This window comes from Paenibacillus sp. VTT E-133291, assembly GCF_002264395.1.
Classification (GTDB): domain Bacteria; phylum Bacillota; class Bacilli; order Paenibacillales; family Paenibacillaceae; genus Paenibacillus_AQ; species Paenibacillus_AQ nitricinens.
This window is the reverse complement of sequence record NZ_NFVA01000044.1, coordinates 1-56267: the sequence shown is the minus strand read 5'-3', so window position 1 is coordinate 56267 and position 56267 is coordinate 1. Positions and strand designations below refer to the sequence as shown.

45 protein-coding genes are annotated in these 56267 nt (G+C 44.8%); 36 read left to right on the top strand and 9 right to left on the bottom strand.

Annotation, left to right across the window (positions count from 1 at the left end; genetic code table 11):
- The first annotated feature begins 91 nt into the window (after positions 1–91).
- The 3 genes from CA598_RS17945 to CA598_RS17935 all read left to right on the top strand — a co-directional run bounded on the left by CA598_RS17945 (position 92) and on the right by CA598_RS17935 (position 3017).
- Positions 92–868 carry a DUF6081 family protein gene (locus CA598_RS17945; protein WP_256990536.1) on the top strand — a complete coding sequence of 259 codons (777 nt, stop codon included), beginning with the start codon at positions 92–94 and terminating at the stop codon, positions 866–868.
- A gap of 38 nt (positions 869–906) precedes the next feature.
- On the top strand, positions 907–1860 hold the full coding sequence (locus tag CA598_RS17940) for a 1,4-dihydroxy-2-naphthoate polyprenyltransferase (protein ID WP_094877354.1): 954 nt from the start codon (positions 907–909) through the stop codon (positions 1858–1860).
- Between the two features lie 161 nt (positions 1861–2021).
- Positions 2022–3017, top strand: a complete 996-nt coding sequence (locus CA598_RS17935) for a Gfo/Idh/MocA family protein (protein ID WP_094877353.1) — start codon at positions 2022–2024, stop codon at positions 3015–3017.
- A gap of 108 nt (positions 3018–3125) precedes the next feature.
- Here CA598_RS17935 and CA598_RS17930 read toward each other — a convergent pair whose 3' ends face one another.
- Positions 3126–4484: a dicarboxylate/amino acid:cation symporter gene (locus CA598_RS17930; protein WP_094877356.1), complete on the bottom strand. Its 1359-nt coding sequence runs from the start codon at positions 4482–4484 to the stop codon at positions 3126–3128.
- Between the two features lie 371 nt (positions 4485–4855).
- Here CA598_RS17930 and CA598_RS17925 point away from each other — a divergent pair, with 371 nt between their 5' ends.
- The 3 genes from CA598_RS17925 (at position 4856) to CA598_RS17915 (ending at position 9551) form a co-directional block, all read left to right on the top strand.
- A complete protein-coding gene (locus CA598_RS17925) occupies positions 4856–5656 on the top strand; it encodes an ABC transporter ATP-binding protein (RefSeq protein ID WP_094877352.1) in 801 nt (266 codons plus the stop codon).
- Positions 5649–7307: a hypothetical protein gene (locus tag CA598_RS17920; protein ID WP_094877351.1), complete on the top strand. Its 1659-nt coding sequence runs from the start codon at positions 5649–5651 to the stop codon at positions 7305–7307. The genes CA598_RS17925 and CA598_RS17920 overlap by 8 nt, the downstream gene beginning before the upstream one ends.
- A 228-nt stretch (positions 7308–7535) precedes the next feature.
- Positions 7536–9551 carry a bifunctional diguanylate cyclase/phosphodiesterase gene (locus tag CA598_RS17915; RefSeq protein ID WP_094877350.1) on the top strand — a complete coding sequence of 672 codons (2016 nt, stop codon included), beginning with the start codon at positions 7536–7538 and terminating at the stop codon, positions 9549–9551.
- A 95-nt stretch (positions 9552–9646) separates the two neighbouring features.
- Here the strand turns inward: CA598_RS17915 and CA598_RS17910 are convergent, their stop codons facing one another.
- Entirely contained in the window at positions 9647–11341 is a 1695-nt protein-coding gene (locus tag CA598_RS17910; RefSeq protein ID WP_094877349.1) for a methyl-accepting chemotaxis protein, read from the bottom strand.
- A gap of 247 nt (positions 11342–11588) precedes the next feature.
- On the opposite strand from CA598_RS17910, the gene CA598_RS17905 reads away from it, so the two are divergent.
- A complete protein-coding gene (locus CA598_RS17905) occupies positions 11589–12020 on the top strand; it encodes a MarR family winged helix-turn-helix transcriptional regulator (protein WP_094877348.1) in 432 nt (143 codons plus the stop codon).
- An 83-nt stretch (positions 12021–12103) separates the two neighbouring features.
- Here CA598_RS17905 and CA598_RS17900 read toward each other — a convergent pair whose 3' ends face one another.
- Entirely contained in the window at positions 12104–13966 is a 1863-nt protein-coding gene (locus CA598_RS17900) for an LTA synthase family protein (protein WP_094877347.1), read from the bottom strand.
- A gap of 283 nt (positions 13967–14249) precedes the next feature.
- On the opposite strand from CA598_RS17900, the gene CA598_RS17895 reads away from it, so the two are divergent.
- Positions 14250–16556, top strand: a complete 2307-nt coding sequence (locus CA598_RS17895) for a helicase C-terminal domain-containing protein (protein ID WP_179283698.1) — start codon at positions 14250–14252, stop codon at positions 16554–16556.
- A 53-nt stretch (positions 16557–16609) separates the two neighbouring features.
- Entirely contained in the window at positions 16610–17578 is a 969-nt protein-coding gene (locus tag CA598_RS17890) for a Gfo/Idh/MocA family protein (RefSeq protein WP_094877346.1), read from the top strand.
- A 76-nt stretch (positions 17579–17654) separates the two neighbouring features.
- On the opposite strand, the gene CA598_RS17885 is transcribed toward CA598_RS17890, so the two are convergent.
- Together CA598_RS17885 and CA598_RS17880 are read right to left on the bottom strand one after the other, a co-directional pair.
- Positions 17655–18338 (bottom strand): CidB/LrgB family autolysis modulator, encoded by a 684-nt coding sequence (locus tag CA598_RS17885; RefSeq protein ID WP_042192587.1) that lies wholly within the window; start codon positions 18336–18338, stop codon positions 17655–17657.
- Positions 18332–18706, bottom strand: a complete 375-nt coding sequence (locus tag CA598_RS17880) for a CidA/LrgA family protein (protein WP_094877345.1) — start codon at positions 18704–18706, stop codon at positions 18332–18334. Before CA598_RS17880 ends, CA598_RS17885 begins: the two co-directional genes overlap by 7 nt.
- 112 nt (positions 18707–18818) lie before the next feature.
- Here CA598_RS17880 and cidR point away from each other — a divergent pair, with 112 nt between their 5' ends.
- The 8 genes from cidR to CA598_RS17845 all read left to right on the top strand — a co-directional run bounded on the left by cidR (position 18819) and on the right by CA598_RS17845 (position 28580).
- Positions 18819–19733 carry a cidABC operon transcriptional activator CidR gene (cidR, locus tag CA598_RS17875; RefSeq protein ID WP_094872065.1) on the top strand — a complete coding sequence of 305 codons (915 nt, stop codon included), beginning with the start codon at positions 18819–18821 and terminating at the stop codon, positions 19731–19733.
- 129 nt (positions 19734–19862) lie between these two features.
- A complete protein-coding gene (locus tag CA598_RS17870) occupies positions 19863–20102 on the top strand; it encodes an aspartyl-phosphate phosphatase Spo0E family protein (protein WP_256989909.1) in 240 nt (79 codons plus the stop codon).
- A gap of 196 nt (positions 20103–20298) precedes the next feature.
- The gene (locus CA598_RS17865; RefSeq protein ID WP_094877344.1) at positions 20299–21696 is read left to right on the top strand and encodes a DNA-binding protein; all 1398 of its coding nucleotides are present in this window, start codon (positions 20299–20301) and stop codon (positions 21694–21696) included.
- Positions 21650–21775 carry a hypothetical protein gene (locus CA598_RS32995; RefSeq protein WP_256990535.1) on the top strand — a complete coding sequence of 42 codons (126 nt, stop codon included), beginning with the start codon at positions 21650–21652 and terminating at the stop codon, positions 21773–21775. Before CA598_RS17865 ends, CA598_RS32995 begins: the two co-directional genes overlap by 47 nt.
- 274 nt (positions 21776–22049) lie before the next feature.
- Entirely contained in the window at positions 22050–22496 is a 447-nt protein-coding gene (locus CA598_RS17860; RefSeq protein WP_094877343.1) for a MarR family winged helix-turn-helix transcriptional regulator, read from the top strand.
- Complete coding sequence (locus tag CA598_RS17855; protein WP_094872072.1) at positions 22489–24249, top strand: ABC transporter ATP-binding protein; 1761 nt, start codon at positions 22489–22491, stop codon at positions 24247–24249. Before CA598_RS17860 ends, CA598_RS17855 begins: the two co-directional genes overlap by 8 nt.
- Positions 24246–26135 (top strand): ABC transporter ATP-binding protein, encoded by a 1890-nt coding sequence (locus CA598_RS17850; RefSeq protein WP_094872073.1) that lies wholly within the window; start codon positions 24246–24248, stop codon positions 26133–26135. The genes CA598_RS17855 and CA598_RS17850 overlap by 4 nt, the downstream gene beginning before the upstream one ends.
- A gap of 216 nt (positions 26136–26351) precedes the next feature.
- Positions 26352–28580 carry an MMPL family transporter gene (locus CA598_RS17845; RefSeq protein WP_094877342.1) on the top strand — a complete coding sequence of 743 codons (2229 nt, stop codon included), beginning with the start codon at positions 26352–26354 and terminating at the stop codon, positions 28578–28580.
- 149 nt (positions 28581–28729) lie between these two features.
- Here the strand turns inward: CA598_RS17845 and CA598_RS17840 are convergent, their stop codons facing one another.
- From CA598_RS17840 to CA598_RS17830, 3 genes are all read right to left on the bottom strand, one after another.
- Positions 28730–29047, bottom strand: a complete 318-nt coding sequence (locus CA598_RS17840) for an antibiotic biosynthesis monooxygenase (RefSeq protein ID WP_042131428.1) — start codon at positions 29045–29047, stop codon at positions 28730–28732.
- Between the two features lie 399 nt (positions 29048–29446).
- On the bottom strand, positions 29447–30166 hold the full coding sequence (locus CA598_RS17835; protein WP_094877341.1) for a 3-ketoacyl-ACP reductase: 720 nt from the start codon (positions 30164–30166) through the stop codon (positions 29447–29449).
- 110 nt (positions 30167–30276) lie between these two features.
- On the bottom strand, positions 30277–31824 hold the full coding sequence (locus CA598_RS17830; protein WP_094877340.1) for an FAD-dependent oxidoreductase: 1548 nt from the start codon (positions 31822–31824) through the stop codon (positions 30277–30279).
- A gap of 157 nt (positions 31825–31981) precedes the next feature.
- On the opposite strand from CA598_RS17830, the gene CA598_RS17825 reads away from it, so the two are divergent.
- The 18 genes from CA598_RS17825 (at position 31982) to CA598_RS17740 (ending at position 53580) form a co-directional block, all read left to right on the top strand.
- Positions 31982–33340 carry a spore germination protein gene (locus CA598_RS17825; RefSeq protein WP_094877339.1) on the top strand — a complete coding sequence of 453 codons (1359 nt, stop codon included), beginning with the start codon at positions 31982–31984 and terminating at the stop codon, positions 33338–33340.
- Positions 33340–34440, top strand: coding sequence for a GerAB/ArcD/ProY family transporter (locus CA598_RS17820; RefSeq protein WP_094877338.1), 1101 nt, complete (start codon positions 33340–33342; stop codon positions 34438–34440). The genes CA598_RS17825 and CA598_RS17820 overlap by 1 nt, the downstream gene beginning before the upstream one ends.
- Positions 34437–35534, top strand: coding sequence for a Ger(x)C family spore germination protein (locus CA598_RS17815; RefSeq protein WP_094877337.1), 1098 nt, complete (start codon positions 34437–34439; stop codon positions 35532–35534). The genes CA598_RS17820 and CA598_RS17815 overlap by 4 nt, the downstream gene beginning before the upstream one ends.
- Positions 35535–35625: 91 nt before the next feature.
- Complete coding sequence (locus CA598_RS17810; protein WP_042131422.1) at positions 35626–36021, top strand: Fur family transcriptional regulator; 396 nt, start codon at positions 35626–35628, stop codon at positions 36019–36021.
- Positions 36022–36249: 228 nt separating this feature from the next.
- Positions 36250–38247 (top strand): methyl-accepting chemotaxis protein, encoded by a 1998-nt coding sequence (locus CA598_RS17805; protein ID WP_094872083.1) that lies wholly within the window; start codon positions 36250–36252, stop codon positions 38245–38247.
- A 118-nt stretch (positions 38248–38365) separates the two neighbouring features.
- Complete coding sequence (locus tag CA598_RS17800; RefSeq protein WP_094877336.1) at positions 38366–39178, top strand: uroporphyrinogen-III synthase; 813 nt, start codon at positions 38366–38368, stop codon at positions 39176–39178.
- Between the two features lie 206 nt (positions 39179–39384).
- Positions 39385–40023: a ThuA domain-containing protein gene (locus tag CA598_RS17795; RefSeq protein WP_042192549.1), complete on the top strand. Its 639-nt coding sequence runs from the start codon at positions 39385–39387 to the stop codon at positions 40021–40023.
- A 95-nt stretch (positions 40024–40118) separates the two neighbouring features.
- A complete protein-coding gene (locus tag CA598_RS17790; protein ID WP_094872086.1) occupies positions 40119–40466 on the top strand; it encodes a phasin family protein in 348 nt (115 codons plus the stop codon).
- Positions 40467–42134: an ABC1 kinase family protein gene (locus CA598_RS17785; RefSeq protein WP_094877335.1), complete on the top strand. Its 1668-nt coding sequence runs from the start codon at positions 40467–40469 to the stop codon at positions 42132–42134. It abuts the gene before it with no gap.
- A 394-nt stretch (positions 42135–42528) separates the two neighbouring features.
- Entirely contained in the window at positions 42529–44331 is a 1803-nt protein-coding gene (locus CA598_RS17780) for a DEAD/DEAH box helicase (protein WP_094877334.1), read from the top strand.
- A 197-nt stretch (positions 44332–44528) separates the two neighbouring features.
- The gene (locus CA598_RS17775) at positions 44529–45392 is read left to right on the top strand and encodes a M15 family metallopeptidase (protein WP_094877333.1); all 864 of its coding nucleotides are present in this window, start codon (positions 44529–44531) and stop codon (positions 45390–45392) included.
- Between the two features lie 146 nt (positions 45393–45538).
- A complete protein-coding gene (locus CA598_RS17770; RefSeq protein ID WP_094877332.1) occupies positions 45539–46015 on the top strand; it encodes a glutathione peroxidase in 477 nt (158 codons plus the stop codon).
- 250 nt (positions 46016–46265) lie between these two features.
- Positions 46266–47900 carry a formate--tetrahydrofolate ligase gene (locus CA598_RS17765; RefSeq protein ID WP_094877331.1) on the top strand — a complete coding sequence of 545 codons (1635 nt, stop codon included), beginning with the start codon at positions 46266–46268 and terminating at the stop codon, positions 47898–47900.
- A 335-nt stretch (positions 47901–48235) separates the two neighbouring features.
- Entirely contained in the window at positions 48236–49600 is a 1365-nt protein-coding gene (locus tag CA598_RS17760) for an FAD-dependent oxidoreductase (protein WP_094877330.1), read from the top strand.
- A gap of 272 nt (positions 49601–49872) precedes the next feature.
- Positions 49873–50700 (top strand): formate/nitrite transporter family protein, encoded by an 828-nt coding sequence (locus CA598_RS17755; protein WP_094877329.1) that lies wholly within the window; start codon positions 49873–49875, stop codon positions 50698–50700.
- Between the two features lie 433 nt (positions 50701–51133).
- Complete coding sequence (locus CA598_RS17750) at positions 51134–52354, top strand: MFS transporter (protein ID WP_094872099.1); 1221 nt, start codon at positions 51134–51136, stop codon at positions 52352–52354.
- Positions 52355–52424: 70 nt separating this feature from the next.
- Positions 52425–52955: a GNAT family N-acetyltransferase gene (locus CA598_RS17745; RefSeq protein ID WP_094872100.1), complete on the top strand. Its 531-nt coding sequence runs from the start codon at positions 52425–52427 to the stop codon at positions 52953–52955.
- Positions 52936–53580, top strand: coding sequence for an MOSC domain-containing protein (locus tag CA598_RS17740; protein ID WP_094872102.1), 645 nt, complete (start codon positions 52936–52938; stop codon positions 53578–53580). Before CA598_RS17745 ends, CA598_RS17740 begins: the two co-directional genes overlap by 20 nt.
- A gap of 94 nt (positions 53581–53674) precedes the next feature.
- Here the strand turns inward: CA598_RS17740 and CA598_RS17735 are convergent, their stop codons facing one another.
- A complete protein-coding gene (locus CA598_RS17735; RefSeq protein ID WP_094872103.1) occupies positions 53675–54223 on the bottom strand; it encodes a GNAT family N-acetyltransferase in 549 nt (182 codons plus the stop codon).
- 230 nt (positions 54224–54453) lie between these two features.
- On the opposite strand from CA598_RS17735, the gene CA598_RS17730 reads away from it, so the two are divergent.
- Positions 54454–56160 carry a glutamine--tRNA ligase/YqeY domain fusion protein gene (locus tag CA598_RS17730; RefSeq protein WP_094872105.1) on the top strand — a complete coding sequence of 569 codons (1707 nt, stop codon included), beginning with the start codon at positions 54454–54456 and terminating at the stop codon, positions 56158–56160.
- Positions 56161–56267 lie beyond the last annotated feature (107 nt).

The following is a 56267-nucleotide window of genomic DNA, read 5'->3' as shown; positions in this document are numbered from 1 at the left end:
TATTTCTCGCATAAACGCTTACCGTCCATTAGGGACGCTGAAGGCGTTTTTGCTTGTACTAATAATTAACATACAGAAGGAGTGAGCTTTCATGGAAAAGAAGGAAAAGGAATTGATGAAGGAAGAACCAAACGCTAAAAGTATCCAAATGGTGCTTGGAGACTTCCACTCTATTTTAGAAGAAGGAAAGGTTTGGAAAACAGGTGGATTTACACTGCCTGATGGATCGTTCTGGGCTTATCGTGAACCGGAAGCGGTAGTTATTGTTCGTAATGATACCTTGTATGTACGTGCCAAATTATCTCGTGAGAATCATCAAGTGCAAATTCTAGATAATGCTAAGCATATGTATTACTCCGCGGAGCCAGTGGAAATTCCTGAGGCTGGAGAGATTAGCTTCGAGCTGCAAATTCGTTGCCGCACACAAGGAACAGCACCTGGAGACTTGTACGACGGTTATGTGTCGCTGAACTTGCTTGATTTTACGACAGGTGCGGCGTTAGACTTTTTTGCGGGAAATGATAAATATGCTAGTGTATATGGTATTCTGCCGTTCCCGGGCGTACAAGTACCAGAGAGCAAAGGAACGAAATATTTCTGCATCTTTAAAGAAGATACGGATTTCCAGCCACGTGAATTTAATACCTACCGCATTACGTACCACCGTGGCAAGGATGAGGCTGTATTCTATTTGAATGGCAAAGAGGTACGCCGCGAGAAAAATATTCCGCTCAAATTCAACAACTTTACAGTGGCGCTCGGAATTATGACAGAGAAGGATCTGAGTCCTGAGGGTAGCGTGTCTGTGCATGGACAAACGGTTATTGCTGAATGGTCCCCAGTAAAGATTACAACGACTGAACAGTAATACCTTGCAGGCTCAATTGATAAATAAGGGTGTATGGTGTGAATATTAAAAGCTTTCTAAGATTTGTGGAGTTGCCGACAAAAGTAGCCAGTATGATCCCCTTCCTAATGGGGACGCTGTATGCCCTGTACCGGTTTGAGGATTTTTATGTGTTGCGTTTTGGTTTGATGTTCGTTTCCTTACTAAGTTTTGATATGGCAACGACAGCGATTAACAACTATTACGATTTTAAAAAAGCTTCCAAAACCCACGGCTATGGCTATGAAACGCATAATGCAATTGTACATTTTAAGCTAAAAGAGAGCACCGTCGTGGCGACCATTGTTATTTTGCTAGTGTTGGCTGCAGGGGGAGGGATCGCCCTTGTTACTCAGACAGGTTTGCTGGTCTTTTTGCTGGGTGGACTGTCGTTCTTAATAGGTATCCTTTATTCGTTCGGACCGATTCCGATCTCGCGGATGCCGTTAGGTGAACTGTTCTCAGGTTTGTTTATGGGTTTTGTTATTATTTTTATCTCTGCTTATATCCATACCGACGAGCATGTGGTGTCGCTGCTGCTTCAGAACGGCTGGGTCAGCCTGAATATTAACATTGTGGAAGTGCTATACCTGTTCTGGTTCTCTGTTCCCGCCATTTTAGGGATTGCAGGGATTATGCTCGCTAATAATATCTGTGATATTGATGAAGATATGGAGAACCGCAGGTACACGCTTCCGGTCTATATTGGCCGCCGCAATGCGCTCTTGCTGTTTAAATATCTTTACTATGTCTCTTATCTGGATCTTGTAGTGTTGCTGATCTTGGGGGTTAACCCTATTCTTGTCTTGGCGATTCTACTTACACTGATCCCATTGCACCGAAATATCTATTTGTTCACACAGAAGCAGGAGAAGGCGAGTACCTTTATTCTTGCTGTCAAAAATTTTGTGTTGATGAGCACGGCACGTATAGTTGTGCTTGGTGCGGCTGTCCTGTTAAATATGATCATGTAGCTTCTCCATCGAATTAAAAAGCAGTGTCTATCGGAGTCGAGGCTCCTTTGGGTGCTGCTTTTTTTGCGTTCTGACTGTTCTCTTTGATTAGTGCTGCGTTTCATTTTATGATAAGGTGTCTTAAAGTATAGTAACTAGACCAAGGGAAGAGGTGTGCCGTTATGGTGCAAAAACTTCGCTGGGGGATCATAGGCTGTGCGCAGATTGCGACAGGTTCAGTGATGCCAGCTATCATGAATTCAGATTCGGGAATGATTAAGGCGATAGCGAGTCGTGGCTTGGAAAAAAGCAGCGCTGTAGCCGCAGAGTTCGGAATAGAGAAAGCATATGGCAGTTATGAAGAGTTACTTGCAGATAAAGAAATCGATGCGGTGTATGTTCCGCTCCCGAATCATCTTCATCGAGAATGGGTGATCCGTGCGGCAGAAGCGGGTAAGCATGTGTTGTGTGAGAAACCGATCGCGCTGAACAGTGCAGAGGCTGCAGAGATGGTGAAAGCATGCAACGATGCAGGCGTCCACTTAGCAGAGGCATACATGTATCGGCATCATCCACGGATTGCTGAACTCCAGGACATTATCGCTAGCGGTGAAATCGGAGAATTACGCTCGATTCGAGGTACATTTACTTACAATGATGCTACAGACACTTCAAATATTCGTTTTAAATCGGCTTGGGGCGGCGGCTCGCTTTATGATGTGGGCTGTTATCCATTAAGTGCAGCACGACTTTTGTTTGGGACGGAGCCGGAAGCTGTGACCGTGCATGCGAAGTTCTCCCCTGAGCATGATAATGTAGATATGATGGCTTCAGGGCTGGTAGAGTTTCCAAATGGTTTAAGCTTGATCTTTGATTGCGGTATGTGGGCATATAACCGCCAGCTCTTGGAGATTCTTGGGACTGAGGGACGAATTGAGGTGCCTATGCCTTTCAACGCTAGAGACGAGGATGCGGAATTCTTTGTGTACACTGGCGATGAGATGAGACGGGTTGATGCCACAGGGGCTAATCCGTACATTCGGCAGGTGGATGATTTTGCAGCTGCTGTGTTCACAGGAAAGAGACTCATTGCACCGGAGGATCCAGTGCTAAGTATGCGGCTGGTTGAAACCTGTCTTGCTTCAGCTAAACAACGCCAAAGAATTAGCATGCAGTAATAACTGAATCTTATATGAATCTACAAAAAAACCTCCGGCTTTCTGCTATAAGCAGATGCCGGAGGTTTTTAAAATATAAGAAAGGCGTTTTGCTTGCGTGTTCAGCGTTTAAACTGTACCCACTAGAATATCATCTTCGTCGTCATTGCTATTAAAGGCTTCGCGGTCAAATTCACCTTCTGAATTTGCGACCAACAACGCGGTTACAGCTGTTCCCGTTGCATTTACAGCGGTACGACCCATATCGATGAGCGCTTCTACACCTGCAACGATAGCGATTCCTTCAAGCGGCAGACCAAGAGCGGTTAATACTACCGTAGTGGAGATTACGGCTGGTCCAGGTACGCCAGCTACACCAATAGAAGAGATAATACTTACTAAGACCAGCGTAATGTAGTCCGTCCAGTTCAGATCAATACCGAATACTTGGGCGGTAAACACAGCCACAATTGCCGGCCAAATCCCGCCGCAAGCATTAAAGTTGACCGATGCTCCTAATGGGGCGATAAAGCTCGCGATCCGTGGGGAGACATGCAGACGCTTCGTAATGACTTCAAGATTGACAGGAAGTGTTGCGTAGCTGCTTCTGGTTGTGAAGGCAACAGTAATGGTTGGATATATTTTGCGGAAGAAACGAATTGGGTTCACTTTCGCTACCAATAGAACCAACCCGCCAAAGATAAGCACAAAATGTATAATCATTGCTACATATGAGGTGATAATAACACTGCCCAGCTCCTGCAGCGTTTCCCAGCCATACCGAGCAGTAATTCCGGCAATCAGTGCGAATACGCCGTAAGGTGTTAGGCGAATAATGAATTTCACGACCTGATGCAGTATCAGTGTCAATGACTCAATAAGATCACGTACAGGTTTCACGGCTTCTGGTTTCTTAGAACCAATCTTGATGATAGCTACTGCTAGGAAGATAGCGAAAATGAGCAGAGGCACAACTTTTCCCGTAGCTGCTTCATTCACAGGGTTAGATGGAACGAGATCTAGAATAACCTGTGAGAAGGTCGGAATTTCCCGAGCAGCGAAATCTGCGGGTACATCCTGCTGAATCCCTTGGCCGGGATTGAACAGCAATGCCACGGATAGGCCGATAATAGAAGCAATACCCGTCGTACCGAGGAACCAGGCGAAGGTTTTGATCCCTATTTTACGTAGATACTCCAGATTAGTTAAGGAAGAAATGCTGTTCAATACGAGTATGAAGACTAAAGGAATGACGAGCATGCGAATCAAGCTTACATAAATGCTGCCGAATGTACTGATAGCTTTGGTCTCTAAATCGAAGTATTGAAAGAATATTCCGGCAATAAGTCCGATGCCAAGTCCGATGAGTACTCGAGTACCAAACCCGATTCGTTTACGTGCCAGTAGAAACAAAATTGCAAAAACAAATATGGAAGCAACAAATCCATACCAGTTCGTTTCGATGGCGGATAACAAGTTGTTATCTATGTTCACTACCAATACCCCCTTAAACCTAGTTTTTTAATGTGATTAATCCTATTGAGATCAATCTATATAGAATTTATAGTAAAGTCAATGTAATAATATGTTAAAAATAATTAATCCCGATAATAAACATGGGAAAAATAAAAAAATAGCAAGGGACTATGGCATGGATAATTTGCGAGGGACGATCTCTTCACTCTAAGGGGGAACCAATGGTTCTCCCTTTTGTGCTGAAAAAGGCATTAACATTCATAAATATAAGATTAGTGAGTTAAATTATGGAGTGGGATTCAGTTGAATGATACAATTATTGTAATTTCATGGAATGGTAATTCTTAACATCGTCAATTAGTCGCTAGAGAGGGGATTAGGATATGGGCCTTGCTGATGATCCAGTCATTGCGATTTCTGGTTTATGGATGAACTACACGGACCGAATGGTGCTAAGGGGCATTGACCTTAAGGTATACAGAGGACAAATTATTGGCTATATCGGCCCTAACGGGGCAGGAAAGAGCACAACTGTTAAGATTATGCTCGGTCTGGTAGAAGGCTATAACGGCAAAGTAGAGATTTTCGGTAGGGATATTGCTGATGGAGATGTTTCTTACAAGAAAAGAATAGGATACGTGCCGGAGGTGGCCGAATTATATGATAGTCTCACCGCTAGAGAGTATCTAACCTTTGTAGGTGAGTTGTATGGCATGAAGCGTAGTGATGTGGACTACAAAGCTGGAAAATTAATGGCCTTACTAGGTCTTGAGAAGGCTTATGATTCGCGGATCGCAACCTTCTCCAAAGGGATGAAACAAAAGGTACTGCTGATCTCCAGCATGCTTCATGATCCCGATATTCTGTTCCTAGATGAACCGTTAAGCGGTCTGGATGCCAATAGCGTAATGGTAGTAAAGGAGATTTTTGCATCTTTGGCGGCAAGGGGCAAGACCATTTTCTATTCTTCACACATCATGGATGTGGTTGAGAAGATCAGTAGCCGGATTGTTTTGATCGATGGTGGAGATATCGTGGCGGATGGGAGCTTTGCTGAGTTAAGAGAGAGGGGCCGCGAAGGGTCGCTTGAGGATATTTTTAATCAGTTAACTGGATTTGATAAATACCGTGATATTGCTGGGGAATTTGTTGCGGTCATGCAAGAGGTATCTTCTCATGACTGATTTCTATGTGCTGAAGCTTCTGGATAAGCTGCGAGGTGGGTTTAGCCGAATCGGAGTTGATTATGATGTGATGCGGAGTATTCTGCAGGTCAAACTGACGATGGACGGAAGAAGAACACCGACAGTGCTGGCTGGAATGCAGAAAAAGGAGGAGAAGAAAGAAGGCTCGCCGCTGCGTGTGCAATGGATTTATTTACTTTTTGGCGTCATGTTAGTTCCTCTTATGATGTTAACGGGCAATTATATGCTACAAATGAACCTTGTATTTGGTGTAGTGATGTTTATGATTACGACCACGCTGATCTCTGATTTCTCTTCCGTGATGCTTGATCTTCGGGACAAAAACATACTTGCTTCAAAGCCAGTGAACCGCCGTACCTTGAACATGGCGAAGAGCATTCACATTCTCATTTATTTATTTTCAGTGACGCTGACATTGACCGGACCTTCGCTGATTTTGTGCCTGTTTAAACAGGGAGTACTATTTTTTCTAATATATGCTTTTGAGATCATTCTGATGGACTGCTTTATCCTCGTTATTACGGCGCTGCTTTATTTACTGATCATGAAGTTTTTCGACGGGGAGAAGCTCAAGGATATTATTAATTATGTACAGATCATTTTGACTATAGGGATTACAGTAGGGTATCAGCTCGTAGTTAGATTGTTCGATATTGCTGAATTGAGCCTCTCTTTTAAGCCGGCATGGTGGCAGTATCTGATTTCTCCGATTTGGTTTGCGGCTCCCTTTGAGATGTTGATTGGCGGGGCCAGAGATACACACTTCGTCGTGCTTTCAGTACTAGCTTTAGTAATTCCGGTTCTGCTGATTGTTGCGTATGTTAAGCTGATGCCTCTATTCGAAAAGAGCTTACAGAAGCTTTCAGAGCAAGGGAATGTTGGCAACAGTAACGCCCGAATGGTGGACTGGTTGTCGAAAATAACTTGTAAGAACCCGTTAGAGGGAATGTTCTTTCGTTTTAGCTGGTCAATGATGAAGAATGAGCGTGACTTCAAGTTAAAGGTATATCCGGCAATCGGTTATTCCATTGTCTTCCCGTTCATTTTTATATTTGGGATCTTTTGGGATGGAAATGCATCGTCTATCAAGGATTCAAACACTTTCCTGATGATTTATTTCGGTGCGACGTTACTTCAGACGGTTGTTCTAATGCTAAGGTACTCTGCGGGTTATAAAGGCTCTTGGATTTATAAGCTGATTCCTCTGCCGAACACCGCACCCATCTATCGTGGAATGCTTAAGGCAGCGATTGTTCGCCTGCTATTACCTTTATTCGCTATAGAAGCGATAGTGTATCTTTGGTTGTTTGGGCTGCGAATTATACCAGACTTGGCAGTTGTGCTGTTTGCAATGCTGATCTATGGAGTCATTTGTTTCCGTTCTTATCCTCCGGTACTACCTTTCTCAGAACGTTATGAGGCAGCTAAACAGAAGGATTACACTGCAAATTCCTTTGGGTTATTATTTTTGCTGATGGGGATGGCAGGTATTCATTATGTCTTTACTTTGTTTATGGGTGGAATTTATATCTACCTGTTGGTACTGGTAGTTTTGAATCTATGGATTTGGCGAATTACCTTTCCAAAAAATATATCATTAACAGGTCATAATTCAAGTTTTCCGGGTTGAGTAATGTGTCAAATATGGACATTTTTCGCGAAATAAAAAAAGGGTATAAATTCCAGTATTTACTTAGACAATCTTCTGAATACAGAGTAGAATACATCTAAAGTTTCTTTTTATGGATAACCTATAATCTTTACGCACTCTTCCATATCTGATATTCGTGTACTGATTTTTTACTTGAGAAATACGCTGAGTGATTACGGGATTCAAAACCGGTGAAGAGGTTAATTAATGGATAAAATGGGAATCCACTATAATGTATGGATTGTTTTACTATCATTTGTACTAGCGGCGACAGTTACTTATTCTGCACTGAATCTGATTTCGCAAGTTTCGCGTTCTACTGGCAAAATCCGACGTCTGTGGTTGATCTCGGGAGCATGTGTGTTAGGCTGCGGTATTTGGGCAATACATTATGTTGGGATAATGGCGAATCGCTTTCCAGCGGAGGTCAATTATTATCCAGGCAGATCTATAATATCACTATTGGTGGGTGTGTTATTCTGCTATTTGGCATTCCGGATCACATCTGCTCCTCAATTAAGGATATGGAATTTAGTAGTAGGTGGTATTCTCTTGGGAAGCGGCTTTTCGGCTATGCACTATATCGGAATGTCTTCTATAAAGATTGTGACGAGGATTCATTATGATATATGGATTCAAGCCGCTGCTGTAATTCTGGTTTTGGTTTCGTCTTATATCGGATTATTGATGTTTCACAAGTTTAAAGAATGCGCAGGGTTTCAGCGATGGAAGCTATACTCGGCGTTGTTTATTGGATTTTCAGTTACCGGATTGCATTACACAAGTGTAAAGGCTAGTCATTTTGAATATAACAACTTGCCTGGAAGCAAACCTTTTTTTGTGGAGACGGATGTTATACTGTTAATGGCATTTTCGCTGGCAGCGTTACTTATGCTCGCAGTTTCTGCTGGCGCCGTATTTCTGGATCGCCATGTGCTTGAACGAATGGCATATCATGATCCACTAACAGAGCTGCCGAATCGACATGGACTAGAACGCTATTTTAAAGATGAATTTTTTGAAAGTGGATCTGGTGCAGTTTTTATTGTGGATTTAGATCGCTTTAAGTCAATTAATGATACGCTGGGACATGATATAGGTGATATGTTACTACAGGAGGTTGCTGTTAGATTAATCCGTTCTGTAGGAGATAAAGGGAAGACCTTCCGTTTAGGCGGTGACGAATTCCTGATTGCTCTGCCAGATTGCACGCTGGAGGATGCGCAGGAAGAGGCGGCGCATATTATGCATGAACTTAAGAAATTCTATCGTATTCAGGGCAACGAGCTATATGTTACTGCAAGTGTTGGAATTAGTATGACTCCTTTGCATGGGACTGACCGCTCAGCGCTAATGAAGGCTGCGGATACGGCTCTTTATACTTCTAAGGATTCAGGTAAGAATAAATGGAGTGTGTTCGACCAAGAAGTAAATCGCAATCAGTTGCGGCGGATGTCGCTAGAGAAGGATCTTCGAAAAGCATTGGCTCGTTCTGAGTTTATGGTTGTGTATCAGCCGAAATGGGACTCTTATATGAATGTTACGGTGGGGCTTGAAGCGTTACTGCGCTGGAGACACCCAGAACATGGGATTATTTCACCAGGAGAGTTCATTCCTATTGCAGAGGAGACCGGACTGATCGTTCCGATTACCTATTGGATGTTACATGATGTGTGTAGCCAGAACAGGTTCTGGCATAAGGAAGAGATAGCTAACGTACCGGTCTCTATTAATATGTCCGCACGGATGTTTGAGGATGGAAGTCTATACGATGTTGTAGCGGAAGCACTCACATGTTCAGAATTAGAGCCACACTTTCTCGAACTGGAGATTACAGAGTCCATTGCGATGCATAACATGAAAGAGACGGTTGCACAGCTGTCTAGACTTCGAATGCTTGGGGTAAGAGTATCGCTGGATGACTTTGGGACAGGCTTTTCCTCCCTTGGTAATTTGGATGAGATCCCAGTGAACACACTCAAGATTGACCAAGTATTTATTCGTAACAGCAAGATGCACTCCAAGAAAGCTATTATCAGCAATATTATTGCGATTGCGACTCATCTTAATATGGAAGTCGTGGCGGAAGGTGTGGAGACACCAGAGCAGATTGAATTGCTGAAATCACTGGGCTGTAGAGTCATGCAGGGTTATTATTACGGTCGGCCGATGCCTGTACATGAGCTGGGTGAGTGGTTTTTAGCGAATACGGCAGCATCGTGATCTCAATACATAGAAGAGGGGCTAGCGACCAAACAGAATTTCTCTGCTTGGTCGCTAGCCCCTTTAAGTTTAAGAACTTACATGGATGAGAAGGATTATACTTTGAAGCGTTCAATTAGAATCTGTAGCTTCTCAGCTAGCGAGGACAGGAAACCTGCAGCTGACTCCACTTCTTCCATGGCTGCAAGCTGCTCTTGTGAGGAGGCGGATAATGTTTCCGCACCACTTGCTGTCTGATTAGCGACGTCTACAATATTCTGTAGAGTAGTAACGAGACCATCGGAGATGAAGGCTAGTTCGCGGACTGTACCGGAAATCTGCTGACTTTGTGAAGCCATCCCAGAGACAGACATTTCAATCTCGGAGAAGGATTGACCTGCCGTTACGATTAATTCACGGCCTTGCTCCATCTCTTCTGTAGAGCGCTTCATGGTTTCTCCTGCATGGTCCATCTGATTTACAATGATGTTTACGAGTTGACCGATTTGAGCAGCGGATTGGGCGGAACGTTCGGCAAGCTTGCGTACGGATTGTGCAACTACCGCAAAGCCTCTTCCCTCTTCTCCGGCTCTTGCAGCTTCAATGGCTGCATTCAGCGACAGCAGATTGGTTTCTTCTGCGATACTTGCAATCGTGCCCACGATATTCTCGATTTCCTTGGAGTAGCCGCCCAAGGTTTCAATAATGACAGCTAAATCAGTGATGCTGTCACTGACGACGCTCATCTGCTGCGTAGTAGAATCCATTGCTTCTCGACCTGTACGAGCCTTTTCAGCGTTACTGGTAGCATTATTCATTGCGTTATCTGCATTTCCTGCAATCTCTGTAATGAAGTGTGACAAATCTTGTACAGACTTATAACCACCCTCCAAATTTTGCAATTGTGTATTAGCTCCATCAGCAAGCTCAATCGAAACGTTCACACTGTACTCACCAGCACGATTAGTTTCTTGCGCACTGGCAGAGAGCTCTTCAGATGAAGATGCTACCTGCATAGAGGTTTCATTGACCTCGGTAATGAGCATGCGCAAGCTCTGTGTCATGCCGTTGAAATTTCGAGCTAATGTACCAATTTCATCCTTGCTGTTGAATGAAATAGGATCATGAGTAAGATCACCCTGTGCAACAAGATTTACGCCTCTGGATAACTTTGTTAGTGGACTTACCATTCGGCGGATTAAGAGATATGCTGCCACAATAGCAATAACTAGAATGGAAGTCCCGATAATAAAAGGCTGAACAATGATGTCCCGGGTCCGTTCTTGAATTAAAGGTCCATCAAAGTTAATAGCCATTAGCGCAACTATAGGCTTGGACGGATCATGATCCTGATAGATGGGGCCGTAACCCGTCTTAAGTGAGGTACCTTCGTATGTATAAACCTTGGAGTAAGCGGAATGCTTAAATTTAGTGATCATTTGCTTCTCTTCATCTGAGAAATAAAAAGTGCCGCCTGCTTTATAACCTCTTGCTTTGAAACTTGAATCTGCGGCGAGTATCTTGCCGTCTAGCGATAAAATGAACGCCTCTTTAAAAATAGCCTTATGTGCCACAATCCAACCGATCCGGTCCTCGACAGCCTCCAGTTTGCTTTGATCTCCTGCAATTAAGGCGGTAATGTCTGAGGGGTCAATCAGCCCGGTTGTAATATTGGCGCAGCCTACCAATTCGATACCTGCTGCTTCGTCTACTTGCTTATAAGCAGTACGGTATCCGAAGAACCCGATGGATGATCCAACAAGAAGTAACACGATAAACATCATCCAAGTTAATTTAGTTGCCAATTTCATTTTTTGCACCAACCTTGACAAATTATGTTTTCGATGACAATCGATCTCACTGCTACGATTATAGCGTATCGTTAAGCCTAGAACCTTACATAGAATATAGTATTTTTGTGTCGGAAATTGTAAATTGGTGGAATGTTTATGGAAATAAACGTGATTATGAAATGTTTAGTAGACAAAAGCATTGAATCCTAACCAGTTCTAGTGGTACGCTTGAGTTATTAAAAACGGATTGGGAGTTGAAACAAGGATGCCGCATCAATTAGATCCGTTAATAGAGCGTCTTGGATTATCTATGTGGAGAGTACAACGTAAGATCATGTCACAAATGTCATTGCACAAAGAACTCGGACTTACCGTACCTCAGATGGGTCTGTTAAATATAGTAGCGAAAGAGAAGCAGTCGCGGGTTGTACAACTGGCGGAGTCTATGGAGGTCAAATCGAGTGCCATTACAGTGATGTTGGATCGTCTCGAAGTGCTGGGTTTCATTAAGCGTGAGACGGATGGAAAAGATCGGAGAGCGGTTGTCGTAACCATCACCGAGCTAGGCCAGCGGACACTTGAAGAAGGACATTTCCGTTCAAAACAGCTGCTTGCTGAACATTTATCTATACTGAAACCGGAAGAGCTGCAAAATTTTGCAGAGTACTACCGTATGATCGAGGATCAGGAACGGTAAATCTCCAGGTTTAGTATATTGATACAGAAAAGGCCACCTTCTCCGGAAGGTGGCCTTTTTTGAAATCTTATTTTATGAATGGCTTATGGTTCAATTGGTTTGTCTGGCAGTTGCGTAATATAGCTATGGGAGAGCTGTAAAAGTCTCAATGCTCGGTTGTATTCATCCTCAGTGGCAGACGGTGCTTTTCCATTCTTATCGATTGAATATTGAGTGTTGTCTTCAAAGCTGTTACCCGGAATAAGCAGTCCTGAACTGGAAATGAAAGAACCGGAAGGTAAATAATATCGCTCTGGCAGCAAATTATAAGTCTGACTAAGTAGATCTTGACCGAAAACCAGGTTATTCTCTAATGAAATTCCAAGAAGACCAGCAGCAGTTGGCATAATATCCACTTCGCCACCGACTTGCTCTAAGGTCTGTGGTGCTGTGCTGTCTCCTGTATGGATGAGCAGAGGAATGTTTAACATATCCGCATAGGAATATTCATGACCATAAATTTCAGTCATTAATTGCTTATCATCATGATCGAGAGAATAAATAGGTAGTCCCATATGGTCTCCATAAATCATGATTACGCTGTTATCCCATACGCCATTCGCTTTAAGTTCTTCTACGAAATGTCCGAAGGCATCATCCGCATAGTTCTGGGAACGGATATAGTCACCCACAAAAGTACCTTCGTAACGCTCTGGAAGCTTCATACGGTATTTTTCCTCAGGGATTGTGAATGGATGATGCGCTGACATCGAAATGACCTGAGCGTAGAAAGGTTGACCCTCGTTGCTCATTTCTTTTAGCTTGTCGGCTGTTTTACTATAAAGCGTATCATCAGAAGCACCGAAGAAGAAGACATCATCTTCCCCAAAAAATTTACGATCATAATAATGATCAAAGCCCAGCGATTCGTACAGCTCACCGCGGTTCCAAAACTCTACGACATTGGTGTGGAAGGTTGCGGTCTGATAACCATTGTCTTTTAGCAAGCGTGGCAGACTTGGAAGCACCTTATCCACATAGGACATGGTTGCTGCTCCGCGTGGAGGGATGTAGGCTGAAGTGTTCACTACGAACTCTGCATCCGACGTATTCCCTTGACCGACCATTTGATAGAAATTAGGGAAGTAGAGACTATCCTTCATTACCTTGTTCAGGTTCGGTGTAATCTCTTGCCCGTCTAGCTGAAGACCCATCAAAAAGCTCTGGAAGGATTCCAATTGAATGATAATAAGATTTTTGCCTTTAGCCGTGCCATGAAGTGGAGAACTAACTGCAGTATTAATTCCCTTCACTTTGTTGATGGCATCTTGTGTAATGTCACTTGATTGCACAAGTTCTGGTTCTTCTTTAGCAAAGATCGTATAGGCTTCATAATTAAGAATACCCATCTCCTGAGCTTTTTTAATTTCGTTCATACTGGCCTTATTAGGCAAAATATTGAACAAGCATAAACCAAGTGAGACTGCGAATATTACGCTATACTTTATTTTTCCGTTACGACGGTTGATATTTTCCTTTTTATAGATCCGGCCTTTCTTATTAAAGAAGAAATAGCCTCCTAGGACAATGATATCTGTAAAGATTAGCAGGTAGTAAGGGTCCATGAGTGAGAATACGCTGTTGCTGACGGCTGTGACTTGATTCACCTGCTCAGCGGCATGGTAAGTTACAATGACACCATAATATTTAAAATACATAATGGCTGCGAAAAAGATGGCTGTCACTAATAAGTTGACTGTCATGTAATATCCAAGTTTTCGTTTGGAGGCGAACCGCTCAATAATACAGAAGAGCGCCCAGGCAAAAGGGATTTCTGTCAATAATGATTTCCAAGGCAGCACATCATCAAAAATGACGCCCCAAGTCAGAAATGCTTTTAGGATAAAAAGTATTGTGAAAAACACAAAAGGTTTAATGATCCAACGTTTAATATTAAAGGATGACACAGCTTCCCCCTCTTTCTACATGATAAAACGCCATTTCTCAAGCAGGACGAAACAGCACCAAGACAAATTGATTCCATAGTAATAAAATTTATTATGCAGGGCTAGCAGAAGAAAGTCAAAAACCGAAAGCGTAAGTATAAGCTTTGTGGAGTGCGTAAAGTTAAACACGCATGGGTGAAAGATGATGTTTATGCTATCCTATGGGGATATACAGCGATTAAAGGACCGAAATAGACATTGGGAACAAAAAGGATATATGGCTAATTAAGGGAGGTGAGAATAGTTGGATCGTACTGTAACCCTATCCGTTAGAACGCTCGTCGAGTATGTTTTTCGCAGCGGTAGTATTGAGCCTGGATTTCATGGTACTTCCTCCATGGTTGAAGGAACACGAATACATCAGAAAATCCAAAAGCAATATAAAGAGGGCGACCGCAAAGAGGTCTATCTGAAAACAGAGATCCCTTATGGTACCTTACTCTATATAGTAGATGGACGCTGTGATGGACTGCTTGTTTCGGAGGATGGGAGCCTAACGGTCGAAGAAATCAAATCAACCTCCGGACTGCTGGATATGCTGGAAGAGGGACATGAGGTTCATTGGGCTCAGGCGCTGATGTACGCATATATGGTATCGCTGGAGCAGGAGCTTTCTTCTATTCAAGTAAAGCTTACCTATGTCCACCGGGCTACTGATGAGCAAAAAAGCTTGTACCGAACGTTGTCTTTAGATGAACTGATCTCATTTGCTAATGATACTGTAGCCAGATATGCTCCGTACGCTGAGATGATGGTTCGTCATGAGGCTAAGAAGGAGCAGAGCCTTCGAGAGTTACAATTCCCGTTTCCTTCTTATCGAAAGGGACAACGCCATTTTGCCGGAGCGGTATACAAATCCATCGTAGAAAAGGTCAGTCTGTTCGCTCAGGCGCCCACAGGTATTGGGAAAACAATGTCAACGCTGTTCCCGGTCCTTAAAGCAATGGGCGAAGGACAAGCTAAAGGATTGTTCTATTTAACGGCTAAGACGGTTACCCGTTTTGCCGCGCAGGAAGCCATTTCTCTACTGCTGACACAGGGACTTCAGCTGCATGTCATCACACTTACTGCTAAAGAAAAGAGCTGTTTTCATGATGAAGGGATTTGCGGTAAAGATTCCTGTCCCTATGCGGAGGGCTATTATGATCGGATTAATGATGCAGTAATGGATCTGTTAGAGCATGAGACGCTGATGAGCAGAGACACCCTAGCACTGTATGCTCACAAACATAAAGTGTGCCCGTTTGAGTTCTCGCTGGATGCAGCCTATGCCTGTGATGCGGTGATCTGCGATTACAATTATATATATGATCCTCGGATCAGCCTGAAACGGCTAACGGAGGAGAGAAAGAGAGAAACGGTGCTTCTAGTAGATGAAGCGCATAATCTGGTAGACCGGGGACGAGAGATGTTCTCTGCCTCTTTGCTGAAGGCTCCCTTTCTAGAAATCCAGCGTCAGTACAAGGAAGTAAACCGTAATTTGAGTGCTGCAGGTAAATCGGTGAATGCTTTTTTCATCTCCCTTCGCAAAATTTGTAATGAAGAGGGGCAAGGGCAGTGGGCCTCATTCCCGGAGGAGCTGCCAGCCTTGCTTGAGATATTTTCTTTGGAGGCGGAACAGGAACTTATTCACCCGAGCGCCAGCATTGTTCCTCAGAATGGAGAAGGAGAAAATGTTCTCCTGGATACGTATTTTGCAGTTCAAGGGATGCTTCGCACCTTTAAGACCTATGATGAACGCTACATAACCTATGCTGAGGTTCGGCGCGGTGACGTGTATTTGAAGTTATTTAATTTGGATCCATCGCATTTGCTGGGGCAAATGTCTAAGAGCTTTCGAAGTCAGATTCTGTTCTCTGCTACGCTTTCTCCATTATCGTATTATCGGGATATGATTGGTGCGGTGGAGGAAGATTACAGCTTAACGGTCTCATCTCCTTTTCAGAAGGAGCAATGGGAGGTGACCGTGCTGCCTGTCTCCACACGTTATCATGACCGGGAAGCTTCTCTCATCCCGTTAACTCAGGCATTGCATCAAATGGTTTCAAAGAAGGGCAATTATCTGGTCTTTTTTCCTTCATATCTCTATTTACAAAACGTATATGAGGCCTTTACGGAGAATTACCCCGAAGTACGGACTTTGATGCAGGATACAGGCATGAGTGAGCAGGCTAGAGAAATTTTTTTAGCATCCTTTCGTCCAGATAATGACGAGACGTTGTTAGGCTTTGCTGTACTCGGAGGGATTTTTTCGGAAGGTGTAGATTTGCCAGGAGACCGTCTCAACGGGGTAATGGTTGTTGGTGTTGGCCTGCCACAGCTTGGTCTTGAGCGTAATCTACTGCGTCAGTATTTTAATGCCAGAGGTAAAAACGGCTTTGATTATGCTTATGTCTACCCGGGAATGTGCAAGGTATTGCAAGCTGGAGGCAGGCTGATTCGAAGTGAGACAGATACAGGCATTATTGTGCTTGCGGATGATCGCTTTTTGCAGCGTCCTTATATGCATTTGCTTCCCGAAGAATGGAGAGATTATCTTATCCGCTCATAAGAGGGTATAATCTATGAAAAGGTATTCATAATCAATCGCCAGGAGGAAAAAGTATGACATTAAAAGTGGGTATTGTGGGTACGGGTTGGTTCTCTAAGGTACATGCTGATTTACTGGCAGAGATGGATGATGTCCGTTTGCAGGCGGTCTGCGGAAGCAGTAAGGCTAAAGGCGAAGATATGGCACGACCATACGATGCTGCTGGATATGGTGATATTACAGAGATGCTGGATGCGGAGAAGCTCGATGCTGTTTATATTTGTGTGCCTCCACAATCTCATGGTGCGATCGAACGATCATTAATCAAGAGGGATATTCCCTTTTTTATAGAAAAACCGCTTAGTATGACTACTGAAATTCCCGCAAGCCTACTTCAGGATATTAAAGAACATCATTTGTTAACCTCGGTAGGATATCATTTACGCTATCAGGAGAATATTAAGCGTCTGAAAGAAACTTTGCGTGGTGACAAGGTTGGTATGATTATGGGGCAATGGATGGGCGGCATGCCAGGCGTAGCTTGGTGGCGTGATCAGAAGCAATCCGGAGGACAATTCACAGAGCAAACTACACATATCGTCGATTTGGTGCGCTATCTAGCCGGAGAAGTAAAGGAAGTCTACGGCATGTTCGGAAACCGGATTATGCATGAGCAGCATGAAGGTGTGAGCGTGGCAGATGTAGGTACCGTATCCCTGAAGCTTGAAAATGGAATTATTGCTAATATTTCAAATACATGCGTTTTACCTGATGAGGTGGGGAGTGTAGGTCTAAGCTTCTATAATGATCGGGGACTATTGGACTGGAACCCGGATCGTCTCTTGGAAGTGCGAAGCGGCAATAGTACCGAATTTGAGAATACAGGAAACCCATATTTAGTAGAAAGTGAAGCCTTCATACATGCTGTACGGACGGGGGATCGCTCGCGCATTTTATGCGACTATGAGGATGGATACAAAACCCTCAAAGTCACCTGTGCGGCCTACGATTCAGCGCAAAGCGGGTTGCCTGTTAAGCTCTAAGGTTCGATTCATAGAAAAAGGACATGCTGCTTTAGATGTACTAAAGTGACATGCCCTTGGCCCAAGCTGGGTTAGCCTAGTGGAGGAATATCGCGAGCAAAGCTGGCGCCACACCTATAGATAACAGCGCGGACAGAATCATCGCAATACTGGAGATGGTTCCGGTCAGTGAACTAAGCTCGAAGGCTTTGGATGTTCCTGTACCATGTGCAGCGGTTCCCAGCGATACACCGCGCGCAATTTCATTCTCAATGCGGAAGATACGAAGTACAGTAGGGCCCATCATTGTACCCAGTATCCCGGTAATAATGACGAAGACTGCTGTGATACTCGGTACACCGCCGATACTTTGCGAGATGCTCATAGCGATCGGTGTGGTTACCGAACGCGGGACCAGACTTGCTGCCAGATCGCCGCTAACATGCAGCCATTTGGCGAGCAGAATGGAAGAGATCACCGCAACTATCGTCCCTGATAGCACGCCTGCCGCAATTTCGGCGGCGTGCTTTTTGAGTACCTTGAAGTTCTTATGCAAAGGGATGGCAAAGGCCATGGTTGCTGGTTGCAGCAAATCCGTCAGCCATTTTCCTCCCGCATTGTATGAGTCATAAGTAATGCCTGTTATAAGCAGAAAGATGATCATAATCACTGGTGTGATGATTAATGGAGAGGTGTAGACTTTACCAGTAGAAGCGTAGATACGTTTCGCGAGTAAATACACCGCGACCGTGAGACCAAAGAATAGCAGAGCGTTTAACATGATTCTTTCCGCTCCTTCGCTTTATAAATTCTACTGGTAAGTAATCCGGAACTAGCCATCACAACAAATGTGCCTAAGACGACAACGGCAAGAATACGTAATCCATCCGTTTCCAGAATATTAGCGTATTTCATTACACCTATAGCAGATGGAATGAAGAACAGTAGGAGCTCGGCGAGTAGCCAAGAAGCACCCATTTCTACCCAATTTAGACGAATGACACCGAACTCAAGCAGGAGAAACAATATAATCATTCCGAGTATGCTTCCGGGAATAGGGATATGCAATAATGGGGTCAAAGCGTTGATAAGTAAAGAGAATAACATAAGTCCCGCTACCTGCAGCAAGCCTATAACAATCTTTTTCATAAGGCTTCGCTCCTTTCATGATAATGAAAGTTTACATCAATTGTTTTCATAGGTAAAATGAATAGATCGAATAAATGACATTCCTTTTGTCTATGGATTAGGGGGCACATAAATGGATATCCGACAATTAGAATATTTCGTTCAAGCGGCACGAATGAAAAGCTTTACCAGAGCTGCTGAATCATTATATATAACACAGCCCACGATCAGTAAAATGATTCGGAATATGGAGGTCGAACTGGAGGCAGACTTGTTCTACCGTGAAGGGAAGAGTGTAAGGCTTACAGACGCAGGGGAAATTTTGTTCACCAAAGCGCAAAATATCGTGGAGTCTTTCGCCAGCTTGTCTTCTGAACTGGATAACTTACGGAATCTGGAGCAGGGTCACATCCGTATCGGTTTGCCTCCTATGGTAGGCGCGAGTTTTTTTCCTTCAGTAATTGGTCAATTTCATAAGCGATATCCACAGGTTACGATTCGTCTGCATGAGGATGGGGCCAAAAAAGTGGAGGAAGATGTAGAAACCGGACTGCTGGACATTGGAATGGTCGTATTGCCTGTAGATACAGCCAAACTTCATTGTTTTACCTTTGTTGAAGAGACGCTGAATCTTATTTTACCTATGGGACATCGGCTGGCCGAGGCAGAGCTTGTTCCGCTAAGTGAACTGGCAGAAGAGGAGTTCGTGCTATTTCGAGAGGATTTTACGCTGCATGATCGGATCATTACGGAATGTGTAAAAGCTGGATTTCAGCCAAAGGTTATATATGAGAGTTCACAATGGGACTTAATCAGCAAGATGGTCGCCGCGGGAATGGGAATCGCATTATTGCCGGAAACCATTTGCCGCGACATGGACCGCTCACGATTGGTAGTCATTCCTTTGACAGATCCAGTAATCCCTTGGCAGCTCGCTATGGCGTGGCGTAGAGATCGTTATTTATCCTTTGCAGCACGGGAATGGATTTCTTTTGCAAAGGGTCTATTGAGAGAACAATACCCAAATGACTTCCCTACGAGTCTATAGAACATCCGAAATAATAACTATTTTATTTTTTGTGGATGTTCTGCAAATTTTTCTTTTTTTTTGAAAATATGTTTTTTGGTATCATGGATTATGATAGGAGGAGATGTTGATAGAGAGAAGGAGAGAGTTGTGACACTATATCAAGGTTCTTCCGAGAAAGCTTATAGAAGAGACTACAGAGAAGATGAGCTGTTTGTGACTATAGAGAGCCTTAGATGCGAATTGCTGGAAGTCGCGGAGAAACGGAGTCTTAGTGACCATGCTGTCCTAGAGCTAAGCGAGCGATTGGACGGTTATATTTTGCTGGCACAACATAAGATGATGGAGAACTTGCGCAGTCGCAAGGCGAGTGCAACAGCTTACTGCTGAAGCTCAAAAGCCGCTAATACCATAAATTAAACTTCGATACATCCATAGAATTACACTATTACGAAGATCCAACCGATAAAGAGGAGAGAAATACGCTCCTCTTTTTGTCGTACAATCTATTGGTTGTACAATCCATAACTTTCACCTATAATGTCAATTAATAGAATCTTTTCAAGTCAAACTTTGGGGGTGCCGAGTGGAGGGAAAGTTAACAACTATACGCTCAGAAATTGAGAAAAATCTGTCCCGCTCCGGCCATAATCTCGCCTCATTTTCAAAAATTTGTGGTCTGAATCGAGGAAGTCTCAGTGCAATCCTGCACGGGAATCCACCGAAGCCTATGTCCCTGGGACAAATAGATGCAATCATTAAAGCCTTTGGTTTTCCTGATGGATGGCTGTATCCACTTTATGTAGATGAATGCTTCAATGAGGAGAAGGTCTCACGCCGCAGGGTAGAGCCCTTTTTAATACGTTGTGCTGAGTTGGGCAAGCAGCAATGCATTGATGAAACATTAAACAGGTTATTGGAATATCCGAAATCGCTAGATATCGTTTATTCGGTAGCTGATAAATTGTTTAACAAGGGAAAAATACAGGAATCAATCCTCTTTTACAAGATTGTAGTAGAGAACGAGTCTGATAGTTACAGTGAACGTCTCGCGATCAGTCATTATCGTATTTTTAAATATTTACAAACGCTGGATATGGAGGAGAAACTGAGCGCAGTCATTAGTTTTAGTCCATTCAGGAGGCGTCTTCCAGAAAACATGCAATTGGATGGTTTATTAATGCTGACGCAGTTATGTTTCACCCTTCGTAGATGGGGAGAAATGGAAAGCTACGCAGATGAGTTGAGGGCCTTAGCCAATGCAGTTTACCGCCAAGAACTGCGAAGAAGTGAAGATAAACGAACAGAAACACTCTGTACTGAACGCCCGCTCGTCGTCTATTATGGTCATGGATATTTGCTCAAAGCAACTGCGTTGACAAAACAAGGTGAATACGAAGCGGCGAAGAAATATACTGCAGGTTACGCAGACCTTAGTTGGTTTGAAATGTTGGACGAAGCAGGTCATCAAGCCGTAGATAAATTCCGATTATTTGCAATCGGCAATAACTTTACATTGGAGTTGTTGGAAGGTAATGTTAATGTCGTGCCGGATTATGTAGCCTTCTTGGCTGATCATCCCGGTGAAATATTGCCAGGTCTCATTATTATTATGGAATCGGCTAATCTTCACAAATTTTCTGTAGACAATGTGCTTACAAGGTTCTCACGGGAGATGTTGCGATTTGAACAGTTTGAAGATCCTATTAATATCGACCGACTATACCGGTTGTATTATCAAATAGCCATATATCAAATAAGAAACAAACAATATACTACAGGTGTGGAGTATACTATTCAGTCTTTAGAATTATCTATCAAGACGAATAATGGAATAGACTTCATAAAGTGTGTAACTTTATTTGAGACCAACAGGGACTACGCAACTCAGAATCAACAGGAGAAATACAGAAATTTAATAAGGGAGGTGAGAAAAGATGAAAAAATCACTATTGATGATGGCCGGCATTTTAGTATTGTTTAGCTTCATCGTTATTGGTCAACCGACCATTGGTGGCGGCCATGGAGGCATTACGACTATGGAGCACGGAGTAGGATTCTAATATTAAAGTTATGTTGGACATTATAATATATATAGTTACATATCTGCTTATTGAACTCCTTACCTCTGTGGTTGGGAGTTTTTTATTTCGTAATAATTGATACCGTATTCAAAATTTGACAAAGCGTTGTGCCGAAAATATAATTAGGTAGCCTAAATAATACAGTGTTTAATAATTAGCTGACCTAACTAAATTAGAGGTGATAGAAATTGGGATAAACGGAGGAAATACAGAAAATACTGAAAATTCAGTCGCACACGGGCTTTTCGCGGCGATGAAACGGCTGCATAAAGGCCAATGGCAAAAGGGTGTTGAAGGCCATAAGCCGAGTGAGATGACTTTAATGATATGCATTGAAAAATGGAATCATTCTGATGATGAGGGTCTAAAGATATCTGAAATCAGCCGACTCCTCGGATTCACACCTCCAACTATTACGCAGTTGATTAATAGTCTTGAGGCGAAACAGATGGTGGAAAGACACGCAGATCCTTCGGACCGAAGAGTCGTACGCGTGAAATTGACGGAGAGTGGAAAAAAACTCACACGAAGAGCAGAGCAATATAGAGATGCAATGCTGGATGAGCTCGTACAGTACTTAGGTGAAAAAGAGACTAAGCAGCTCACAGAACTATTGCTGAAGGTACATGCTTTTGTTGAGGATAATCCACCACCTAATTGGGATAGGCTACAAATGAACGGAGATGAGAAGCTTGATTAAATTATTTAAACAACTGAAGCCATTTCGAGTAGCTATTGGTGCTGTATTAATTCTTGTGTTCTTACAGTCCATGGGCGACTTATACCTCCCAACGCTGATGTCCGACATCGTCGACAAAGGAATTGTTCAGGGAGATCGTAGTTTTATTTGGAAAATAGGTAGCTTCATGCTTTTAGTTGCAGGGGGCGGGGCTATATGTTCAGTCATTGCCAGCTATTTATCGGCAAAAGTGGCAGCAGGATTCGGTAAACTTACCCGTGCTCGTGTGTTTAACCATGTAGAGAATTTCACGCTGCATGAATTTGATAAACTCGGTACCGCATCTTTAATTACCCGTACAACGAATGATATTACGCAGGTACAGACGGTACTTACTATGATGCTGCGTATGATGATCGGTGCACCGATGATGATGATTGGTGGTATCATCATGGCGGTATCTGAAGATGCGAAATTATCATTGATCTTTGTAGTAGTTATTCCGGTACTCGTTGGCGCAATTTTCTTTATCGGAATGAAGGGATTACCACTGTTTAAAGCGATACAGATCAAGCTGGATAAATTAAATCTGGTGTTACGTGAACATTTGACGGGTATCCGTGTTATCCGTTCATTTAACCGGATTGATCATGAGAATAAACGCTTCTCCGAGGCAAACCGTGATCTGACAGACACAGCGATCAAAGTAAATAAAATCATGGCCGGTTTGATGCCGCTTATGATGATTGTTATGAACTTTTCCATGATCGCAATTCTTTACTTTGGTGGGATTCGAATTGGCGATGGCGATTTACAAGTCGGCTCACTGATGGCATTTATTCAATATGCGATGCAAATCATGTTCTCCCTGATTATGGTGTCGATGATGTTCGTGCTGATTCCTCGTGCTTCAGCTTCAGCCTTACGTATCAATGAAGTGCTCGATATGCGGCCGGAGTTCACAGATCCATCAGAGAGTGAATTGCAAACAACGGCTCAAGCTACTAAAAAAGACGGCCGCGATCATATGCGTGGTTTTGTTGAATTCGATAATGTTTCCTTTTCTTATCCTGGGGCGGAACAACCTGCACTTTCGAAAATTAGCTTTAGTGCTCGTCCAGGTGAAGTTACGGCGATTATCGGTGGTACAGGTTCAGGTAAATCTACCCTGCTCAGCTTGATTCCAAGGTTCTATGATGTTAACGAAGGTGCTGTACGTGTGAACGGAGTAGATGTACGTGAGATGACACAAGAAGAGCTACGGAGCAAAATTGGTTACATCCCTCAAAAAGCGGTATTGTTCACAGGTACGATTAACGAAAACATTCGCTACGGTAAAGAGGATGCTACCGATGAAGAAATCATTCATGCAGCCAAGGTAGCTCAGGCCTACGATTTCGTCTCAGCCATGAAAGATGGGTTTGATTCGGAAATTGCTCAAGGCGGTAGTAATGTCTCCGGCGGTCAGAAACAACGGTTGTCCATTGCACGTGCGCTTGTGAGAAAACCTCAAGTTTATCTGTTTGACGACAGCTTCTCAGCGCTTGATTTCAAAACAGATGCTAAGCTCCGCGCGGCACTCAAAGATGAAACCACGGAATCCACTGTTCTAATCGTAGCTCAACGGGTTAGTACCGTTATGGATGCCGACCGGATTATTGTTATTGATGAGGGTGAAATCGCCGGAATGGGCACTCACCGTGAACTGCTCGCGAGCAGTGATGTGTACCGCGAGATCGTATCCTCGCAGCTGTCAGAGGAGGAAATAGCATGAGTGAACAAAACAATAAGCCTGCAGCTCCACGCGCCCATAAAGGTCCTGGACCTGGTGGCGGCCCTGGCATGCGGATGCCTGCAGAAAAGGCTAAAGACTTTAAGGGTACACTTCGTCGTCTGATTAAATATTTAAGACCTCGTATGGTTCAATTAATCATCGTTCTAGTTATGGCTATTGCCAGTACGGTGTTCAGTATTTTCAGTCCTAAGGTTATGGGTAAAGCAACAACTAAATTGTTTGAAGGTGCTTATGGTAAATTAATGGGTGTTGAGGGAGCTTCCATTGATTTTGGATACATTAATGATATCCTGATCATCCTTGCGGGTCTGTATTTGCTTAGTGCTCTGTTTAGCTATATCCAGCAGTATGTAATGGCGGGCGTAGCTCAGAAGGTCGTCTACGACATGCGTGAGCAAATCAACAGCAAGCTGGAACGTTTGCCTTTGAAATATTTTGATTCCCGTACCCATGGGGAAATTCTAAGCCGTGCTACGAATGATGTGGATAACATCAGTACTACGCTGCAGCAGAGCTTAACTCAATTGATTACTTCTATTGTCACCATTATCGGTGTCATCGTAATGATGCTTACCATCAGCCCATGGCTGACTTTGATTACAATTGTTACATTGCCACTCAGCTTCGTTGTGATTATGGCTATCTCCAAGCGCTCGCAGACTTATTTTGTGGGCCAGCAGAAATCACTTGGTCAGTTGAATGGTCATGTAGAGGAAATGTATACCGGTCACCGGATTATTAAAGCATTTGGTCGTGAACCGCAGTCCCTTAAGGATTTCGATGAAATTAACGATAAGCTTTACGACTCTGGCTGGCGTGCCCAATTCATGTCCGGTATGATTATGCCGCTCATGATGTTTATTGGTAACTTGGGTTATGTAATGATTTGTGTAGTCGGCGGTATCTTTGTTACTAAAAAAATGATCGATGTCGGGGATATTCAAGCCTTTATTCAGTATTCCCGTCAGTTCACCCAGCCGATTGCACAAACGGCTAATATTGCTAATATTATTCAATCCACGATTGCTTCTGCAGAACGGGTATTCGAACTTCTGGATGAAGAAGAGGAAGTTAAGGAAGTTACTACTACAGTTGCGAAGCTTGATGATGGTACTCCGGAAGGCTCCGTTGAGTTCCGTCATGTGAAATTCGGATATAAAGAAGATGCGATTCTGATTGAGGACATGAACATTGAGGTTAGTCCAGGTCAGACTATAGCGATTGTCGGTCCTACCGGTGCTGGTAAAACCACTTTGATTAACCTGTTGATGCGCTTCTACGAGCTGAACGATGGGGAAATTATCATTGATGGCGTCAATATTACCAATATGAAACGGAGTGACCTGCGCAGCAAATTTGGTATGGTGCTTCAGGATACCTGGCTGTTCAATGGTACGATCCGCGATAACATTGCTTACGGACGTGAAGGTGCTTCAGAGGCTGATGTGGTGCGTGCGGCCAAGGCTGCTCATGCCGATCACTTTATCCGCACACTTCCGCTTGGCTATAATACGGTGTTAAATGAAGAAGCTTCTAATATTTCACAAGGACAAAAGCAGCTGATCACGATTGCCCGTGCGATTCTGGCTGATCCATCGATCCTCATTCTTGATGAAGCAACAAGCAGTGTCGATACACGGACCGAATTGTTGATTCAAAAAGCAATGAAGGCATTGATGCAAAACAGAACCAGCTTTGTAATTGCCCACCGTCTTTCTACGATTCGAGATGCCGACCTTATCCTTGTTATGAATCAAGGTAGTGTAATCGAGAAGGGCAACCATGAGGAGCTGCTGGCACAAGGCGGATTCTATGCTGATCTCTATAACAGTCAGTTCTCTGAAGGAGATTTGGACGCAGGCTAAATCTAAATTGAAGTAAAGAAAAAAGTGTAGCAGACCATAAACCCCTCTTTTCACATGTTGCTGATTTCAATGTGAAGAGAGGGGTATTTTATATGTGGTGAGGTGTTTTGATTTTTCGGAAAAATAAAAAAAGTTTGATTAAAAATTAAAGCATATATATGATAGAATTAAAAATGACCCGCGGCTCATTTCTAAGGCTGCAGGGTAAAGGAGAGGATGAAGGGAATGTCAGGCTACGGAAAATGGGTGGCAGGAAAAAAGACGAAGTGGATTACTCTTCTCGTGTGGATAGTGCTTGTAGGTGCACTTACCCTGTTATGGCCTGCAGTGAATTCTCAGGTTGCTAATAATGCGCCTAACCTCCCAGATGATGCACAGTCGGTACAGGCAGCAGCTATTGCAGAGCAGGAATTCCCTAGTGGAAGCGGAGTGCCTGCGCTGCTCGTATGGCATAGAGAAGGTGGGCTTTCACAAGATGATTTAGTACATATCACTGCTGTGTACAAGAAGTTGGAGCAGCAACCATTGCCCCATCAGAATTTTGTCCCTCCATTAGGACAGCTGCCGCCACAAGCACTACAGGCCTCGTTATCCGAGGATCTTAGTACGCTGGTAACCCCGGTGCTTTTTGATAAAACGGCAGATAGTGATCAGCTCGGCGAAGCTGTGACAGAAATGAAAAAGATCATAAACACGGAGACCGGTGGAGATCCGTCCACTGCTAAGGCGGATGGAAAAGACCTGAGTTTACGTGTTACGGGTCCAGTGGGTATATCTATCGATGCTACTGGACTGTTCCAGAACGCAGACGTTTCCTTGCTGATTGCTACGGTTGTGCTTGTGCTGGTGTTCTTATTGGTGATTTATCGTTCGCCTATCTTGGCGTTTATTCCGCTTATTGCTGTTGGATTCGCTTATGGTATTACTAGCCCGATCCTTGGAAAAATGGCGCAAGAAGGCTGGATCACCGTGGATTCGCAGGCAGTCTCCATCATGACGGTTCTGTTGTTCGGTGCGGGTACGGACTATTGTTTGTTCCTGATTTCGCGATTCCGTCAGCTTCTGAAGATAGAGCAAAGCAAAACTCGTGCCCTGCTTCGTTCCATTACCGATTCTTCAGGGGCTATTGCAATGAGTGGTTTCACCGTTGTGCTTGCACTGTTCGCGCTATTACTGGCTAAGTATGGAGCATATCATCGCTTTGCAATACCGTTCAGTGTTTCGATTTTCATTATGGGAATTGCTAGCTTAACGCTTGTACCTGCACTTTTGGCGATCTTCGGACGGACCTCGTTCTTCCCATTCATTCCGCGCACGCCGCAAATGGAGGTTGAACGGGCTAAGGCTAAAGGGAAACCAGTTCCAGAACTTAAAGTCTCCCATAAAAAAGGGATTGGCGGATTTGTAGTTTCCAGGCCTTGGGCTATCGTAGGAGTGACCGTTATCGGACTGGGGATTCTGGCTTCATTCTCCAGTGGAATCAAGTTTACGTATGATATCCTCTCTTCTTTTCCTAAAAATATGGAGTCCCGCGAAGGGTTCGACCTCATCGGTAAGCAGTTTTCACCGGGCGAACTAGCTCCCGCTAAACTGATTATTAATACTAAGGGGCAAGCGAGTGGAAAGGACCTTAAAGTCATTCTCGGAGGGCTCACGTATGTGGATACGGTTTCTGATCCGCAGCAGGGCGCTGTGAACAAGGATATTCTGGGTTTTGATATCGAATTTAAGAACAATCCTTATTCACTTGAAGCGATGGGGCATATTCCAGCCCTTTTAGAAACGGCAGAGCAAGCGCTGATTGATGTAGGGGTAGAGAGTCCTTCAGATCATGTGTGGGTAAGTGGTCAGACAGCGACTCAGTATGATACCAAAAAAATCGGAGATCGCGACACCGATCTGATTATCCCTGTTGTTATCGGGTTGATCACTTTGCTGTTGTTGATATATCTGCGTTCGATAGTGGCAACTATTTATCTGGTCGGAACAGTTATTCTCTCCTTCTTCTCTGCACTTGGCTTAGGCTGGATTATCATTCACTATGTGATGGGTGCAGATGCTATTCAAGGAGCGATCCCGCTCTATTCCTTTGTATTCCTGGTGGCACTTGGAGAAGATTATAATATCTTTATGATCTCTAATATTTGGAAAAAGCGTAAGACCATGCCGCTTAAGCAGGCGATCGCGGAAGGCGTGAATGAGACCAGCTCAGTAATTACCTCGGCAGGCCTCATTCTGGCAGGTACTTTTGCTGTATTAGCTAGCTTACCGATTCAGGTGCTTGTGCAATTTGGTATCATCACCGCGCTAGGTATCCTACTTGATACCTTCGTAGTTCGTCCGTTCCTTGTGCCCGCTATTACGACACTTTTTGGCCGGTGGGCATTCTGGCCGGGGAAACATCAAGAGGTGGAGCAAGCTTTGCCTCATGTTAGTGAGCAATAAGCGACACACTGTAAAAAACAACAGGGATGTCTCAAAGCCATATCGGCTTAGGGCATCCCTGTTGTTTTTGTCGCGGCAGTCGTACTTTTGTTAATTGTAGACGTAAGTTATACGAATAGCTATTGGGACTAGTCGTCCAATCTCTACACTTAATTGCTGGTGCCAGGTGTTCGGCTGATCATCAGCTTATATTTGTCGATCGAAGCACCAAGAATGGCTTCATTCCCACCAGCACCGCGGTGTGATTGACGGAAGGAGTCACTGGAGGTCCAGCCTTTAAATGCCTCCTCATTCTCCCACATGGTACAGATTTTTAATTCCTCAACACCTTCTTTGGCACTTCCTTGCCAAACCTCCATGCGGACGAATCCTGGCATATCCTGTACACCATTATTTCCTCCAAAACGTTGAGCAATGGCTTCACCATGACCTTCTTTAACTTTAATAGTATTTGTGACTACCAGCATGTTAGGAAAACCTCCGTTCAGTAGTGTGATATCCATACATAAACATTAGGCTGAATATATAATTGCACTTTATACACTTAAAAGCTCTGATTCGTTAGAAAAGAAGCAATAAGTGTATTCTCTGCAACTAAATTAGATGAATCTGGCCAATGGTCGAGAATTTCCTACTTTTAGTTGCACAGAGTGCAATTAAAGTGTGACGGAGCCTCTTTTTACGCTGAATAGATGTACAAAGTGCAACTATCGGTTATTCGAACGTCATTCGAACGTCAAATAGTATCCAGAGTTGAGGTATAGAGGCATTCTATCGCACAAAGTGTAATCAGAGGATGGAGAAGAGCAGTCTTGAGGTTTTCTTCTCCACAAAGTACGGCTGGCGTAGAACCAGCCAGCTCTGTTTTATTGCGGATTCGTGGTCCAGAGTCCTGCTGTTTTTAGGAAGACACGATCCGGGAGCTTCAAGGCTGTTAAGGCCAATTCAGCTACATCCTCAGGCTGCATCATGCGGTCTTCGTCACCGATCTTAAGTCCAGCGTTGGAAGCTAGTCCAGTGTTTACAGTGCTTGGAGTCAAGGCTACGACGCGGATGTTGTGCTTACGCACCTCTTGTGCGAGGGCTTCGGTCATGCCCATCAGTGCAAACTTGGATGCGCAATAAGCCGAGCCTGTCGCGAAGCCACGCTCTCCCGCGGTAGAAGAGATATTGATGATATTTCCACCATTTTTCTCAATCATAGCTGGCAGTGCAGCGCGAGTTACATAATAGGTCCCGTAAAGATTGACTTGGATATGGCTTTCCCAATCGGCGGGGTCCATTTCTACTAATGTGCCGAATTTTGCAATTCCGGCATTGTTAATCAATGCGTCAAATGTTCCTAGCTCATTTTGCAGGTAAGCAACCGCACGTTCAGCCTCTTCGCGTACAGCGATATCCGCTACGGCAATGCTGACTTTCACGTCGTATACTTCCGTTAAGGCTGATTTTAACGCTTCAAGATCGCCTGAAGTTCTGGAGATCAGGCCCAAATTAGCACCTTCCTTAGCTAGTGCCATGGATAAGGATTTGCCGATCCCTTTGCCCGCACCCGTAATCACAACACTCTTTCCTCTCAAATCCATCTCTAACGTCACGCTCCTTTAAACATTTTTGAAGCTAATGCTTCATTCATGTCCTATTATACCTGAATGCTATACGGCATTCACAACCGCCCCTGCCAAAGGACCTCAATTTATTCGTAAAGCTTCGTCAGTGGCACCGATGCAGGTCCTTCCAATACTTCTCCATCATAGGAGAAACGGGAGCCGTGGCAAGGGCAATCCCAAGAACGATCGCCGTCGTTCCATTCACATTCACAGCCCATATGCGTACAAGTTCTGTCCACCAGATGAAGTTTACCTTCTGGATCTTTGTAGGCGCCAACCCGTTTGCCGTCATGGAATACAACGGCTCCTTCGTCTGCCTCCAGGTCACTTGTCTTTTTGTGGACGATCTCAACTTTTCCCGCTACAAGCTCTTTTGCCACATTGGCATTTTGAACGAAGAAGCTCTTTAGGCTGGCGCCAACTTTGAAGCGGGATGGATCGTATAGCTCTGTATATGGATTATCTTTGCGCTGAATCTGATCCGAGATGATTTGAGCGGACAAGGTACCGCTTGTCATGCCCCATTTTCCGAATCCCGTAGCGATATAAATCTCTTCGTTGTCTGAAATCTTGCCGATGTAGGGAACCCTGTCCAGGGTAATTAAATCCTGTGCCGACCAGCGATAAGGGATCGATTTGATGCCCAGCAAGTGACCTGCGAACAGTTCCAGATTCTCATAATGACCTATCGTGCAGATGCCTTGGCCTGTCTTATGATTCTCCCCACCTACGATAACCAGAGGATGTCCTTCCCACTCCACAGCACGCAGAGAACGGGTTGGTTCGCTGGCGCTTAAATACATTCCACCCTCAAAATCCGTTTCGGGCTGGATCGCCATACAATAGGAACGTTCAGCATGAAGTCGCGAGAAATATAACGCACCTCCATCGTAGAAGGGGAAATGAGAAGCCGACACAGCGTAACGGCAGGTGATGCGGTGGTCATTCTTTTCTGTAAAAAGTGTAAGCTTATCGTTCTTCTCCACCTTGTCCGTCATCATCGTATGCTCATAGATCACGCCACCTTTTTCCACGATAACCTTCAACAAGGCCTTCAGATATTGCAGGGGGTGAAAACGAGCTTGTCCTGGTAATTTAATCGCACCGCTCGCCATCAGAGGGATAGATACGTTATCCAGCCATTCACCGGGCAGACCCAATTGTTCATAGGCTTTATACTCTTCTTCCAACTCTTTAAGCGTTTTATGATCTTCAGCATCCGCGTATAGATAGGCTGCTTCACGTTTCATGCCGCAAGACACTTCAAGTTCTTCAGCTGTATTTATGATCCAATTCATAGCCCTATGATTTGATTGATAATAGAGAAGGGCGTTCTCTTTTCCGAAATGCTTCATCAAATGATTGTAGATTAATCCGTGCTGGGCAGAGATTTTGGCGCTTGTAAACCCCGTAGTACCGCTGAGAATTTCCCCTGCCTCCAATAGCGTGACCTTGTATCCAGCTTTGCTTAAGAGATAGGCTGTAGTAATGCCTGTAATCCCGCCGCCGATCACTGCGACATCTGTAGTAATATTTTCAGTCAGCTTTGGAAAAGTCGGTAAATCCGTAGTGTCTCTCCATAATGATTCAGGATATTGCGGGAGACCTTGCGTTATTTTACGATGTGGATCCATCTTATTATCCCTCCATCTATACAATACTCATTTCATTTATTACCACAGACCCGTTAAAAGAAACTCTGTGTTCATATGTGTAGTGCATGAATTCAGAGAAATAGTGCCAAAATAAGGTGGCATCCGGGAAGCGCAGGATAATTAGGAGGGATGATCCATGTCAGTTCAACAGGATAAGCACGATGTTTTTCTGGAATGGATCAAGGGTGAATTGGACGGATTCGCCGATTTAATCGAAAGGATGCTCGTAGCGCCTTTTGGGCAGATCAACTTAATTTATATTAAAAGCGTTACAGATTCGCAGACACTCAGTCGCCATGTGATTACACCATTTTATGAGATGGGCGATACTAACGCTTACCTTGATTACATTACGACGTATCCGGGCACGGAAGAAGAGACTACGAAGGAAACAGCGATCAATCTTTTGCTTAGCGGATATGTTCTTCTTAGCATAAATGATGTGATCTGTTTTTATGACGCAATGAGTACGGAAAGTAGTGGTGTCAGTGAAACGTCTGCAGAAAGCATTTCTCAGGGACCTTCAGATGCGCTAACGGAGGATCTTGCGGTGAATCTGAACATGATTCGTCGGCGCTATCAATCCACTAATCTCAAAATGGAAACCATGGTCATCGGCGATGTCTCCAAAACAAAGGTGGCAATCCTATATGATACTAAGCGTGTTGATCATAATGTGTTAGAGGAATTAAGGGAGAAGATGAGTACCCTAAAGGTTGATATTTTACAGGCAATGGGAGAACTTGAGAAATTTATAAGTAGTGACAGTCTGAGAATATTGCCCAAGTCCATTGTGACCGAAAGGCCTGATAGAGTCGTATTTAATTTGTCTGAAGGAAAAGTAGCGATACTCCTGGATACAACGGGATATGCGATAGTGCTGCCTTCCATATTTAACGATTTCTTTACATCCATGGATGATAAAATCCAATTTCCTATTGTGGGTCGGTTCTTAAAGCTACTCCGGATTATCGGTGTGTGCATGACGTTGTGGCTGCCTGCGATCTATGTAACACTTACCTCTTATAACCCCGAGATTATTCGTGTACAGGTTGCACTGCTCATTTCAGGTAGTCGTGCGACTGTGCCCTATCCATCTTTTGTAGAAGTGCTCTTAATGCTTATGATGATGGAATTTCTGACCGAGGCGAGTTTACGGCTTCCCAAGGCGATTGGTCCTACGGCCACGACGGTCGGAGGTCTAATCTTGGGTCAAGCAGCTACGGCTGCAGGGCTTGTAGGTAACATTATGATTATATTGGTCTCGGCCGTTGCAATATCCAATTTTCTGATTCCATTGAATATGATGAGCTTGTCGATACGCGTGCTGAAGTACATTTTTCTTATAGCTGCCGCTGTTCTAGGAATGGTTGGTGTAGTGATCTGTGTGGTGGGGTTCGCGATGTATTTATGCAATCAACGGAGTTTTGGACAACCCTATTTCAGGTTGTTTTTTCTTGATAACTTTGGTAAGAAGAAGGGCGGGAAATATTGATGGCCAAAAGCCGTTATTTCTACTGTCTTTTTCTGATGAACAGCTTGATTAATATCATTAATTTTGTTCCTAGGGAACTAATAGACAGACGTTTTTCAGGTGCTTTGATATCCATACTAATTGGAACGATCTTTGGCACTTTGTTTGTTTATATATTTACTGTATTGATTGCTAAGTTCCCCGGAGAGGGTTTTCCAGAAATATTTTACGCTTTGCTTCCTAAGAAGTTAGCCAGAACCTTGCTACTCCTTTTTGCTGGCTTATGGTGTATGGCCGGTGGGGTTACGCTACTTTCTTTTGTAGATATCACGCTGCGGTTTATCAGTCCGGATTCGAGTCCTTATACTGTTGTGATCAGTTTTTTAGTCCTGGTCTGCATCTGCTGTCGTTTCGATTCTCTATCCATCTTGTATGGGCTTGAAATCATTCTCAGCGTAACCTTACCGTTAATTATTTATGGCCTCGTAAAAGCATTGACCAATCCGGACTTCAATTGGGATTCTGTTCTGCAGGTCATTACATACTTCTGGCATAAGCCGGACCTAATGAGCCTTTCGGCAGCTACCTTTTCTTTTAGTGGTTACTTAAACCTGGCTATATTTAATCGGGTATTTCATGGGCTGAAGCTAAAGCATGTTTGGATTTTAGGGGTGGAGGGACTGCTCGTACTTCTCTTAACCTTTTTGGTCCCCATCGGTTACTTTGGAACCATTGCAATTGATAGACATGTGTATACATGGTTCTCGACGGCCGACAGTATTCGGATGGAATCCTTTATTATTGAACGGATGCTGTTTATTTTTTATTTTGCCTATTTGAGTTTATCTCTGGTGAGTGTAATTGTTCATTGGCATGGAGGTCTAGAGCTTTTTAAAGGTGCCGTTTCATCTGTAAAAAAACAGTCCCTAAAAGCAGAGCAATGGAAAGAGTGGAGCATCCTGGTCTTGTTTAGTGCAATGGTTCTGTCCTTAATGGGGCTGAATCAATATCAACTTAACATGTTTGGTGCCTGGTTTCTGCAAATTCGCTGGTTTGGTGAGATGTTCATCATCGCTCTGTTATTTTATTGTTATCGCAAAGTTAGGAGGGGGACCCTGTGAGAAGATTCCTTGCCGGAATTGGGATTACCTTACTCCTTCTTCTTTCTGGTTGTGACTTCAAGGAGATTGATTTGCGGATTTTTGTGCTGGCGATCGGCGTTGACCAAGGTGCAGAAGAAGGCAATTTTAAGATTAGCTTGAAGCTTGCCATCCCTCAAGGGGATGTTACCAAGATTGATGAGAAGATGCAAATATTGACTGAGGAGTCTCCGAGCATTTCGGAAGCGCTTCGTAGAATGAAATCCAGAGTGGAAAAGGAGCTTGATTACTCCCATTGTAAATCGATTATTTTGGGGGAGGGGGTTGCGCGTAAAGACATTCTACATGTTATGGATTGGGCTGTGCGACGTAGAGATATGCAGCTTATTCTTAATTTCGCAATAGGGCGTCCGGAAGCACTTCAGGTTCTACAGGTAAGACCCCAATCGGAGCGGATCCCATCAAATTCTCTTATTCTGGCGATGAGTGGACAAGGCACGGAGTCTCCATTTATTTCTAGTGTATATTCCTTTCAGCTGATGAGAAATATTTATGAGAAGGGAATTGATCCGATTCTACCGATTATCGAGGCAAGAGGGGATAAGGAGTTTTTAATAAATAAAATTGCTCTGCTTAATAATGAGAAAATTAAAATGGTTCTTACTCCCAACGAAACACGGTTATATAATCTGCTGTCGCGCTCGAACTTACGAACTAATTTGCCGGCCCATTCAGAGGGAGTTATGTATCAGTACTACACAGAGAGATCGTCCTCAGACTACAAAATTCTGACGCCAGAGCACGGGAAAGCTACTATTCGATATCATATTAAGATTAGAGGGATTCTCGAAGAAAGTAGCAGTCCGGATCTGGTGACTAATGGTAAGTTGGAGGGGATTGCGGCAGCCGGGGGAAGAGAACTGGAACAAGATATATTATCGTTATTGACTAAAATTCAAGCTAGTGGTCTGGATCCATTTGGGTGGGGTCTGCACTATGGAGCCAGGCATTTTAATAATGATACCGAAATGGAAGTGTGGAAGGGGCTTTATGCGGGTCTCGATTTTCAGGTCAAAGCTGACGTTGACATCAAATATTCTGGATTGATTAAGTAGCTGAGAGAGTAAACAGTGGATAAAAGTGGGATTGACGTTCTTACGTTCGCGATTTATACTTGATCTAAAAATAAGTTAGAGGATGATAGCAATGAAAAGTCTAAATTTGACTTCCCAACGTCAAGCCGTTTACGATATCGTCCTTAATTCACATGACCATCCCACAGCCGCGGAAGTGATGAACCGGCTAGTAGAGCAAGGTCATAGCTTAGCATACGGTACTGTATATAACTCTCTTCGTTATCTTTCAGATAAACAAATGATTCGTGAGCTCAAGCTCGGTGAGGCTGCCAGCAGATATGATGCCCGCATGGATGATCACCAGCATATCATTTGTGAGGTTTGCGGTGCGGTTGATGAGGTAATGAACCAAGTTCCACGAGACTGGATGAACACAGTGGCCAAGGATACAGGTTATACGATTGGTCATGCTCATGTGGTATTCGGAGGCGTCTGTCCGAACTGCAAGAACAAGAACGTGAACTAGGGATGAAAGAACCGGAGCCTTTTGCTGCGGTAATGATAAGAAATAGGCTTATTTGAGTAGATCGCTCTCTTTGAGGCGGTCTTTTTGTTGCGTTTATATGACAATTCTTAAGAATGATGAGAAAAATGAAGAAAGATAGGAGGAAAATCGGTTCCAAAGGAGGATATATAATTATATAGTAAGTCTGGTAAATAAGTCCTTCTTTAAGACTCGAAGAGAGAGAGAGTGATGACAACTATGAACAAAAAAGCGGGTATGAGTATCCGAACCAAATTAATTCTTACATACCTACTAGTTCTGCTCTTACCCAGTATCATTATAGGTTGGCGTACCTATCAATCTGCCAGCCATGAAGTGGAAGATCATCTGGTGAGCAATGCTACTGAAAGTGTTGTGGCAGTAAATGAAATCATCAACTCGAATATTCAATCCAAAATAGATGCTATTTCTTATTTTGCCGCTGAGTTCACTGCTGAGAGTGCCAACAGGGAGGCAACTGGGCAGACGGCAGCCTCTATGGAATCCAGACTGAAGGAATATGCTGTGCTGCATCCTGATGTTCTAGACATCTATGTTAGTACAAGCAGAGGGGAATCTATCCATGCTTCGGAAGCCAAGCTACCTGAAGGCTACGATCCAAGGAAGGAAAGTGCTTATGTGAATTCTCTGAAGCACGGGAAGGGTGTGGTGATCTCTCCGGCCTTTCAAACCGTAAATCAGGAAACGGCAGTTGCCATATCAACGGTCCTGAAGAGCGGAGACGGGGTGGTTACCTTGAATCTCAATCTCTCCACTTTAGGAGCTTTGACCTCGGCTAAGGTTGGCAAGGAAGGATATATTATTATCCTTGATAACAGCAAGAAATATCTTGTTCATCCAACAGAGGTTATTGGGCAGGAATCATCGGCTGATTTTGTAAAGGAAATGTTTAAAGAAGAACAAGGTACCTTTGATTATGTTTACAAGGATACGCACAAAAAGATGACGTTTATGGTGAATGAGCTTACGGGCTGGAGAATCGGCGGTACGATAAGCATAGATGAAGTGACTTCGGCAACAAGCGGGATTCGCGATACAGCGCTGCTTGTTATCGTAGTTTCCGTTTTACTTGCACTGATCGTGGTTTATTTTAATATTCAATCTATTCTGAAGCCGCTTACCCGTCTGCGCAAAGCAACTGCAGTGATAGCTAAAGGGGATCTGTCCGAAGACATGGGGGCTTTCCGTAAAGATGAGATTGGTATGCTAGCAGAGAACTTTCAATTAATGGTGCTCAGCCTGCGCGAGATGATCATAGGTGTGCAGGAGATGACGAGTAATGTCTCCTCTTCAGCCGAAGAGCTAACTGCCAGTGCGGAGCAGAATGCTCAAACGATCGAACAAATGACGATAGCAATTCAGGAGGTAGCAGCAGGGACTGAACGGCAGGTAATTGGTGTACGAAAAGGAATGGAAAGTACAGCGGCGACGACCAGCGAAGTGGATCATATTTCTGTATATATGGAGCAGGTCTCTGCGATGATGGACAAGACTTCGCTCTCTGCTTCGGAAGGAAATGATTCCGTCATCAGCGTGGTGGATAAGATCAATGGTATCGATAGAACGGTGGGTGAGCTTGGCAGTGTAATCGACAAGCTAAATGAAAGGACCGGTCAAATTGAGGGCATTGTCGGCGTCATCACAGGGATTGCCCGTCAGACCAATCTGTTAGCTCTCAATGCATCTATTGAGGCGGCCAGAGCTGGAGAGCATGGCCGTGGATTTGCCGTTGTTGCTGCTGAAGTGCGTAAGCTGGCAGAGGAATCAGAGAAATCAGCGCATTTGATTGCTGAGCAGATTACCGCCATTAATAGTGAGATGACACTGGTGACCCATACGATGGAAGACACAAAGCAGCGCGTAACCGAAGGGATTGAGGCCGTGGATACTTCCGGACGTTCTTTCTCCCGTATTCGTAGAGCGGTCAAGAGTGCCGCAGAGAAGATTGAGGCAATGGGTGGGGCTGTACAGACCTTATTGGTGGAATCAGATCACATGGAGAAGGCTATAGGAGAGATTCGTGGCATTTCTGAAGAAGCGGCTGTGAATACAGAGACCATCGCAACGGCAGCGCAAGAGCAGCTCGCTTCTGTTGAGGAGATGGCATCTTCATCTACCGATCTTAGCCATCTTGCAGAGGAACTGCAAAAGCTTGTGAGTAGCTTTAAAATACACTCCTCCAAGTAATAATATATATTTCATATAGGAAAACGATGCTTTTATCTTCCCTTTTGCAGCCCTTTGCAAGTATACTGATAAACAATAATGTTGGGTTAGGCAACGGAGAGAGGAGAGATAATAGTACATGGCAGAGCAACTGAAGGGGTTCACGGTCGCCTTGGCGGGTCCGCGCAAATCGGAAGAGATGGCCAAGCTGGTGCAAAATATGGGGGGGACGGCGTTATGCCGACCTGCTCAAGGTACTGTCTTTCTTGATGATGAGGCGTTGGAGGAAGGATTGAATTCATGGATTAGTGATCCGCCTTATTTGGTGATCCTTACCACAGGCATGGGACTGGATGCTCTCTTCCAAACGGCTGAACGCCTGAATATCGCTGAGCGTTTCTTAGAAGTCCTTTCTGGTTCTATTATTGCTGCACGGGGTTATAAGACAGTGAATGCTTTGAAAAAAAGAGGACTTACGCCGGAGGTTCGTGACGACGACGGAAGTACGATCGGATTGATTCGTGGGCTTCAATCTCTGGATTTGCAGGGCAAGGAGGTCGTACTGCAGCTGCACGGCGATCCAGCGCCTCGTATGCTCGAATGGCTGCAGGAGGCTGGGGCGAATACCCGCCAAGTGCTGCCGTATCGTCATACTCTACCAGAACCGGGTGAGCTTGAAAGATTGCTTACAGAAATCATAGAAGGTAAGATTGATGCCGTGGCTTTTACGAGTGCGCCACAATTTCGTTTCCTCTCTCAATTTGCTCGGGAACAGGGTAAGCTGGAGGAGATGCTGAAGTCTTTCGAGGATAAAGTGCTTGCTGTTTCTGTAGGGCGTATTACCTCTGAGGCACTTAAGGAAGAGGGCGTACAGCGTATCATCATGCCTGAGCATGAACGGATGGGGAGTATGATTGTAGAGCTGGGCAAATATGTGGGGGCGAATCGCTAGCCCACAATGTGCGGCAGCTTTACAAGATCGACGTTACCAAACAGAAGCATTCCCGCCGGGTTCAATGGGTGGGGATGCTTTTTTACCCGGAAGAGAATGCCTTAAGAGTAGTAAACCTGCCATCTGCATGGACATTCGCAGCAGTTTTCCTTAGAATATAGGCAACATGTGATGAATAATAACAATGAATAAGGAGGAGGATCCCCATGGACAAAAGAAAATGTCTGTTACTTGGTGATTATACCCATCCCCGTTTCCATCCACTTCAAGGAGTGGACCAACAAATTAGCGAGATCTTAAATGATTTATTAACCGTTCAGTGTTCAGAAAATAAAAAAATGATGCGCATTGAGCATTTGGGAAGTTATGACTTATGCATTGCCTACAATGAATTATGGAATGAAACGGTATCTCCTCAGCAAACCGCTGGCCTACTCAGCTACGTGAGCGGTGGTGGAGGACTAATTGTTCTTCATACAGGTGCTTCATTGACGAAGCGTAACGAATTAGCTCAGCTGATCGGGGGCCGCTTTAATGGTCACACCGCTTACGAGCCAATGAATTTTAAGGTGCTGGAGCATGACATTACTGAGGGCGTTGAAGACTTCCAGCTGGATGAAGAGCCTTATCATTTCGAATTTGATCCGTTCACAGATCGGACTATTCTTCTTCAGTATGAATCGGAGGGGCAATGGCTTCCAGCTGCATGGTGCCACAGCTATGGTTTAGGACGAGTAGTATTCCTTATGCCTGGGCATCATGAGCCATCCTTCCGCCATCCAGCACTGCGTAAACTGATCTTGCAGGCAGCTACTTGGGCTGCACGCATTCCGGTAAGCAACTGAGTGATATCGCATTTTTTTGAAATACGCACACAGTGAGGTATACTTTAATCATCAACTCCGTTTGTAACGAAACGGAATCTTTGGGAGGAAGTACTATGAGTGATTTGTTTAAAAAAGCGATCTCTTTAGGAGTGGGCCTCACCATTGTTAGTAAGGAAAAAGTAGAAAAGGTTGTTGAGGAACTAGTGAAGCGTGGGGAGCTTGCTCCTTCGGAGTCTAAGGCCCTAGTTGACCGTCTGATTGAACGCGGTGAAGAAGAGCGAGGTATGCTCAAGTCTGTTGTACAAGAACAAGTACAACGCGTGTTAAAGGAAATGAAGGTTCCTGCACAAAGTGATATTGATGAGCTGGAAGGCCGAATTGCTGTATTGGAGCGTCGATTGGCCGAGCTGGAGGGCATTTCCCATCTAGAAGGAACATCGGCGGAAACGCGTACGGACTAAATGGCAGTACGTATTAGACATGCCGGACGATACCGGTCCATTGCCATGGCGCTTATGCACCATGGTTTTGGCTATATGGTGGAGGAGCTGGGGCTCTATCATTTATTATCCCTTCCACGCCGTCTTGTAACGCAAGAAGCTCATACAAGTCTTACGCTCGGGGAGCGGATTCGGCTCGTATTGGAGGATTTGGGTCCAACCTTTATTAAGCTTGGACAACTCGCCAGTACCCGTTCGGATCTGCTGCCTGATTCTATTATTCAAGAATTGGTAAAACTACAGGATAATGTCCCCCCGTTCCCTGTGGAGCGCGTGCGCACGATTGTGGAGCATGAACTCGATCAACGGATGGATGAAATCTTTAATTCCTTTGAGGATACTCCCCTTGCGGCTGCGTCGATCGGTCAAGTGCATAGAGCTGTTCTTCATAGTGGGCAGGTGGTGGCTGTTAAAGTTCAGCGCCCTGGCATACTGCGAACGATGAGTAGAGATTTGGAAATTCTTAAAGATCTAAGTGCTCTTGCTGAGAAGCAGCTAGGCTGGGCAAGGCAATATCAGTTGTCCCGTATGGTAGAGGAATTCTCGAAATCTCTGCTTGGCGAGCTGGATTACGGCCAAGAAGGCCGCAATGCAGAGAAAATTGCTCAACAGATGGATTATGACGGAGTATACATCCCGGATATCTATTGGGACTACACGTCAGCACGGGTGCTGACGATGGAATATGTGGTAGGGATTACGCTGAGTCGTCGCGATGAGTTATTGAGTAACGGAGTTAAGCTTAAGGTTATCGCTCAGCAGCTCGTGGAAATGATGCTAAGGCAAATCTTCATTCATGGCTTTTTTCATGCGGATCCGCATCCAGGGAATGTTATACGAATGGCTGATGGGAAGCTGGCTTTGATTGATTTTGGCATGATAGGTAGGCTGAACGAAGAGATGAAAGAGCAGCTGTCTGCGCTTGTCATCGCACTAATGCGCAAGAATACGGATGCGATGGTCCGGGCAATTTTGCGTCTCGGAGTCATCCCTGAGGATGCTGATCGAACGGCGTTGCATACTGATATGGATCGACTTCGCGAAGAGTATTATGATGTTCCGTTTAGTAAGATGAGCATAGGTAAAGCGCTAAATGATTTGTTTGGCATTGCTCGCAAGCATCAATTAGTCCTTCCGCCGGATCTAACGATGCTTGGTAAGACGATGCTGACGCTTGAGGGTGTCATTAGCAACTTGGATCCAACGATTAGCATTTTAGAGATGGCAGAGCCTTTTGGACGGGAACTTGTGAAGCAGCGATTTAGTGGTCCCCGATTGCAGCGCAAGCTCCTTGGAGGCGTAGCCGATTTAACGGAGAGTCTTCTAGAGCTTCCTGGGCAGGCAAGGCAGTTATCCGCGCTAATTAGTAAGGGGAAAATAAAGGTGGAGGTAGTGGCACCTGAGATAAAGAATTTAGAGCGAAAGCTGGACCGGGTTGGGAACCGCTTAGCGTTTAGTATTGTGATGCTTGCGTTCAGTATCATCATGGTTGGACTCATTATTGGCACTGCAATGCGCGGTCAGCCTTCAGTGTTATGGAATTTCCCTACAGTGGAGATTGGCGGCGTAGTAGCGCTTCTGATGTTCTTATGGTTGATCTTTGCGATTTTTAAATCAGGAAGGTTCTAACCTACAACTACAGGATAGAATAATTATTATTCTGCAGTTTCACACAAATGCCGTTCTATCAAGTACAATATAAAAGATAACTTTCTAAGCTTAACTTTACTTCTATTGTATAAAGTGGAATGGAACGCAAATGGAGTGCCGTCTAAACGTCCGGTGGATCGCTGCTGCCCAGAAACCGAACTTTGACCGCACTCTTTTAACGGGTCAAGGGATACATGGGACGGAAGAATGCCGGTGACGGGGTTCTTCCGCTTTTGTTTGAATATAGCTGAATCGGAAGCATACGCCCCCAAAAGGACAGTCGGGTAGGGGCTGCCTGAATAGGGCTTTGGAAGACGGAAGTTAAGTAAGAGATGTAATCAAATTTAACTGAGAAAATAGTGAGGTGGAGAATTTGCCGGGATTTAAAGAATTAGGTGTTTCAGAATTACTGTGTACATTGCTTCAAGGTCAAGGCATCGTTAAGCCTACACCAGTGCAACAGGAAGCAATACCGCCATTGGTGCAGGGTCTGGATGTAATTGCAAGAGCGAAGACAGGTACAGGGAAGACATTAGCTTTCTTGCTGCCAATTATGGACAAGATCCACACGGAGCGAGCTTATCCGCAGGCGCTAATTATGGCTCCAACTCGTGAGCTCGCTTTGCAGATTACAGAAGAGGCACGAAAGCTGGCGCGTCATACGGATATCAAAATCCTGGCCGTTTATGGTGGTCAGGATGTTGAGAAGCAGCTGCGTAAGCTCGAAGGCGGCAGACATCTTATTATCGGTACACCGGGTAGACTGCTAGATCATATGCGCCGGGAGACGCTCGATCTTAGTGGCGTTAAGATGCTCGTTCTGGACGAAGCGGATCAAATGCTGCATATGGGATTCTTGGAGGATGTAGAGACCATTATTACGGCTGTTCCTTATCGCCGTCAAACGATGTTGTTCTCTGCGACGATGCCAGATCCGATTAAACGTCTCGCAGCTAATTACATGAAAGAGCCTCTGGATATCATTATTAAGAGTGGTTCTCCGATTCCGCTGGATAATATCAAACAGCAAGTCGTAGAAGTCTCAGATCGTAATAAAGAAGAGGCACTCAAAGCATTGATTGAACGGGATCGTCCTTACTTGGCTATTATTTTCTGCCGGACTAAACGTCGGGTGTCCAAGCTGAACGAAGCACTCCAAGCAGCAGGTTATGATTGTGATGAGCTGCACGGCGATTTGTCTCAAGGTAAACGTGAAGGTGTAATGAAGAGATTCCGTGATGCGAAGCTGCAGCTTCTTGTAGCTACAGATGTAGCGGCTCGGGGGCTGGATGTCGAAGGTATCACCCATATCTTTAACTACGATATGCCACTTGATGTGGATAGCTATATTCACCGGATCGGCCGGACAGGCCGTGCCGGAGGTAAAGGGCTTGCAATCACGTTCACTTCTCCACGTGAGCAAGATGGACTAGATTTGATTGAGCACGGCATATCGCAGCGCCTGGATCGTCGCCGTTACGACAAGGATGAATTCGGCGTTGGCGAATTCGTTGCAGTACAAGGCGGCGGACGCCACGGCGGTCGTCAAAGCGGTGGTGCTGAGGCAGCGCGTACGGGCCGCGGACCAAAGACCGGCGGCTCTGGCCGCGGCGGAGCTCCGCGCGGCGAAGGCGGAGCGCGGCAAGGTGGCCGCGGCCGCGGTAAGGAAGCAGGCGGCTGGGGTGCGCCTGCAGAAGGTCGCCGCGGCGGCCGTTCGGATGCGGCGGCTGGCAAGCGTGGCGGCAGCGGTTATGACGCTGCCGCTCCAAAGGGCGGCGGCAAGGCTGCCGGCGTAGTGCGAGTAGGCGGCGGCTATGGCGCCTTCGCCTCCAGAGGCGAGGCGCCCGCCAGCGGCAACGCGGCAGCACCTAGCACTGGTTCGCGCGTTGCGAACCGCAAGGGCGGACCAAGCACTGGCTACAGCGAGAACGTAGCCAGAGGTGCAGACGGTGGTGCCTACGTTGGAGGCACGCCACGAGGCGGCTTAGGCAGCGGCTACGGTGCAAGCCCGTCTAGAGGCGGCGGTAAAGGTGGAAAAGGTAGCAAAGGCGGTTACGGTGGTGCCAAGGGTGGCGCTGGTAAAGGTGGCCGCAACGGCGGAAACTCTGGCTCCTCACGCGGTGGACGTGGCAGCTCCGGCGGCTTTAAAAGCGGCGGCAGAGGCACATCCAGATAAAGTAAGTGGAATTTCATAGCTAAAACTTGTTACCATAGGGAAGTTAGCAGACAAGCTAATCACCTATGGTAACTTTATTTTGTGGGCAGATTTGAGCGATATTTGTCTAAAAAAGGATCTTAGTGTAACATTTTTGAAGGAAAGCCTGTCTAATAGATAAATATAGTGTTTCGACTTCGAGGAGGAAGAACTTGCAGATGTCTAAAAAATTAAAAATATTAGTCTTATTAATTGTCGTTATTGCTGTTGGGTGGGGGATTGGGAAGTATACGACGCCTTCTCCTTCTGCTTCAAATAGTAGCGGTTCCAATATAAATGTGCAGGATGATCTTCAAGCTAAGCCTGGTGAAGATGGTAATAGCACTGAAGAGGGCATAACAGACCCAGTGGTAGCTAATCCATCTAATACAACGGATCCCTCTGATCCGTCTGAACCGGATAGTAACGGCAAGGGAAATAGCACTGATGATTCTTTTAAAGGGCCTGACAGCATAGCTGTGATGGTAAATAAGGAGTATGGACTGCCTGATAATTATAAACCAGCCGATCTCGTCTACCCGGATGTACGGTTTACATTTAAAGAGAAAATTGAAAAACGTATGATGCGCAGTGAAGCTGCCAAAGCTTTAGAGAAAATGTTCGCAGGTGCGGAGGACGACGGAATTTATTTGGCTGGTGTCTCAGCTTACCGTTCTCAGAAAACCCAGACGACACTGTATAATCGTTATGTAGAGAAAGACGGAGAAGAAATGGCCCGTACATACAGTGCCGTACCGGGCTACAGTGAGCATCAGACAGGACTTGCTATCGATGTCTCAGGAAGTGATGGAAAATGTGCTGCGGAGAGCTGTTTCGGTGGGACGAAGGAAGCGGAGTGGCTGGCACAGCATGTAGCGGAATATGGTTTTATCATCCGCTATCCAGAAGGTAAGCAGGACATTACAGGATATAAGTATGAGCCTTGGCATATCCGTTATGTAGGCAAGGATATAGCTACTTATATCGTGGATAAAGATATTACACTGGAAGAATATTATGATGTTGTACCGGTATCCAAATAACAGAATCATAGAGAGCAGTCCTAAGCAATATATAGGGCTGCTTTTTTCTTTCTTTGTGGTTAGAGAGTTTCGATAAGTTGCATTCTATTACAGTTCGGGTAAGATACGTAGTGTAGTCTAAGTACATGGAAGGAAGGGGAATAACGATGTCGATCTACAATTTTTCCGGTGTTACGCCTTCGGGTAAAGAAGCGTCATTCACGGAGTATGAAGGTAAGGTGCTGCTGATTGCCAATACGGCGAGCAAATGTGGGCTTACACCGCAGTATGGAGATCTCCAAAAGCTGTACGAGCAGTATGGGGATCAGGGACTTGTAGTATTAGGATTCCCCTGTAACCAATTTGCGGGTCAGGAGCCGGGTACAAGTGAAGAGGCAGAAGAATTCTGTCAGATTAATTATGGCGTTACATTTCCTGTGTTTGCCAAAGTGGATGTGAATGGACCGGACGCCAGCCCTCTTTTTAATTATTTAAAAGAGCAGCAACCCGGTGCTGGAGACAGCAGCGACATTAGCTGGAATTTCACGAAGTTCCTTATAGATCGTAGCGGCCGTGTTGTCGCTCGGGTTGAGCCTAAGGAATCACCAGAAACGATGTCAGAACAGATTGAGTCCTTATTGTAGATTATTTAGGGACTGATGAATTGTTCTTTTACAAGTATCCCTTCGATCTCGGTCTTTGGCCGAGCTTCGACGGGATTTTCTTTTTTTACATAGGAATATAGAATAGGCGCCTTAAATTTTGTTGTGATAAATTATACTTGACGCTTTACAGAGACCATGTATCCTTTGAAGAGAATGTAATGCCCATGCAAAATATGCATAAAGCGTGGAATACAGCAGGATAATAACGGCAGGAGGGTTCAATACGAGCATGAAGTTAATTACAGAGGTAGCAGCACAAGCGGGAATTGACGAAGAGCATCTGGAACTATACGGCAAATATAAAAGTAAACTATCACCGTCCTTATGGGAAGACATGAAGAACAAACCAGATGGCAAGCTGGTATTGGTCACTGCGGTGAATCCAACCCCTGCGGGCGAAGGGAAGACCTTAACAACCATTGGGCTGGCACAGGCATTGAACGCAGCAGGAGTAAAAACAGTGGCTGCCTTGCGTGAACCATCCCTCGGACCATGCTTAGGCATGAAAGGTGGTGCCACGGGCGGCGGCAAGTCACAGATCATTCCGGCAGATGAGATTAATTTGCACTTTACGGGTGATATTCATGCGGTGACTTCTGCACATAACTTATTGTCTGCGATGATTGACAATCATATCTTCCAAGGTAATGAGCTGGGTCTTGATCCGCAGCGTATCGTTTGGAAACGCGTGATGGATATGAATGATCGTAGTCTGCGGAATATCGTGACAGGACTCGGAGATGGAAATGGAGCTGTGCGGGAAAGTGGATTTCAGATTACAACAGCTTCTGAGATTATGGCTGTATTATGCCTATGTGATAATCTGAGTGATCTCAAAAAGCGTCTGAACCGTATTTTGATTGGATATGACCAAGAAGGACAGCCTGTAACGGCCGAGCAAATAGGGGCAGTTGAAGCGATGACAGCGCTGCTGAAGGAAGCAGTTAAGCCTAATCTGGTGCAGACCCTGGAGGGCACTCCTGTTATTGTACACGGTGGTCCATTTGCGAATATCGCCCATGGCTGCAGTAGTGTTATCGGTACTCGATATGCACTCAAGCTGGGAGATGTTGTTGTTACAGAAGCAGGCTTCGGAGCGGATCTTGGTGCAGAGAAATTCATGGATATCAAATGCCGGCAAGCGGGTCTAACCCCTTCAGCGGCAGTGCTTGTCGTGACGGTGAAATCCTTGAAATATAACGGTGGTGTACCTAAGAATGAGCTCCAAACCGAGAACCGGACGGCGCTGCGCTCTGGATTGTCTAATTTGGAGCGCCATGTAGAGAACCTCGGCAAATTTGGAGTACCTGTTCTTGTTGCTATTAATCATTTTGAAGGGGATAGCCCAGAAGAGATTAATGACGTTGTGGAAGCTTGTCGACGATTGAACGTTCCTGCGGCAATATCCAAGGTGTGGGCAGAAGGTAGTGCGGGCGGACAAGAGTTGGCTTCGGAACTAAAGAAACTTCTGGACCAGAGAGATACTGAACGTTTTGCTCCTCTGTATGAGAATGAACTCAACATCTCTTCCAAAATCACCAAGATTGTTCGTGAAATTTACCGTGGTGCGGAGGTTAACTTTTCCCCTGCGGCTAAACGCAGTCTAGCGGTGATTGAGCGCCTTGGGTTAAATAATCTTCAAGTATGTATGGCGAAGACCCCTTATTCCTTCTCAGATCAGCCTAGACTTCTTGGCGCTCCAGAAGGATTCACGGTAGGTATCCGTGATATTACCCTTTCGCTCGGTGCAGGGTTTGCTGTAGTGATTACGGGCAATATTGTTACGATGCCAGGTCTACCGGCTAAGCCTGCTGCTGAGGCACTATGGATGGATGAGGATGGCGTAATTCACGGTTTGGTGTAGATTTATTTTATGATCAGGCTTTTCCCTGTGGTTTAGGGGGAAGCCTTTTTTGCGCGTTATAAGAAAGTATATCCTGAGGGGGCAGAACATAATGTTCTACGCCCATGGCAAAGCTAACGAGGTCGCAATCGGCAGCAGTGACGGAAAATGCTTAAAATTGTGAACAATCTGAGAATATAGGCGAAAAGACTTGTAATGTGATAAATATCACAATATAATCAGTTTATAAAGTGAAATAAATCACAATTAACTCATCGGTGATCAGATATCTAATTTGGTCAGTCAAGCAATTCGAATATATAACCAGGTTGTCCATTTGAAGGAGGAAGAAAATAATGAAAGTAGCTGTCATTGGATGTACCCATGCCGGAACTGCCGCAATTGTAAATACTGCTAAGCTTCACCCGGAAGCCGAGATTACGGTGTATGAGCGTAATGATAATATTTCTTTCTTATCCTGTGGAATTGCTTTATATGTAGGTGGAGTGGTCAAGGACCCACACGGGCTATTCTATTCTTCCCCTGAGAAGCTTGCTGAGCTTGGTGTAAAGACCAACATGCGTCATGAAGTGACTGTTGTGGATACGAAGTCCAAAACATTGCGTGTTCGCAATTTGGCAACCGGACAGGAGTTTGACGATACCTACGATAAGCTGATTATGACTACGGGATCTTGGCCTATTGTGCCGAAGCTCGAAGGGATTGAGCTGGAAGGCGTCTTACTTTGCAAGAACTATGACCATTCCAATACCATTATAGAAAAAGCTAAACAAGCAAATAAAATCACAGTTGTAGGTGCTGGATATATCGGCGTTGAGTTGGTGGAAGCCTTCCAAATGAACGGAAAGCAAGTTACGCTTATTGATGGTGAGGATCGTATTTTGAATAAATATTTAGACCCAGAGTTTACTGCGCCGATCGAACAATCCTTTAAGGACCATGGTATTAAATTAGCGCTGAATGAGAAGGTAAGTTCTTTTGCTGGTGAAGGTGGTAAAGTTACCAAGGTTATCACAAGTGGAGGGGAGCATGAGACGGATCTTGTAATTCTCTGCATCGGCTTCCGTCCAAATACTGAGCTGTTAAAAGGTCAAGTGGATATGCTGCCAAATGGCGCAATTCTGGTCAATGATTATATGCAGACCAGTTGCCCAGATGTGTATGCCGCTGGTGACAGCTGTGCGATTCATTACAACCCTACAGGTAAGCACGCTTATATTCCACTGGCAACCAATGCAGTACGGATGGGCACATTGGTCGCACGTAACTTAGTGACAGAGACGATTCCTTATATGGGCACTCAAGGGACTTCGGGCATTAAAATTTATGAAGATAATATCGCTGCTACAGGTCTTACTGAAGAAGGGGCTAAGGCTGAAGGGATGGATGTAGAAACTACCATGATTATTGACAACTACCGTCCAGAATTTATGCCAACCTTCGAGCAGGTGCAATTAAAAGTGGTATTTGATCGCGCCACACGCCGCATTCTCGGAGCGCAAATCTTGTCCAAGACGGATTTGACGCAATCAATCAACACAGTGTCTGTATGTATTCAAAATAAAATGACAATCGATCAGCTTGCCTTTATCGATTTCTTCTTCCAACCTCATTACAACAAGCCTTGGAACTTCCTGAATACAGTTGGCCTCGAATCGCTACCAGCATCAGTACCAAGCAAAGAGGCAGTAACCGTATAATTTAATTGCCTGTGAACAATAAAGGGTAAACCGGAGCCATATATGGCTCCGGTTTTTTGTGATTGAAGCTGGTACTATTTACCTTTAAAATAATATGGAGCTTATTCTTATAAATGTAATTATGGATGCGCTTCGTTAAATTTGACATGTCAGTGAAAAGTTTCACTTAGTTTTTCAATAAGTGATAATTATCACGTTAATGTGTTTTATGACACGCTACAATGGTCGTAAAGGAACAAATTTTAAGTAAATAGATGAAGGGGATAGGAATCATGGCTTATAATAAACCGCAGCAGATTGCCGCAGTCACGGTCGAGAACGGCATAAAAAAGGCGCATAATCCTTTAAGCACCGTACTAATTCTGGGCTTTCTGGGAGGAGCGTTTATCGCGCTCGGATTTTTACTGGATATTCGCGTTATTGCTGGCGCACCACATGAATGGGGATCCATCGCTAACTTTATTGGAGCAGCTGTCTTCCCTGTTGGGTTGATTCTAGTACTGCTTGCAGGGGGAGAACTACTGACAGGCAATATGATGGCTGTGCCACTTGCTTTTATGGCTAAGAAGATATCCTTCTGGGAGGTTGTTAAGAATCTCGTATTGATTACCCTAAGCAATCTGGCGGGAGCTTTGTTTGTAGCTTACTTTTTCGGTCACGTGGTTGGTTTAACCTCTGACGGTGTGTATTTGGAAAAATTAGTGGAGATGGCAGGACATAAGCTTGAAGCAGACTTCTTTCCGGCTTTTGTTTCCGGGATAGGTTGTAACTGGCTCGTAGCTTTGGCGGTATGGCTCTCCTATGGAGCAGATAACTTCAGTGGCAAAATCCTCGGCATCTGGTTCCCGACGATGGCTTTTGTAGCTATCGGCTTCCAGCACGTTGTAGCCAACATGTTCTTAATTCCCGCAGCTATTTTTGAAGGTTATTTTTCATGGGGAGAGTACTTTAACAATTTTGTTCCGGTATGGCTAGGCAACTTGACGGGTGGTGCAATCTTTGTTGCAGCAGCTTATTGGATGGCTTACCTGCGTAAAGAGCCTGCATCTATTCAGTCCGTGGACAGCATGTCCGGCAGCGGTGTAAAGAAACACGCCTAAACCTATCTTATAAAGCACTCCTTAGAATAGTCGAGGGGTGCTTTTTGCTGTATAGACAAATAAAATCCGCCGTGATGTATCCGAGCTCGGGGGAACGAAATCGGACGCACGGCGAATTTTAAAAGGGGGAGTGTTTCTAGGCTCTATTACCCCGGCTTTGTAATAATGAAACACTTCATTATCGTTCAGTCTACTTTACGGACGACAGCGGCAACTATAAAATATAAATAGATAATAAAAATAGGGCGGACAGTGGACGTGAACGGTGCCGCTTTTTTCTCAGCGACGTTAGAAGTTAGCCCTAAATAAGAAGTGAAGTATACTAATACTTTATCACGATAGCACGTCAATGCGTCTGCTTGCCCTGAACCCTGTTTTGGGATAATACTGGATGGAATAATGACACATATATTACAGGGGATGTACACTACTTATGAAGTTTTTACAGAATTATCCTAAAGAAGTTAAGATATTTTTAATTGCTAGCCTTATTAATGCAACGGGTAGTGCACTGATGTGGCCACTGGTTACGATGTATGTTTTTGATGAGCTTGGACGCAGCATGTCGGATGCTGGATTAGTGATTCTTATTCAATCGGTTGGAGGGATTGTGGGTCAACTACTCGGGGGCTCACTCTATCATAAGGTAGGCGTTAACCGGCTGATTGTTGGAGCGCTGGGCATGAATGCACTTGCACTGTTCACTTTGCCGGCAGCAAGTAACAACTGGACGTTATTTATGGTCGCGATGGGACTGGTAGGGCTCTTTAATTCACTGTCATTACCTGCGATTCAGGCATTTATCGGCTTTCGTTTTACGAAGCAGCGCGGAGAGCTGTTTAATGTTATTTATGTCGCCAATAATATTGGTGTAGCACTGGGTACGGCGTTAAGTGGTTTTTTGGCCGATATTTCTTATATGCTCAGCTTTGTGATGAACGGCGTAACTTCTGCGGTATTTGCGGTATTCTTTTTTGTATATCTCAAGAAAGTCGGAGGAGATTCTTCGCAGGAGGTCGCAGAACATCAGAAGGCTGGTCCTGACAAACAATCCACCTGGAAGCTAATGGGGCACACACGAATTTATTTTTATATGGGTATTGCCTCGATGTTCCTACTGCTAGGTAACTCTATCTGGAATACAGGAGTATCTCCTTTTATTATTTCTGAGGGCTGGCCTAAGAAGACTTATGGTTTTCTCTGGACGCTTAACGGAATTCTCATTTTTGCGGCTCAGCCGCTCGTAACAGTAATTAAACGTTGGTTCGCATCTACCTCAACGGCGCAAATGACAGTAAGTGCTCTATTTTATTTAGGAGGGTATGCTGTTCTTTTATGGATGCCGACTTATTCAGGTCTAGTGCTTGGGATGGTACTCGCTACGCTTGGGGAAATGCTGATATCTCCGGCCATGCCTTCCTTTATTTCAGATCATGCAGGTCGCAGTGCTCCTTTCTATCTAGGTCTAAGTGGAGGAATGGGGGCAGTCGGTAGGGTGATTGGGCCATACTTAATGGGTAGATTATACGACAGTGGAGGTCTAGCGCCTACCGCATGGTTGGCATGTGCGATGGCACTGCTGTCCGTAGGATTCTTTATCGTTCATGCGTATATCAACCGCCGAGGAAATTCATTGGAGCGGTCAATAGGATAGTTGAGCATAGTGGATTCAAATGATCTACTGTGAATTCTATAGAGGTGCAAGGCAAGGGGTGTACATCTTTATGAAACTTAGCAACAGGGACAGGTTTATAATAAGGTTCTCAGAAATTAAAGACGTGCGGGAACTGATTCATCTGGATCATATGATCTGGACGGAGGACACTAGCCCGGGGCCATTAATCTGGCGTTCCCAAGAGGATTACCTACTGAATGCTCCCCCGGGTTCGCAGCTAGTAGCGCTAAAGGATGACAAGCTATGCGGATATGTTGGGTTTGGCTGCCCTAGTCGAATGGAGAGTAACAGGCATGTGTGCGAGGTCAATATTGCTGTTCATCCGGATTATCAACGTTTAGGTATTGGCCGGCAGCTCATAGAGGCTATTAAGGAACATGCCGCAGATAATGCCATTCGTAAGTTGCGTCTACGCGTATTATCCTGTAATGAATCAGCGCTTTCTTTTTATCGTAAATGCGGGTTTGTGGAAGAGGGACGTCTGCGGGAGGAGTTTTATCTTGGCGGTCGATATGTGGATGAAATATTTATGTGCTGTATGCTGGCAGGAGGAGAAGGATATGGAGATCATCTCGCTTAATGTGGGGCGGCCGGTAACAGTGGATTATCGGGGGAAACCTTTGGAGACTGGAATTTATAAAATGCCTGTAGAAGGATCAGTTCAGCTACATGCCAATGGTTTTGTTGGAGATGGTCAGGCGGACCTGAAACATCACGGGGGCCCTGATAAGGCAGTTTGTGCCTATCCCATCGAGCATTATCCCTACTGGCAGCGGCAGCTTGGGAAGAAACTGGATTACTCTGCCTTTGGAGAAAATATAACAACGTCAGGCTTATTAGAGACAGACGTGTGCATTGGCGATGTGTACGAAATAGGTACCACTGTGCTACAGGTCAGTCAGCCGCGTTATCCTTGCTTCAAAATCTCACAAAAGCATGGCCCCGCAGATCTCCCGGCTCAAGTGCTGGACACTAGATATAGTGGATTTTACTTGCGTGTGCTTCGTGAAGGAAAGATTTCAACCGGAGATGCTATTGTCAAAAAAGAAAGTGGAGCTGGCGGTGCGTCCGTGGCGCATGTACTACATTTAATGCAAGTAGGGCTGCAAGAGGAAGCTGCACTGGCAGTTCTTGCGGAGCTAGGAACTCTCTCCGCCGTAGTTCGGAACAAGTTTCGAAAACAGCTGGGTCTGCCGGAGAGCTAAACACTATCTACAAATCAAAATAAGCCTGGAGGCGTATGCCTTCCAGGTTTATTTTGATTTATGAGCTTATGTGTGTTGCATGGCTTAGCCTAACTTAGCCGAGCAGCTGCCATTCACTACGCAATAAACCGTATACGGCATGGTTGACGTAGCCATCAGGCAGTTTCTCTGCCTGTCTAATCACACCCTCAAGAACAAAACCAAGTCGTTCCGGGATCGCCCGGCTGGAAACATTTCCGGTCGCGCAGCGAATTTCTACACGTTGCAGCTCCATTTCCAATAGTGCATAGTCCACTAGGACGCGACAGGCGCTGGTCATATAACCTTTGCCTTCATAACCTTCACCTAGCCAATAACCAATCCCTACGGAGCGGTTATGCCAGTCAATTTGATGATACCCAATGATGCCAGCCAGCTCGCCGCGAATCCAAAGCCCGGCGGTGAAGCCGCCATTTTCGGTGCCTTGTTTTGTAGCATTTTTGATGAAATTAAGGCTGTGATCCTGTTCCGTAACGGCGTCCACCCAAGGAAGCCATTGCCTAAGCCGTTCCCGCGAGCGCTCCACTAACGCGAATATGTGCCTAGCATGCTCAGGCAGGAGCGGCTTTAACATCAGCTCTTCATCGATGACATAATTAAACAAGCGGTTGCCTCCTTTTCGGCACAAGGCCTTATGTATGATTATGGATTATTTCTTATGATTATCATGCTACTCTATCGCCCGCAGAGAAGTCAAAAGGTCTAAAGACGCTAAAAAATGATCCTGACCTTGTGCCCCCTTTTATTGAACAATCTAGAGTTAACGGGTATATTAGTAGGAAACATGTTTATACAAGAAGTAGTGTAACACTACAGAATGAAAGGTTGATAGCTGTGGAGAACCGTACTACCCCCTCCAATTTTATTAAAAATGTTATTACCGAAGACCTCCGTACAGGTAAAGTAAAGGAAGTTGTCACACGCTTTCCGCCGGAGCCGAACGGTTATTTACATATCGGACATGCCAAGGCGATCTGGATTAACTTTACACTGGCGGACGAGTTCGGTGGTAAGACTAATCTAAGATTTGACGACACGAATCCGGCCAAAGAGGATATGGAGTATGTAAACTCCATTCAGGAAGATGTAAAGTGGCTCGGTTATGAATGGGAAGAGCTGCGTTTTGCATCTGATTATTTTGAGGAAATGTACAAACGTGCCGAATTATTAATTACAAAGGGCAAAGCCTATGTCGATGACCTCAGTGCGGATGAAATTCGTCAATTGCGTGGAACGCTGACGGAACCAGGAAAGAATAGTCCGCATCGCGATCGTAGCATCGAAGAGAATTTGGATCTGTTCCGGCGTATGCGTGCAGGCGAATTCAAGGACGGTGAGAAGGTTCTTCGCGCCAAGATCGATATGGCGTCACCGAATATTAACCTGCGTGATCCTGTCATTTATCGGATTACACATGCACATCACCATAACACAGGCGATAAATGGTGTATCTATCCAATGTATACCTTCGCTCATCCGTTAGAAGATGCTATTGAGGGGGTTACCCACTCCCTTTGCTCACTTGAATTCGAAGATCAACGTCCATTCTACGACTGGGTTGTAGCTGAATGTGAGATGCCAGCTGTCCCTCATCAATATGAATTTGGTCGTCTGAATCTGGCTCAAACGATGACTAGTAAGCGTAAGCTGAAGCTGCTTGTAGACGAAGGACATGTAGACGGTTGGGATGATCCACGGATGCCTACGATTTCTGGTCTGCGCCGCAGAGGATATACACCGGAAGCGATTCGTAAATTCGTATATGAAGCAGGGATCTCCAAGAGTCAGGGTCTGGTAGACCTGCAAATGCTGGAGCACTTTATTCGTGAGGATCTTAAGCTAACTGTACCGCGTACTATGGCTGTGTTACGACCGCTTAAGGTTGTAATTACCAACTATCCAGAAGGTCAAACGGAATGGCTTGAAGCGGAGAATAATACAGAGAATGAAGAAATGGGTGTACGCCAAATTCCATTCTCGCGTGAAATTTATGTGGAACGTGATGACTTTATGGAGAATCCGCCGAACAAATATTTCCGGTTGTTCCCTGGCAATGAAGTACGTCTGAAGCATGCTTATTTCATTAAATGTAATGATGTTATTAAGGATGAGAATGGCGAGGTAGTGGAGCTGCATTGTACGTATGATCCAGAAACGAAGAGTGGAAGCGGGTTTACAGGCCGCAAGGTAAAGGGTACGTTGCACTGGGTTGAAGCTAGCCAAGCGGTTCCTGCGGAATTCCGTCTATATGAGCCTCTGATTTCTGCTGAAGAAGCGGATGAAGCTGTGGAGGTTGAAGGTTTGGATTCCTCGGTAGAGAAATCGGAGCCTAGTTTCTTAGATCAGCTAAATCCTAAGTCCATTGAAATCCTGCAAGGGTTTGTTGAACCTGCGCTTAAGGATAGCGTGGCTCAGGATAAATTCCAGTTCTTCCGTCATGGCTATTTTAATGTGGATAGCAAATATTCGGCGCCTGGACATCTTGTATTCAATCTTATCGTTTCACTGAAGAGTTCATTTCAGCCTCCTAAACAAGGCTAAACAGATAATTTAATTAAGGTAACAACAAAGCAGGCTCAAACGTCCCGAATAGGTACGTTTGAGCCTGCTTTTTGTTGAAAATATAAGAAAGTATAAGTTTTGCACCT

What these genes read in the sequence shown, in the direction of transcription:
- CA598_RS17745 (WP_094872100.1), top strand. Translation starts at nt 52,425, where the DNA reads ATGAAACTTAGCAACAGGGACAGGTTTATAATAAGGTTCTCAGAAATT.
- CA598_RS17885 (WP_042192587.1), bottom strand. Translation starts at nt 18,338, where the DNA reads ATGTTAAACGCTCTGCTATTCTTTGGTCTCACGGTCGCGGTGTATTTA.
- CA598_RS17795 (WP_042192549.1), top strand. Translation starts at nt 39,385, where the DNA reads ATGGACAAAAGAAAATGTCTGTTACTTGGTGATTATACCCATCCCCGT.
- CA598_RS17890 (WP_094877346.1), top strand. Translation starts at nt 16,610, where the DNA reads ATGACATTAAAAGTGGGTATTGTGGGTACGGGTTGGTTCTCTAAGGTA.
- CA598_RS17820 (WP_094877338.1), top strand. Translation starts at nt 33,340, where the DNA reads ATGGCCAAAAGCCGTTATTTCTACTGTCTTTTTCTGATGAACAGCTTG.
- CA598_RS17920 (WP_094877351.1), top strand. Translation starts at nt 5,649, where the DNA reads ATGACTGATTTCTATGTGCTGAAGCTTCTGGATAAGCTGCGAGGTGGG.
- CA598_RS17810 (WP_042131422.1), top strand. Translation starts at nt 35,626, where the DNA reads ATGAAAAGTCTAAATTTGACTTCCCAACGTCAAGCCGTTTACGATATC.
- cidR (WP_094872065.1), top strand. Translation starts at nt 18,819, where the DNA reads ATGGATATCCGACAATTAGAATATTTCGTTCAAGCGGCACGAATGAAA.
- CA598_RS17840 (WP_042131428.1), bottom strand. Translation starts at nt 29,047, where the DNA reads ATGCTGGTAGTCACAAATACTATTAAAGTTAAAGAAGGTCATGGTGAA.
- CA598_RS17825 (WP_094877339.1), top strand. Translation starts at nt 31,982, where the DNA reads ATGTCAGTTCAACAGGATAAGCACGATGTTTTTCTGGAATGGATCAAG.
- CA598_RS17850 (WP_094872073.1), top strand. Translation starts at nt 24,246, where the DNA reads ATGAGTGAACAAAACAATAAGCCTGCAGCTCCACGCGCCCATAAAGGT.
- CA598_RS17805 (WP_094872083.1), top strand. Translation starts at nt 36,250, where the DNA reads ATGACAACTATGAACAAAAAAGCGGGTATGAGTATCCGAACCAAATTA.
- CA598_RS17835 (WP_094877341.1), bottom strand. Translation starts at nt 30,166, where the DNA reads ATGGATTTGAGAGGAAAGAGTGTTGTGATTACGGGTGCGGGCAAAGGG.
- CA598_RS17775 (WP_094877333.1), top strand. Translation starts at nt 44,529, where the DNA reads ATGTCTAAAAAATTAAAAATATTAGTCTTATTAATTGTCGTTATTGCT.
- CA598_RS17765 (WP_094877331.1), top strand. Translation starts at nt 46,266, where the DNA reads ATGAAGTTAATTACAGAGGTAGCAGCACAAGCGGGAATTGACGAAGAG.
- CA598_RS32995 (WP_256990535.1), top strand. Translation starts at nt 21,650, where the DNA reads ATGAAAAAATCACTATTGATGATGGCCGGCATTTTAGTATTGTTTAGC.
- CA598_RS17905 (WP_094877348.1), top strand. Translation starts at nt 11,589, where the DNA reads ATGCCGCATCAATTAGATCCGTTAATAGAGCGTCTTGGATTATCTATG.
- CA598_RS17830 (WP_094877340.1), bottom strand. Translation starts at nt 31,824, where the DNA reads ATGGATCCACATCGTAAAATAACGCAAGGTCTCCCGCAATATCCTGAA.
- CA598_RS17880 (WP_094877345.1), bottom strand. Translation starts at nt 18,706, where the DNA reads ATGAAAAAGATTGTTATAGGCTTGCTGCAGGTAGCGGGACTTATGTTA.
- CA598_RS17800 (WP_094877336.1), top strand. Translation starts at nt 38,366, where the DNA reads ATGGCAGAGCAACTGAAGGGGTTCACGGTCGCCTTGGCGGGTCCGCGC.
- CA598_RS17785 (WP_094877335.1), top strand. Translation starts at nt 40,467, where the DNA reads ATGGCAGTACGTATTAGACATGCCGGACGATACCGGTCCATTGCCATG.
- CA598_RS17770 (WP_094877332.1), top strand. Translation starts at nt 45,539, where the DNA reads ATGTCGATCTACAATTTTTCCGGTGTTACGCCTTCGGGTAAAGAAGCG.
- CA598_RS17925 (WP_094877352.1), top strand. Translation starts at nt 4,856, where the DNA reads ATGGGCCTTGCTGATGATCCAGTCATTGCGATTTCTGGTTTATGGATG.
- CA598_RS17790 (WP_094872086.1), top strand. Translation starts at nt 40,119, where the DNA reads ATGAGTGATTTGTTTAAAAAAGCGATCTCTTTAGGAGTGGGCCTCACC.
- CA598_RS17755 (WP_094877329.1), top strand. Translation starts at nt 49,873, where the DNA reads ATGGCTTATAATAAACCGCAGCAGATTGCCGCAGTCACGGTCGAGAAC.
- CA598_RS17760 (WP_094877330.1), top strand. Translation starts at nt 48,236, where the DNA reads ATGAAAGTAGCTGTCATTGGATGTACCCATGCCGGAACTGCCGCAATT.
- CA598_RS17915 (WP_094877350.1), top strand. Translation starts at nt 7,536, where the DNA reads ATGGATAAAATGGGAATCCACTATAATGTATGGATTGTTTTACTATCA.
- CA598_RS17845 (WP_094877342.1), top strand. Translation starts at nt 26,352, where the DNA reads ATGAAGGGAATGTCAGGCTACGGAAAATGGGTGGCAGGAAAAAAGACG.
- CA598_RS17740 (WP_094872102.1), top strand. Translation starts at nt 52,936, where the DNA reads ATGGAGATCATCTCGCTTAATGTGGGGCGGCCGGTAACAGTGGATTAT.
- CA598_RS17860 (WP_094877343.1), top strand. Translation starts at nt 22,050, where the DNA reads ATGAAACGGCTGCATAAAGGCCAATGGCAAAAGGGTGTTGAAGGCCAT.
- CA598_RS17945 (WP_256990536.1), top strand. Translation starts at nt 92, where the DNA reads ATGGAAAAGAAGGAAAAGGAATTGATGAAGGAAGAACCAAACGCTAAA.
- CA598_RS17750 (WP_094872099.1), top strand. Translation starts at nt 51,134, where the DNA reads ATGAAGTTTTTACAGAATTATCCTAAAGAAGTTAAGATATTTTTAATT.
- CA598_RS17910 (WP_094877349.1), bottom strand. Translation starts at nt 11,341, where the DNA reads ATGAAATTGGCAACTAAATTAACTTGGATGATGTTTATCGTGTTACTT.
- CA598_RS17935 (WP_094877353.1), top strand. Translation starts at nt 2,022, where the DNA reads ATGGTGCAAAAACTTCGCTGGGGGATCATAGGCTGTGCGCAGATTGCG.